This window comes from Hymenobacter miniatus (assembly GCF_016427455.1).
GTDB lineage: Bacteria > Bacteroidota > Bacteroidia > Cytophagales > Hymenobacteraceae > Hymenobacter > Hymenobacter armeniacus.
The window spans coordinates 340,934-394,951 of record NZ_JAELXR010000005.1 but is presented as its reverse complement, the minus strand read 5'-3'; the positions used below and the strand labels follow the sequence as shown (position 1 = coordinate 394,951).

The window sequence follows — 54,018 nt, the reverse complement described above, 5'->3', positions numbered from 1 at the left end:
CTTGCCCGCGTGGTGGGCTGAAGCACATCGTGTTTCTTCCACAGCCTGGCAAGCTATTCCCGAACGTTCGCCAGCTGAGGCTGAGGCACAAATAAATCTCCATGGCTCAACCCACGCCACCGATTACCGAAGCACAACCCAGCAGTTTTGCAGCGCTGCTGGGTATTGCCGGACTACAAATAGCGCCTGGCAGGCCCCATTAGAGGCCTCCGGGGCATAAACCATGTAAGTGAAGCACAAAATCTATTCCTCCCGCACAAACGTTCAGGCTGGAGCACAACCCCGCACAAGCGCGGCTCACACCCGGAAGCCGACGCGCTTGGGTTGCTGGTTCACGAACCACTGCACGGCCAGCCGGTAGCTTTCCAGCCCGAAGCCGCTGATGCTGCCGGCGCAATTTCGGCCCAGCAGGCTTTTTTGGCGGAAGTCTTCGCGGGCGTGCAGGTTGCTTAGGTGCACCTCCACCACGGGCGTGGCGATGGCGGCCACGGCATCGGCCAGGGCCACGCTGGTGTGGGTGTAGCCGCCGGCGTTGAGCACAATGCCGTGGTGCGAAAAGCCCACTTCGTGCAGCTTGTCAATGAGCGCGCCCTCGTGGTTGGACTGAAACTGCGTGAGCGCGTGCTCCGAAAAAGCCGCTTCCAGCTCCGGAAAAAAGTCTTCGAACGAGCGGGTGCCGTACACGCCGGGCTCGCGGCGGCCGAGCAGGTTGAGGTTGGGGCCGTTGATAATCAAAATGTGCATGGCAAGCCGCGCGGGGCGGAAAAAGGCGTTGTAAAAGCAAATACATCAGGGCTGCACCACCACGCGGCGCGTGAGCACGCCCGCCGCGGTGCGAGCCCGCACCAGGTACACGCCGGGCGCCACGGCACCCAGGTCGAGTGCGGCGCCGGCGGCCGCGGCAGTAGCCGAAACGGTGCCCGTCCACACGGTCTGGCCCAGCATCGACTGCACGGCCACGGCCACCGGCGCGGTGCCGGCGGCCGTGCCCTGGCTCAGGCGCAGGGTGAGCCGGCCGCGGGTGGGGTTGGGGTAAACATCGAGCGTGGCGCCTGCCAGCTGCGGGCCGGCGGTGGCCAGGCCCGTGGGCACCAAGAAGCCGGCCGTGTTGTCGAGCAGGTCGTCGCTGCTGCCCTGCACGGCGTTGGAGCCCATGCCGCGCCGGGCAAACACCTGCCAAATCAGCGCCTGGTTGGCCCCGCCAAACGTGGCGCGGTCGGCGGCCAAAATGGCGTCGCGGCCGTCCAGGAAGCCGGGGCTGCAGGGCTGCAGCTTCAGGGCGTCCATCACCAGCTGCAGGGTTTTGTTGTTGCCGCCGGTGCCGGTGCTCAGGTTGGCGTCGTAGCCGTAGCGCTGAATCATGGCCCAGTTCAGGTCCCACAGCACGGTGCACCACACCAGCCCGATGTTGTGCGAGTCGTAGGGGTAGCCAAACCCGTCGTCGCCATAATTCACGCCGTTCACCGTCTGGCCGATGAAGGCGTAGGTGGCATTGTTGGCGGCAAAATTGGTGCTGTAGGGCAGGGGCCGGATGCCGGGGCCCGAAGTGGACTGGCTCAGGACGTAGGTGCCGATGCCCCGGGGCGTGGCGCCCACATCGCCGGGCCGGGTGGTCATCCACAGCTCAAAAAAGTCGCTCCAGCCTTCGCCCATCTGTTCGGCGTTGTCGAGGCAGTTGGGCGCGCCGGCCGGGCCGCCCGTGAGGCGCGTGCTGATGCCGTGCGCGTACTCGTGCGCCACCACGCCGTTGTCGAAGCCGCCGTTGCGGTCGGGCGGCGCGGCGGCCCCCCGCAGCGAGGCCGTGAGGGGCCCGCCGGAAGCCATGGCCGCCTTCAGGCGCTGGCCGTCGGTGCGCGTCACCATCACCAGCGGTATGCGCAGGCCCACCGTGTCGGCCGGGTCCATTTCCAGATGCACCAGAAAATCCTGGCTGTGCACCAGCACCAGGGCCCGGGCGCCCGCCTGCTGGGCGGCGCGCAGCTTGTCGACGTAGGCGCAGTCATAGTCAAAATCGGCCACGGCGATGTTGCCGCGCACCTGGGCCGCATTGGTCCAAGTGGGGTTGCAGCCGCTGGAAGGAGTCGCGGAGCCGTCGTTGGCCAGCACCAGCGTGCCGCTCAGGGGCGCGCCCAGGGGCAGGGCCCGGCCCACGGGGGCCGGCATCGCGGCGTAGGTGCCGGCGGCCGAGCCGGAGCCGGCCACCGTGAGGGCGTTGGGCAATGGCGTCTGCCAAATGCCCAGCACAATCTCAGGGTAGGAGAAGGGCGTGATGACGCCGTCGGCGGTGGGGTTGAAATAGCCTTCGCTGTAATTCTCCCCAATCTGGGCCCGGATGTAGTCGCCGCCGCCGGCCACGCCGCTGTAGTTGGTGGCCTGGAAGTTGCCGCTGGCCTCGCTGAAGCCATAGCGCAAACTCAGGTCGTGCATCAGGTTGGTCCAGTAAAACAGGTTGGTGAGGGCGGCTGGCTGGTTGGCCTGGGCCGAAAGCGCCGGATTGTGGGCAAAGTCAAATTCCAGCCCCGTGCCGCCATCGGGCGAGAAGCCGGGCGTAACCACGTGGTTGCCCACCGGCGTGAAGGCATACGCGTTGTTGCCGCGGCTGATGGTGTATTCCGGGCCGGCCGCGCCGTTGGTGTCGTGCCAGCCGAAGGGCGAGGCCACCGCGTCGGCCGGGCTCACCGCCACCGTGGCGGCGCCGTGCAGGGGGCTTTCGAGCGGTGCGGCAAACACGCGGTAGCCATTGGCCACGGCGGGGCCCTGGGCCCGCTGCGGGCCGGCAGGCGCCGACGTCGGCAGGGCCGCGCCGGCTTTTCTCGTCTCGCGAATGATGCGGTTGCGAGCCTTGAGCACCCGGCCGGTGGCGGCGTCCACCAGCACGGTCCAGGCGTCGGGGCCGGTGGCGGGGCGCACCTGCACCTGCCACGCGGCCGCCAGTGCCCCGGTGGGCCGGCGCAGGTACACCAGCGTGGCGGGCTCCGGGGCGGCCGCTGCGGGCTGACGCAGGTGGGCCAAGGCCGTGGCGGTAGCAGCGCCGGGGGCCACGGCGGGCGCCGCCAGCCGGGCCACCGCGGCCCGCAGGCCGCCCACAAAGCTGCCGGTGCGGCTGAGCAGCTTGCCGGCCGCGTCGAAGTGCAGGCCGACTTCGGTGCCCAGCACCGCGGTGCCGTTGAGCTGCTGGCACAGAAAGGCGTGGCGCAGGCCGTTGTGCGCGTCGGCGTAGCTGCCCGTCACCACCACGTCGGGCAGGTCGGCATCGCTCAGGCCCAGGCTGGCGGCGTGGACCCGCACGTACTCCAGGGCTTGTGCTTGCACAGGAGAGGCAAGCGTGGCGGCTGGCGCCGTGGGCTGGGCCAGCACGGGCGTTGCGCCCAGCAGGACCGCGCAAAACAGAAGTCGACGGTGGGCGGCAGTGAGGAAAAGTGGCAGCATGCAGGAAAGGAAAAGGTGAGATGGATAAGCCGTGGATGCCGACCCCGGGCGAAAGGTTGGCTCAGCTGCCGGCAAAAATGCGCCAATTTTTGGCCCCGGCCCCGGCCGCTGCCCCGGCTGGCCTACTTTTGCCCCATGACCTGGCCCCAAGCCCTGAAACAATTCGACGGCTACCTGCGCCTCGAAAAGTCGCTCTCGCCCAACTCCGTGGAGGCCTACGTGCGCGACGCCACCAAGCTGCAGCAGTTTCTGGTGTTCCAGAAGCTGCACGTGGGCCCGCTGCAGGTGACCACCGAAATCCTGCGCGAGTTTCTCACCACCCTGCAGGGGCTGGGCCTGGGCGCCACCTCGCAGGCTCGCACGCTGTCGGGCCTCAAGGCCTTCTTCAACTTCCTCATCATGGAAGACCTGCTGAAGCTCGACCCCACCGACACCCTGGAAGCCCCCAAAACCGGCCGCCACCTCCCCGACACCCTCAGCTACCCCGAGATTGAGCAACTGCTGGCCGCCATCGACCTGAGCACCGACGACGGCCTGCGCGCCCGCGCCCTGCTCGAAGTGATGTACTCGTCGGGCCTGCGCGTGAGCGAGCTGTGCGACCTGCGCCTGAGCAACATGTACGCCGACCAGGGCTTCATCAAAGTGGTGGGCAAGGGCAACAAGGAACGCCTCGTGCCCATCGGCCGCGAAGCCCTCAAGCACCTCAACTTCTACCTCAGCGGCGTGCGCGGGCACCTGGACATCAAGCCCGGCGCCGAAGACTTCGTGTTTCTGAGCCAGCGCGGCCGGCCGCTTTCGCGCATCACCGTCTTCACCACCCTCAAGAAACTGGCCGAGCAGGCGGGCCTGCGCAAAACCATCAGCCCGCACACCTTGCGGCATTCCTTCGCCACCCACCTCATCGAGGGCGGGGCCGACTTGCGCGCCGTGCAGGAAATGCTGGGCCACGCCAGCATCACCACCACCGAGATTTACACCCACCTGGATAGGGATTACCTGCGGCAGGTCATCACCGAGTTTCACCCACGGAGCTAAGAAACAGGCGAAAGGGGAGGGGCCCGGCGTTGTACCGTCCATTTTCAAGGCCGCATTGTGTAAATTTGGCCTTTATGCTTCCGTCGAATGGCCGATAACCGATACAAGAACACTCCCGCCGGCCCGTCGGCTAACCGCCCGGCCGAGCCCCGGCCCACGCGGCGCAACGAGCCCCGCGCCAACGGCCCGGCGCCCGAGCCCGCCCCGGCCCGTGCCCCCGAGCCCCGGCCCGCCGCGGCCAACGTGCCCAAAGCTGCCCGCCCGGCGCCCGCGGCCAAGCCCGCCAAACCGCCCCGCGAGCCCCGGGGGCCCATGCCCGGCGTGGGCAAGCTGCTGGAAATCCTGCGCGACCGCCGCTTCCACCTCTTTGTGGGTTTTGGCCTGCTGCTGGCCAGCCTCTACCTCACCATCGCCTTCACTTCCTTCCTGTTCACGGGGCACGCCGACCAAAGCGTGGTGGCCTCGCTGAGCACCGTGCCGGTGAAAGAAGCCGGGCAGGAGTCCGGCAACTGGCTGGGGCTGTTGGGGGCGTGGGCGGCTCAGCTCTTCATTTACAAGCTGTTTGGGGTGGCGGCGTTTGCGCTGGTGCCCATCGTGTTTTTTCTGGGGGCTAAAATCGTCTTCCGCACCGCCAAGGTGTCGGTGAGCTACGTGCTGGCCCTGGGCCTGTTCACCATGGCCTGGCTGAGCGTGCTGCTCGGCTACGTGGTGGTCACGCTGGCCACGCCCGGCGCCGACCCCGTGCTGGCCCACCGCCTCGACTTCCTGTGCGGCGGCGTGGGCTTCGAGGCCGCGTCCTGGCTCGATAGCCTCATTGGGTGGGGCACGGTGCTGCTGCTGGCGTTTGCGCTCATCTCGTTTGTGGTGTTCTTCTTCAACGTCACCAGCCTCAACCTGGGCAACTTCCGCCGCTTGAGCACCGAAGACGACGCCGACGAAGACGCCGAGCTGGAAGCCGAAATTGCCGCCGAGCAGGCCGCGGCTGCCGCGCCGGCTCCCGTGGCGCCCGCCGCCCCGCAAATGACCCTGAAAACGCGCCCCGCCGAGCCCGCAGCAGCCGTTTCAACCGCCACTAACTCCGCCGCCGGCGCCCAGAACACCGATTTGGAACTGGACAGCCACGAGCCCGGCCCTGCTCCGGTAGAGTTCGAGCCCGCCCCGCGCATGGGCGCCGGCGTGGCCCTGAGCGTGGGCAGTGCGGCCCTGGCGCCGGCCGCGGCGCTGGCGTCTACGGCGGCTGGTGCTGCCACGGCTGCCGCCGCGGCCGTGCCGCTGGTGGCTTCCGGCCCGGCTTTTTCCATTGAGATGCCCACGGCGGAAGTGGTGGAAGTGGCGCCCAGCGCGCCCACGGCCACCATCCCCACACCGCTCTCGCTGGCCGACCTGGCCGATGGCGACATGCCTGCCGTGGCCCCGCTGGCGCCCGCTGCCCCGGCGGCCACGCGCCCGCTCGAAATCACGGTGCCCGGCCGCGACGACCTCGACCCCAACGCCGGCGCCGACATCGCCGCCGTAGCCGACGAAGACGAGGACGCCGACGCCATGCCCCCCGGCAACTACGACCCCACGCTGGAACTCTCGCGCTTTCAGTTCCCCACCCTGGAGCTGCTCAACGACTACGGCGTGGCCAAGGCTCAGGTAACCAAGGAAGAGTTGGAAGCCAACAAGGACCGCATCGTGGAGACGCTGGGCCACTACGGCATCGGCATCGCCAGCATCAAGGCCACCATCGGGCCCACCGTCACGCTCTATGAAATCGTGCCCGAAGTGGGCGTGCGCATCTCCAAAATCAAGAGCCTGGAAGACGACATTGCCCTGAGCCTGGCCGCGTTGGGCATCCGCATCATCGCGCCCATTCCGGGCAAGGGCACCATCGGCATTGAGGTGCCGAACACGAAGAAGGAGATGGTGAGCATCCGCTCGGTGCTGGGCTCGGAGAAGTTTGCCCGCTCGGAGATGGATTTGCCGGTGGCCTTTGGCCGCACCATCACCAACGAGGTGTTCGTGGCTGACCTGGCTAAAATGCCCCACTTGCTTATGGCCGGCGCCACGGGCCAGGGCAAGTCGGTGGGCCTGAACGTGATTCTGGCCTCGCTGCTCTACAAGCGCCACCCCGCCCAGCTCAAGTTTGTGCTCGTCGACCCCAAGAAGGTGGAATTGAGCATTTTCAACAAGATTGAGCGCCACTACCTGGCCAAGCTGCCCGACACCGACGAGGCCATCATCACCGACACCAAAAAGGTGGTGAACACGCTCAACTCGCTGTGCATGGAAATGGACCGGCGCTACGACCTGCTCAAGGAAGCCGGCTGCCGCAACCTGAAGGAGTACAACGCCAAGTTCATCGAGCGGCGCCTCAACCCGAAGAAAGGCCACCGCTTCCTGCCCTTTATTGTGCTGGTCATTGACGAGTTGGCCGACCTGATGATGACCGCCGGCAAGGAGGTCGAGACGCCCATTGCCCGCCTCGCGCAGCTGGCCCGCGCCATTGGCATTCACCTCATCGTGGCCACGCAGCGCCCGTCGGTGAACGTGATTACCGGCATCATCAAGGCCAACTTCCCCTGCCGCATCTCCTTCAAGGTGACGAGCAAAATCGACTCGCGCACCATCCTGGACACCGGCGGGGCCGACCAGCTCATCGGCCAGGGCGACATGCTCTTCTCGGCCGGCTCGGACCTGATTCGTGTGCAGTGCGCCTTCATCGACACGCCGGAGGTGGACCGCGTCTGCGACTTCATCGGCGAGCAGCAGGGCTACTCCGACGCCTACCTGCTGCCCGAAGTGGCCGGGGCCGACGGCGACGCCGGCAGCGGCAACGAGGAAATGGACCCTTCCGAGCGCGACACCATGTTTGAGGAAGCGGCGCGCTGCATTGTGCTGCACCAGCAGGGCAGCACCTCGCTGCTGCAGCGCAAGCTCAAGCTGGGCTACAACCGCGCCGGCCGCCTCATCGACCAGCTGCAGCACGCCGGCATCGTGGGCCCGTTTGAGGGCAGCAAGGCCCGCGACGTGCTCATCCCCGACGAGTACCAGCTGGAGCAGCTGCTCAACTCGATGAAGTAGGGTAGGCTTCCGCTTGGGCTACTTTTTTTGCCTCATCGCGGCATCATTGGCATTTTGGCCGGACGTTTGTTAAACGAAATCCGTATCAGGCCATCAGAGCGCATTCAACCCCGCTCACAGCTTTTTCCATCTAATGAAAAAATACCTCTCTTCTCTGCTGCTCGCGGCCACGCTGGCGCTGCCCGCCGCCGCCCAGCAGGACCCCAAGGCTGGCAAAATTCTTGACCAGATGAGCGCCAAATACCAGGCTCTGAAAGCTTTCCAGGCCACTTTTACCCAAACGCTGGAAAACCCCGGCGCGAAGGTGAAGCAGAACATCAACGGCGACATCGTGGTGAGCGGCCAGAAATTCCGCCTCAAAATCAGCGGCCAGGAAGTTATTAACAACGGCACCACCACCTGGACCTACCTGAAAAACGAAAACGAGGTCAACATCTCCGACTCGGACCCGGACTCGCAGGATATGTCGCCCTCGCAGATTTATACGATGTATAAAAAGGGCTACAAGTACACCTACGTGCAGCAAGTCACGGAAGGCGGCGAGCCCCTCGACGTGATTGAGCTGGCCCCGGAAAACCGCCAGAATGACGTGTTTAAGGTGCGCCTGAAAGTGCGCAAGAAGGATGCTTCGGTGAAAAGCTGGCAGATGTTCAAGAAGAACGGCAACCAGTACACCTTCCTCATCAAAAACTTCAAGCCCAACCCGCCCGTCGACGCCAACACCTTTGCCTTTGATAAGGCCAAGTACAAAGGCGTGAAAGTGGTGGATTTGCGGTAATTGCAAGTTGCCCTCCGAATTAGAAAACGGCCCGCTCCGAAAGAGGCGGGCCGTTTTACATTTGCTTCATGCGCGAAGATTTCTACCATTACGTCTGGCAGCACCAGTACTACGACAAGCTGGATTTGCGCACCACCGGCGGCGAGGAAATCCAGGTGCTGCGCCCCGGCCACCGCAACGCCGACGCCGGCCCCGATTTCCTGAATGCCCGCCTGCGCATCGGCGAGGTGGAGTGGAACGGCGCCGTCGAAATTCATCTGCGCGCCTCCGACTGGGCGCGTCATCAGCACCAAATCGACCCCAAATACGACCAGGTGATTTTGCACGTGGTGGCCAGCGCCGACGCCGAAGTGACCCGCACCAACGGCAGCGTTATTCCCGCGCTGGCCTTACAATCCCGTGTTGCGCCCGAGCTGCTGGCGCGCTACCACGCCTTGGTGGAAGCGCCCGCGGCCGCGCCGCTGCCGTGCGCACCGCTGCTGCAGCTGGTGCCCGAAATCACCAAAACCATGATGACCGAGCGCGCCCTCCTGGAGCGCGTGGAGCACAAGGCCGACATCGTTATGACCCTGCACGACAGCCTTGGGCAGGACTGGGAGGCCACCGCCTACCACGCGCTGATGGCGGCGTTTGGCTTTCAAAAAAACAGCGAGCCCCTGGCCCGGCTGGCCAAGGCCGTGCCGCTGCCCGTGCTGCGCCGCCATCGCCACGACCAACGCCAGCTCGAAGCGCTGCTGTTCGGGCAGGCCGGATTTCTCGTTGAGAATGAAGAGACGGCAGCCGATGACTACATCCGCGACTTGAGGCAGGAACACGACTTCCTGCGGCACAAATACAGCCTGGCCGAAACTGCCCTGCAGGCCCATGAGTGGAACTACCTGCGCCTGCGGCCGGCCAATTTCCCGCCGGTGCGCCTGGGCCAGCTGGCCGGCCTGCTGCACGCCCGCCCGGCCCTGTTCGACGCCCTGCTGACGGCGCGGAGCGTGGCGGCCCTCACCGAGTTTTTTCAGGCGCCGGCCCCGGAGTACTGGCGCCGCCATTTCCGGCCGGGCCGCCCGGGCAAAGTGCCGGCCCTGGGCAAAAGCAGCATCGACCTGCTCATCACCAACGTGGTGGTGCCCCTGCGCGTGGCCTACGCCCGGCACGTGGGCCAGCCGGCCGTGGTGGAAAGCAGCCTGGCCTTGCTTAGCCAGCTGCCGCCCGAGCACAACCAGTTCACCGACGTGTACGAGGCCCTGGGCTTCGCGCACCGCACGGCGGCCGAGTCGCAGGGGCTGCTGGCGTTGCACAAGCAGTATTGCGCGCCCCGTCGCTGCCTGCACTGCACCATTGGCAGCCGTTTGGTACAACAACCCCGCGTCGCGCGATGAAACTTGCTATTGCGTTGGTTCTGAATGCGGCGCTGCTGGCGGTGCTGCTGCCGTGGCTGCGCCGGCAGTGGGAGCGGGCGCCGGCCTGGGCGCGCGGGCTGCTGGCCTGGGGGCTGGCCGGGCGGCTGCTGGTGGGCGCCTGGCGGGGCTGGCACCTGGCCGACGACGCCCTGTTCATCAGCGAGCAGGCGGCCTCTGTGACGCGCCTGCTGCGGGCGGGGCAGGTGTGGCAAGCGCTGTTCACCGACGAGGTGGGCTGGCGCCAGCAGGTCATCACCTACTACGGCATGTCCAACACGCTGTTCATGGCCAAAATCCTGGGGTGGCTGAACCTGGCCTCGCTGGACAGCGGCTGGCTGAACGGCATTTACTTGAGCTTGTTCAGCTTCGTGGGCTGCTGGACGTTGGCCAGCACTTGCGGGCGGCTGTTTCCGCGCACGCCGCCAGCCGCTGCCGTGGTGGCATTTGTGGCGTGGCCCACGGTGGTCTTTTGGGCGGCTGGCGTGGCCAAGGAGCCGCTGCTGCTGGGCAGTGGGACCTGGCTGCTGGCCCTGTACCTGCAGTTGTTTTACGGGCCGGGCTCGGCGTCGGGCCGGGGGTGGGCTGCCACGGTGGCGGGCCTGCTGGTGTTGGCGTACGTGCATTTTTTCATGCGCTATTTTTTCGCGGCGCCCTTGCTGGGGGCGCTGGTGGGGCTGGCCGTGGTGCACCTGCTGCAGCGGCTGGGGGGCGCGCGCAGCCGGGTGGCGCAGGTGCTGGTGCTGGTGGCGGTGCTGGCCGGCGGCGCCTGGGCGGCCACCGAAGTGAGCGTGGCGTTCCGGCTCAATAAATTCACCAACCAAACCATGCGCATCTACGCGCACTCGCTGGAGATGTCGGCCGCCAAGGCCCACATCGAATACCCCGACCTGCGGCCCACGGCCGAAAGCTTTCTGCGCCACGCCCCGCAGGCGGCCCTCAATGCCTTCACCCGGCCGTGGGTGGGCGAGTCGTGGCAGCCGCTGTACGTGGCCGCTGCCCTCGAAAACCTGGCGCTGCTGGGGCTGTTTGCCACCGCGGCCTATGCCGCGTGGCGCAAGCGCTGGGGCCATTTGCCCTTCGGGCTCGTGGCGGCCCTTGCCATATTCTGCTTGGTGCTGGCCGTATTGCTCGGCCTGAGCACGCCCAACCTGGGCTCGCTGAACCGCTACCGCAGCGCGGTGCTGCCCTACCTGGTGTACCTGCTGCTGCAAAACGACGTGGCCGCTCTGGGCCTGCGCCGGTTGGGGCTGGGCAGCGGCCAGCATGCGCCCGGCGAAGAGCCGCCCGCTGCCCCGGTGCCCGGCAGCAATGCTCCTGCGACGGGCGCCGTACCTTTGTAGCTCTCCGCGACCCGGACGGCCCAGTTGCGGCGCCCGGTCCTCGCCCCAGCCCTCTGCAACCTTTTCTAATGGAAAACCCCGTTATTATTCTTGGCGCCCAAACCGTGGGCACCGCCGCCCTCGACGCTTTTCTTTCCAACGACGTGGTGGTGTACTGCCTGCTCGACGACGATAAAAAGCTGCAAGGCACCGAGCTGCTCGACGTGCCCGTGATGGGCAACACCGACGACGGCGAACTGCTGAAATTGCTGGGCAAAAAGTGCGAAGTCTTTGTGGCCACCGACGACACCGCCAGCCGCCGCAGCCTCACCGAGATGCTGCGCAACGAGTACGAAGCCGTGCCCGTGAACGCCATTCACGAGCGCGCCAGCGTGTCGAACCACGCCACGCTGGGCCACGGCAACTACGTGGGCCCCAACGCCGTGGTGGCGGCTACTGCCACGCTCGGCGACGGCTGCCTGGTGAACGGCAACGCCGTGGTGGAAGCCCGCGCCACCGTGGGCAACTTTGCCCAGCTGGGCAGCGGCGCCCTTATCGGGGCCGACGTTCAGGTGGGCGAGCAAGCTTTCGTGGGCGCCGGTGCCGTGGTGGTGGCCGGTGTTAAAATCGGCGACAAAGCCCGCGTAGGCGCCGGCTCGGTGGTGGTGGCCGACGTGCCCAACGGCCAGACCGTGTTCGGCAACCCGGCTGTGAAAGTGTAAATTATAGTTGTCAGTTGCCCGTTGTCAGCTGCTAGTCCCAGACTTCGCAGCTGACTACGCTAATAACTGACAACGAGCAACTGACCATTATGGACTACCAGGTTCTTCTGTATTACTGCTATACGCCGATTGAGAACCCCGAGCAATTTCGGGAAGAGCACCACCGCCTGTGCCTGGAGCTGGACTTGCGCGGCCGCATCATCGTGGCCGCCGAAGGGCTGAACGGCACCGTGTCGGGTACCCGCGAAAGCTGCGCCCTTTACATGGAAATCGTAAAGGCCGACCCGCGCTTTGCCGCGTTGGAGTTTAAGGTGGACGACGTGGCAGCCCACACCTTCCAGAAGCTGCACGTGCGCGTGAAGCCCGAGATTGTGCACAGCAGCCTGCGCCACGTGCGGCCCCACGAGAAAACCGGCCAGCACCTATCGCCCGAGGAGTTCAAGGCCCTGAAGGACCGCGACGACGTGGTGGTGGTCGACGTGCGCTCGGACTACGAGTACAACCTCGGCCGCTTCAAAAACGCGGTGACGCTGGACATCGAAAACTTCCGCGACTTCCCCGACCGCGTGGAGCGCCTCAAGGAATTCAAGGACAAGAAAATCCTGACCTACTGCACCGGCGGCGTGAAGTGCGAAAAAGCCAGCGCCTACCTGTTGGAGCAAGGCTTCGAAAACGTGTACCAACTGCACGGCGGCATCATCAAGTACGGCATCGAGGCCGGGGGCGAGGACTTCGACGGCCAATGCTACGTGTTCGACAACCGCGTGGCCGTGGACGTGAACCGCGTGAACCCCACCGTGATTTCGCGCTGCCAGCACTGCCAGCAGCCCAGCAACCGCCTCATCAACTGCGCCAACCCGCACTGCAACGCCCACCTGCCGCTGTGCGAAGCCTGCGGCGACCAGCTGCAAGGCGCCTGCTCCGAATCCTGCGCCGCCCACCCCGACAAGCGCGCCTACGACGGCACCGGTTCTTACCCCAAGCTGAGCAACCATTACAACCCTGCCCAAGGCCTAGCCTCGTACAAGGCCTGAAACGACTTCCCTCGCTCCGTTCTCACCCCGAACACCTTCTCACCATTCCCATGATTCCCTCTTCCGAGCTCATCCTGAACCCCGACGGCAGCATTTACCACCTCAACCTGCTGCCCGACCACATTTCCGACACCATCCTCACCGTGGGCGACCCCGGCCGGGTGGCCCAGGTGAGCCGGCATTTCGACTCGGTGGAGTTTGAAACCACGCACCGCGAGTTCGTGACCCACGTGGGCTACTACCGGGGCAAGCGCATCACGGTGCTGAGCACCGGCATGGGCACCGACAACATCGACATCGTGATGAACGAGCTCGACGCGCTGGTGAACATCGACTTTGTGTCGCGCACGGTGCGGCCCCAGGAGGAGCGCATGAGCCTGCGCATCGTCCGGCTGGGCACCAGCGGCAGCCTGCAAGCCGACGTGCCCCTGGGCTCGATGCTGGCCACCGAGCACGCCGTGGGCCTCGACAGCCTGGCCCAGTTCTACCCGCTGATGGAAACCGGCCTGGAAACCGAAGTAGCCACCGAACTGCAAAAGTCCCTCGGCTTGCCCTACGCGCCCTACGTGGTGCGGGGCTCCGACCTGCTGCGCGAGCAGCTGGGCGCTGGCATGGTGATGGGCAACACGCTCACCTGCCCCGGCTTCTACGGCCCCCAGGGCCGCAGCCTGCGCCTCGAGCTGCGCATTCCCAACTACATCGAGCGCCTGCAAAACTTCCGCCACCAGAGCGCCGAGGGCGAATTCCGCCTCACCAACTTCGAGATGGAAACGGCCGGCTACTACTCGCTGGGCCGCATGCTGGGCCACGAGGTGCTGTCGCTGAATGCCATCGTGGCCAACCGCGCCACCGGCGAATTTGCCGACAACGCCGGCGCCGTGGTCGATGCCATGATTGAGCAAACCCTGCAACGCCTCGTCTGAACCACGGATTCGGGCGGATTTTTCGGATTTCGCGGATTTTGTGGACGTCAACCCAAGCACAGCAACAGAGAAGGCCATCCCGACGGGATGGCCTTCTCTGTTTGTTTTTGAATTATAATCAGATGATTGCGCCGCCCACAAAATCCGCGAAATCCGAAAAATCCGCCCGAATCCGTGGTTCAGACGAGTTCGGCCAGGAATTTCATCGTGTCTACCCGGTCGGCGTACTCGTCGACGGGCGGCGACTGGGCCTGCCCAAACGGGTGGCTGCCCGCAAAGCGCGCCCCCGCCGAAACCACGCACTGCGTTTGAGCGGCGATGTCCGTCAGTTGGTCTACGAGGTCGATTTCGCTGGTGTACTCGGAATAGAAAACCATTGAAATGGGCGAAACCAGCCCCTGGCTGGGCCGGATGAGGAAGAAGCCGTTGTCAAAATGCGGCTCGTTGTTCACCAGCAGAATGCTCTTGTTGTAGTCGTAGTTGTTGTTGTACTTGTGGTGGTGCACCACCCCTTCGAAGGGCTGCAGGGCATCGAGCAGGGACACGAAGCTGTAGTCTTTGGGCACGAACAGCTTGCTCACGTTGCGGCAGCCCAGGCCGTAGTACTGGAAAATATCGGGGCCCAGCTTGGCCAGCTCCTCGTTGGTTTCCTGCCCCGTCAGCACGGCCACGCTGGTGCGGTTGCGACGGATGATGTGGGGCTTCTTGCCGAAATAATACTCGAAGTAGCGCGCCGTGTTATCGGAGCCGGTGGCGATGAAGGCATCGGCGGCATTGAGGCGCGGCAGTACCTGCATGAAGTCCGCAAAGCGCGGCTCAATGCGCGTCAGCTCTTCCATGAGCCAGAGCATGAGCACGGTGTCGTCGGCGCTGAGCTTGGCCAGCAGCACGTGGCCGCTGATGAGCACGCACAGCATATCGTGAAAGCCCACCATGGGGATGTTGCCGGCCATCACCACGCCGATTTTGTGCACGGTGGTGGGCTCGGGCGGGTAGCGGCCGGCCCAGCGGCGCAGCGGCGCCTCGGCCAGCAGGTGGGCCAGGCCGGCGAAGGCGGCCGTCACGTTCGGGGTGTCGAACCAGGCGTTTTGGTTGCGGGCGCGGGCGGCCAGGGCCGTAAGCTCGTCGGGGGAGAGGGAGGCCAGGCGCTGGCCCAGGGCCACAAAAGCGGCAAGTCGTTCGGATTGATTCATGCAAAAGGGAAGGCCCGGCGCGCCAGTGCGACGCGCGGGCAGAGGAATTGTCAGCAAAATTGGGCTAAACCATGCAAACCCGGTCGGTGTTGGCTAATTTTGTCCGGCCAATGACCGGCGCGCGCCCGCTTTTTTACGTAAAGCCTGCTCGAACTGCTTTGGTTTCTTCACAACTTTGACCCCCCGACGCCCCATGGCCATCATGATAACCGACGAGTGCATCAACTGCGGTGCCTGCGAGCCGGAATGCCCCAACAACGCCATTTACGAAGGCGGCGCCCAATGGCGCTGGGCCGATGGCACGACGCTGAAAGAAGTCACCGCCGCCGACGGCACCGTGGTAGCGGGCACGGCCCCGCAAACGCCCGTTTCGGACGAATACTACTACATCGTGTCGGATAAGTGCACCGAGTGCGTGGGCTTCCACGAAGAGCCCCAGTGCGCCGCCGTGTGCCCCGTGGACTGCTGCGTGGACGACCCCGACCTGCGCGAAACCCGCGAGCGCCTGCTCGAAAAGAAAGAATGGCTGCACATCGCCGCCTAATTTCTTATACCTGAAAAGGAAAAGGCCGCTTCCAAAGGAGCGGCCTTTTTGGTGGCAATTAATTCTGCAAATTGCTGCTTACTGTGCCGATTCAGCCGAAGCCGCCTGCGGCGTCAGCTTTACCCCCGTGAACAACTGGGGGTTGCTCACCGACGCAATGGGCTCGACGTTCAGGCGCTTGTCGAAGCGGCTCACGTTGGCCAGCTTGAGCAGGGTTTCGTAGTTGGCGGTGTGCCCGGCTTTGGTTTTGATAAAGAAGCTGTTGACCCGCAGCGTTTCGGGATTGTAGCTCACTTCCAGTGCCGTGGTGTCGCGCCAATAGGTGTAGAGGGCTTCGGTGGCGCCGGAGGGGCCCACGCGGGGCGTGCGGTCGTGGTCGGGCCGAATGCTTTGGCCGGTGAGGGGCTGGGCTATCTGGTCGGCGTTCATGCCCAGCAGGGCCGGCACGTCGAAGGCCCGGCTCACGGGCGGCACCGCGGTGGCGGTTGGCGCATCAGAAGCGGGCTGGTCGGTGGCCGCGCAGCCCAGCAGGAAACCCAGCGGCAGGAGGAAACGGTAGCGCATACTTTCGGAATTAAGTGAGGCAAACAGCGCGTCTTGTACGCAAAAGCTGGAGCGTGCGACCAACTTTTCCAACGGCCATTCGCACGGCATGAGCAGGGCCCGAGCGGTGCCCGTTACCTAAATTCGGCCGCCGGTGAACCGCAACGGCCGGCAAACCCCTTTTAAACTGCCGGCGTGCAGCGCGGACTCGCAGAGTCCGCGCTGCAATTCTAACCATCATTCCCACCCATCATGCCCCACACCCTCGAAAATTACACCCTCGGCCGCTGGACGCCCGGCGCCAGCGCGCCGCAAGAAATGCTCGACGCCAGCACCGGCGAAGTCATTGCCCTGGCCAACACCGAAGGCTTCGACTTTGCCTCCATTCTGGATTATGGCCGCCGCGTGGGCAACCCCCAGCTGCGCCGGATGACCTTCCACGAGCGGGGCCGCATGCTGAAGGCGCTGGCCTTCCACTTGCAGGAAAAAAAGGAGATTTTCTACGAGCTGAGCTACCGCTCCGGCGCCACCCGGGCCGATTCGTGGATTGACATCGAGGGCGGCATCGGCAACCTGTTTGCCAACGCCTCGCTGCGCCGCAAGTTTCCCGACAAGCCGTTTTACGTGGAGGGCGAGCCCGTGGGCCTGAGCAAGGGCGGCACGTTCATGGCCCAGCACCTGCTGGTGCCCCGCGAAGGCGTGGCCGTGCACATCAACGCCTACAACTTCCCCATCTGGGGCATGCTGGAGAAAATTGCGGTGAACCTGCTGGCCGGCATGCCCGCCGTGGTGAAGCCCGCCGTGCCCTCGGCCTACCTCACCGAAGCCGTGGTGCGCGAAATCATTGCCTCCGGCATCCTGCCCGAAGGCGCGTTGCAGCTCGTGGTGGGTTCGGGCCAGGGCATCTTGGACCACGTCACGTACCAGGATGTGGTGACCTTCACCGGCTCGGCCAGCACCGGGCGCAAGCTGCGTGCCCACCCGCGCATCATCGAGGAAGCCGTGCCGTTTACGATGGAAGCCGACTCGCTCAACGCCGCCGTACTGGGCCTGGATGCCCGGCCCGGCTCGCCGGAATTTGACTTGTTCATCAAGGAAATTCGCAAGGAGATGACGGCCAAGTGCGGGCAGAAATGCACCGCCATTCGCCGCGCCATCGTGCCCGAAGCCTACCTGGAAGACGTGCAGATTGCCTTGGGCAAGGCCCTGGCCCAAACCACCGTGGGCCACCCGCAGGCCGAGGGCGTGCGCATGGGCGCGCTGGCCGGCCGGGCGCAGGCCGATATTTTCCGCGAGCGGGTGCGCCACCTGGCTCAACACACGCCCATCGTGTACGGCAACCTGGAAGAAGTGGAGCTGCTGGGCAAAGAGCGCGGCGCCGACTACGCCAAGGGCGCCTTCACTTCGCCCATCGTGCTGCGCAACGACCAACCCTTCAAACACCTCGACAGCCACGAAATCGAAGCCTTCGGCCCGGTGGTGACGCTGATGCCCTACCGCGAAACCGAAGAGGCCGTGACGCTGGCCAACATGGGCAAGGGCTCGCTGGTGTGCTCCCTGGCCACCAACGACCCGCGCACGGCCCAGGACTTCGTGCTGGGCGCCGCCACGCACCACGGCCGCATCCTGGTGCTGAACGGCGAAATGGCCAAGGAAAGCACCGGGCACGGCTCGCCGCTGCCCCAACTCATCCACGGCGGCCCCGGCCGGGCCGGCGGCGGGCAGGAGATGGGCGGCATTCGCGGGGTGGAGCATTTCATGCAGCGCGTGGCCCTGCAAGGCTCGCCGAGCATGATTACGGCCATCACGGAGGTGTACCAGACCGGTGCCAAGCAAATCGAAAAAGATAAGCACCCCTTCCAGCACTACTTCGAGGAGCTGGAAATCGGCCAGACCTACACCACCCACCGCCACACCGTGACGGAGGCCGACATCAGCGCCTTCGCCCAGGTATCGGGCGATAATTTCTACGCCCACGTCGACGCTACCTCGCTAGAGGGCACGCTCTTCACCGGGCGCGTGGCCCACGGCTATTACATCCTGAGCAAGGCCGCCGGCATGTTTGTGGACCCGCGCAAAGGACCCGTGCTGCTCAACTACGGCCTCGACGAATGCCGCTTCACCAAGCCCGTGTACCCCGGCATGACCATCGGCGTGACGCTAACGGTGAAAGAGAAGGTAGGGCAGGAGAAGCGCGACGAAACCGACGTGGCCAAAGGCATCGTGCGCTGGCTAGTGACCGTGACCGACGAAACCGGCGAAACAGTGGCCGTGGCAACCATTCTGACCATGGTGAAGAAGCGGAATCAGGAGTAGAAAATCCAGTAGACTCAACTCTCAAAAACACAGAGTGCCAGCCGGTAGCGGCTGGCACTCTGTGTTTAGCAAGGCCCGATGGGATGGCTGAGGCCATTCGCGCGAGCCATCAGGGCCGGGTAGCCTGCGGCGAGGTCAAAAACCGTCACTAGGTTTGGGGCACCCCGCTCACCAATGGCTCGATGCTCGAAACGGTGGGCAGGAGGGACGGCCCGCTGGTGTTGAAAGTCATTGGCTAATCGTCGTATCCCGGCAAGCCGAGCAGTGCGACAGCGCGCTGGGCCACAGCTGTGACACTGGCAACATCCGGTCCGGTGATGGTCAGGTGGCCCATCTTGCGGCCGGCGCGGGCGTGCAGCTTGCCGTACAGGTGCAGGTGCGTGCCCGGCAGGCGCAGCACGGCTGCCCAGTCCGGCTCCCGTCGTTGGCCGCTGGCGTCGAGCCACACATCGCCCAGCAGGTTGAGCATGATGGCCGGCGAATGCTGGCGCGGTTGCGGCAGGGGCAGGCCGGCCATGGCATGCACCTGCAAGTCAAACTGCGAGACGTCGCAGGCGTCCAGGGTGTAGTGGCCGCTGTTGTGCGGGCGTGGGGCCATCTCGTTCACCACCAGGCTGCCGTGTTCGCTCCCGTCTTCCACCATAAAAAACTCGACGCACAGCACCCCAACGTAGCTGAGCTGCTGCGCGATGGCCACCGCCGCGTCGCGGGCCCGGGTTGCCAGGGCGGGCGGCATGTTGCCTTCGTAGGCGTGGGTCACGGCCAAAATACCGTCGACGTGCACATTGCGCTGCGGGGCGAAGCTGACCACTTGCCCATCCCAGCCGCGGGCCACCAGCACCGAACACTCGGCCGTGAGCGGCAGCATCTTTTCCAGCACGCACGCCACGCTGCCTAGCTCCGCCCAGGCGGCAGCCAACTCCGCGGCGTTCCGGACGCGGACCTGGCCCTTGCCGTCGTAGCCCAGGCGGGCGGTTTTGAGGATGCCGGGCAATAAGTCCGTCCGCTCATCTTGGGCGGCTTGCAACTCAACCGCCGTCTCAATCACCGCATAGGGCGCACAGGTCACCCCTGATAGGTCAGCACAGGCCACAAAGTGGGCTTTTTCCTCGATGCGGTTTTGGGCAATGCCCACCACGGCCGCGCCCGGCGCTACCGGCCGGGTTTGCGCCAGCGCATGCAGGGCCTGCGCGGGCACGTTTTCAAACTCGGTCGTGACGGCCTGGCATAAGTCAGCAAGCTGCGCCAGCCCGGCCGGGTCGCAGTAGTCGGTTTGGATGTGGTGGTGGCTCACCAATCCGGCGGGACTTTCGGTGTCGGGCTCCAGCACGGCGGTGAAGTAGCCCAGGCGTTGGGCAGCGTGCACAAACATGCGGCCCAACTGGCCGCCTCCCAACACTCCCAGAGTGGCCGGCCGGCCTGCGGCGTCAGCGCTGCCGGGGTAAATAGGCTTCATCGCGGCAATGTGCATGGCGTTGTTCATACCGGCAGCGTCATGGCGCGAGCGGCTTCGGTTTGGGCAACGCGAAACGCCTGCAGCTTGGTAGCCAGGCCCGGGTCGTGCAGGGCCAGCATGCTCACGGCGAACAGCGCCGCATTGGCCGCCCCGGCCGTGCCAATCGCAAACGTGGCCACGGGCACTCCTTTGGGCATTTGCACAATGCTGTGCAGCGAATCAACCCCCTGCAAATGGCGGCTGGCCACTGGCACCCCCAACACGGGCACCGTGGTTTTAGCAGCCAGCATGCCCGGCAAGTGGGCGGCCCCGCCCGCGCCGGCAATGATGGCCTGCAAGCCGCGCGGCCCGGCCTGCTCGGCGTAGGCAAACAAGTCGTCGGGCATGCGGTGGGCCGACACCACGCGCGCTTCGTGGGCCACGCCAAAGTCCGCGAGAATCTGCACGGCGTGCTGCATGGTGTCCCAGTCGCTGCTGGAGCCCATGACCACGCCGATGAGGGGGATGGACGAATCAGAGGTGGAGGTACTCATAAGGTTAGGTAATAGGTCGTCATGCTTCGGCGGCGCTCAGCATGACGGACGACTTTTTGTATAAACGCTAGCTATTAACGCTCCAGCAGGACTTCTGCACCCAAAATCACCATGTCCACGCTGCCTTTCAGGGTCTGGTTGATGAAGGGCGTGTTCTGGGATTTAGACTTCATGAATTCCTTCGTGAAGGTGGTTTCCGCCTGCGTATCGAACAAGAGGCAATCGGCGGGCTGGCCCACTTCGATGGCGGCCACCGGCAGGCCCATCAGGCGGCGCGGCTCTGCCGAATAGCGCTTCACCACCAGGTCCCAGCCAAACTTGCCGGGCTCGACAAAGTGGTGGTAGAGCGAGACCAGCGCCGTATCGAGGCCGGTAATACCGTTGGGCGCGCTGATGAAGTCCTGGGCTTTTTCGAACGGCGTGTGCGGCGCGTGGTCGGTGGCAATGAGGTCGAACACGCCTTCTTTGAGGCCTTCGAGCAGCGCATCACAATCGGTCTGCGTGCGCAGCGGCGGGTTCATCTTGTAGTTCGTGTCGTAGTCGCCGATGTGCTCGTCGGTGAACAGCAGGTGGTGCGGGGCCACCTCGGCCGTCACCTTCACATCGCCGCGCGATTTCCACCAGCGAATGGTTTCCATGCCGAGCTTGCTCGACACGTGCTGGATGTGCACGTGGGCGCCCGCCGCCCGGGCCAGGCGAATGTCGCGGTCGATGATGATTTCCTCCGCACAGGCCGGCGAGCCCTTGATGCCCAGCCGGTAGCTCATCACGCCTTCGTTGAGGGCGCGCGGCCCGGCCAGCTCCGGCACCTCGCAGTGGCTGGCAAAAAACATCCCGAACTCGGTGGCGTACTGCATGGCCCGCAGCAGCACCGCCGGGTCGGCCGTGGTGTCGCCGTCGTCGGTCAGCATTTTCACCCCGAGTTCGCGCATGCCTTCAATCTCGGCCAGTTCCTTGCCCTCGCGGTTTTTGGTAACGCAGCCGGAAGTGTACACCGGAATTCGGGCCCGGTCCCGGGCATTTTCCAGCACGGTGGCCACCGCGGTGGCCGAGTCGAGGGCCGGGCGGGTGTTGGGCATCATCACCACGCCGGTCACGCCGCCGTTGATGGCGGCTTCGCTGCCCGTGGTGATGGTTTCCTTGTTCTCGAAGCCGGGGGCGCGGAAATGCACGTGGGCATCAAACATGCCGGGCAGCAGCACGCGGCCCCGCGCGTCGACGACCCGGGCATCCGCGGGAATGGCCAGGCCTTGGCCGATATCCTGAATTTTCCCTTCGACAATTAGGACATCGCTTTCGAGCAGCACAGGAGAATTTTCGGAGGCGATGCGGGCGTTTTGAAGGAGAAGCATGAAGTATTAGTTGCTATAAACCACAAGGGGTAGTGGAGAGGAAAATGAAAAAACGAAGGCCGCGGACGCGTGCGGCGGTCAGGGCGTAATCGCCGTCGAGTTGGCGCGCGGCTGGGCTGCATACGCTTCCTGCTTCGGGAAGTCGCCGCCCGGCGTGAGCCAGTCGAGCACGGCCATGCGCACGGAGATGCCGTTTTCGACCTGGTTGGTAATCAGGCTGCGCTCGTAGTCCATCACGGCGTCGCACAGCTCCACGCCCCGGTTCACGGGGCCGGGGTGCATGATGTAAAGGCCCCGGTCGCTGATTTCGGCCAGCCGGGTGTTGGTGATGCCGTAGACGCGGTGGTACTCGCGCACGCTGGGGAAAAACTGCACGTCCTGGCGCTCCAGCTGCACGCGGAGCAAGTACACCACATCGGGGCCCCAGGCCATGGCCGCCTCGTAGTCGGTGAAGCGCGGGATGCTGGCCGGCACGTACTTGGGCACCAGCGAGCCCGGCCCCAGGTAAGCCACCTCCACTCCCAGCTTTTGCAGCAGCGTGCTGGTGGAGCGCGCCACGCGCGAGTGCAGAATGTCGCCGATGATGAGGACTTTCTTGCCCCTGGGGTCCGGGAATTTTTCCTTGATGGTGAAGGCGTCGAGCAGGGCCTGCGTGGGGTGCTCATGCGCCCCGTCGCCGGCGTTGATGACGGCCGCCGTGGTTTGCCGCGCAATCATGCCGGGCAGGCCGGAGTGGCTGTGGCGCACCACAATGTAGTCGGTGCGCATGGCCTGGAGCGTCTCGATGGTTTCGCGCACCGACTCGCCCTTGGTGATGGAGGAGTGGTCGACGTTGAAGTTCGTGACCTCCGCCGAGAGGCGCTTGGCCGCCACCTCAAACGACGAGTGCGTGCGGGTGCTGGCCTCGTAGAACAGCATGAGCACGGACTTGCCCTCGAGGGCCGGGATTTTCTTCACCGAGCGGGTGAACAGCTTTTTAAAGGACGTGGATTGGTCGAGCAGGAACTCGATTTCCTCGCGGTGAAGGGATGCGATGTCGAGCAGGTCTTTGCGTGCCATACCAAAGCGGGGGAAAATAAGTACGTGGTCAGAATGAGGAACGGGTAAGACGAGCGGTTTTCGATGCGCTTACGCCGCATTTGCGACATGATGTATGACTGTCTGAGGGGCAGCCAACGAACTCAGCGGGCATAAAAAAACCGTTTCGGAATCCGAAACGGTAACGGGGCAACGGGCAGAAAAACAACGGGAACAACAGCGTCAAAATCGGGAGAACCGATGGCGGCAAAGACCTTCCGGTCTTCCCGCGGTCCCCGGTCGAGCAGGGCTCCGCGCTTCATCAACAGGTGTTTGGGTTGAAGCATGACGCAAAACTACGGAATTGTTAAGCCAGGCAACTCATCGGTAATGTTAAGTTATTTTTTGCACCGCTTTTCTCACCTTTTGTTTCCGACCTAACGGTCTAAACCACGCTCTTTTCGTCATGCTTTTCGCCGCTAAAAAAAACATGGCCTGCGTAACCAATTGCTTTGCAAGCTCAATCCAGCTTAACTTTAGCTCTTTATTCCGGAGGCTCAGGGGGCAAGCCGCTGATTTCAGGTAGCAAGCAGCCCTTGAGGTGCTTCGCTTTTGACGGCGCCACCGGCGTCGAGTACGCTGCCATTTAAGTCGAGTACGCTGCCATTTAAATAGAAACACAGCTTGGGGTAGACGGAGAAATCAACCGGTTTCTAAAGCACGCTTCCGACCGGTGATTCGGAGAAAAAAAGCCTCTTATAAGAAGCAGATAAAACTGCAGAACAAAGCTGCCGGCGCGTGGCTGGGCCACTACACGAGCGCCCGGCCGCGCTAAAGCAGGCGGGGCGCTTCTGGAATTGCCCCGGACGCCACAGGCCCCATGTTAATTTACTCGAATTGATTGTTGACTGAGTGGCTGGCATCCACGAGTAGTGCGACCAGAAGAACGTGCGGCTGCAGGATTACTGAATGCAAAGGCTGTGTCTGTCGGGCCGAGTACTAAATACTCAAAGGGGGATGTAGCTGCGTAAAGACTGCCACCTTTTTTGCCACCTTTCTTGGTTTCGGCAATAAAAAAGGCCATTTCCGTGTAGGAGATGGCCTTTTCTTGCAAACTGGCGGTCTGGACGGGACTTTCCAGGGGATAGAATGGCGCAGTTGGGTAAAGGTTAATGTGCCCTTACGTGGCGTTAAGGCACTTTTGGCGCGTCAGGCCGCGTCAGCCTGCGCCGAGGCAGGTACCAATTTGCCACCCTTTTCTGCCACCTTTTCGACCCTATTTGGCTTTGCGCATCAGCACGAAGTGGCCCATGCTGGTGCCTCCGCTGGATGAATAGCCTGCCTCATTGGTGGCGTAGACTTCGTAGCCGCGGGCCTCGTATTCATTGATGACTTTGAAAAGGGGGCCCTGGTGCTGCCGGTCCTTGGCCTGGTCTTTCACTTTGCGCTCCTCGAATTTGTCGTACCCTTCCGAAATGGAGATGCTATATATGTCCTTTTCAATCATGACGTAATCGTACTGCTTGCCTTCGGTAGGGGATTTGGCGGCGATGATGCCGGCCGTGATGGCGAGGCCGAGCAGGGCGGTCAGGAGCTTGGGAAGGTGCTGTTTCATGGGGAGAGGAGGTTTAAGAGGCGAAAATAGCACTACGCGGCAGCTTTGCCGGACTGCTTACCGGCCACCTTTCTGGCCGTTTTGCGGTAATTCTCCACCAACTCATCCTCGTCGATGCCCACGTAGCGGTTGAAGCTGCGCTCGGTTTTGTGACCGGTGGCCTGCATCACCGTGGTGCGCGGCACGCCCTGGGCCAGCTTGAGGGTGGCAAAGGTCTTGCGGCCGACCTTGCTCGTGAGCGGGATGCGCGTGAGGCCCGCCAGTTCCGCGACGGTGGGCAGGTACTCGTCCAGGCCGGTGCCCACCGGCAAGCAGGTGGGCAGCTGCAGCGGCCGGTATTTCTCCACCAGCGCCACGGGCCGGAACACGTCGTCGTCGATGAAGGGAATCACGCAGGGCAACTGGGTCTTGCCGGCCTTGATTCTGACCACCTGCCGGGCGTAGTCGAGGTGGCGCGGGGCGAGTTTGTTGGCGTCGGAGATGCGCAGGGCGAAGTAGGCGCACTGCAGGAACTTGTCGCGGGCGCGCTCGAGGCTGCGCAGGCGCTCGAGGATGCGGTAGTCATCGACCTGGCTGCGGCGCTGGCCCCGGCGGCGCGGACCGTCGGGCGCGGCAGCGTCGAGGGCCTCGAAGTGGCCGCGCACCAGGGCACGGGCCCGCTCGGTGTAGAAGTCCAGGCCGGCGATGGCCAGCAGTTCGGGCTGGGTCAGCGCGTCGGTGCCGGTGCTCTCGTCCGGGGCTTGGAACCTGTGGAACTTGGGGCTCACCGGCAGGTCGTTGGTTTCGCACCAGCCTAGGAAGCTCTTTAGCGCCCGGATGTGCTTGCCGAAGGTGTTGAGGCCCTGACGGCGCTGCTGAAAGAAGTACTCCTGGAACTGCTGGTAGAAGGCTGGCGTCATGCCTTCCAGCGTGAGCGGGTGACCGGTGTGCGCGGCAAAGGCCTGCAGCACCCGCAGGGAGTTGGCCAGGCTGTCGAGGTAAACCTTGCTCAGGCGCTGGCCGGTGCGCAGGTTCACCGAGCGCGACTGCTCGCCGAGCCAGCGGTCGAAGTACTGCGCGAAGGTGGGCGGGGCCAGCGGTGGGGGCGGGGGCACGGCCGGCAGCCCGGCCGCCTCGGCCGCCAGCTCAGCGTAGCGCTGCTCGATGGCGGCTTTCATGGCGGCCTTGTGCAAGTGCCGGCCGGCCAGGGTGGCCTCGTGCTCGACGGCAGTGGCCGCGTCGGTGAAGCGGTCGAGGGCGTCGTTGAGGCCGTCGAGGTAGGTGCCGGGCTTGGCCTTGGCGCGCTCGCGCTTGGCATCCCAGTCCTTGGGGTCCACCCTCTGGCCGCTGCTCAGGCGCAGGCGCTGGCCCGCCCAGCAGAAGGTGAGCTGGATGCGGGCCAGGCCTTTTTTACTGGCCCGCTCGGTGAGGAGCTGGCGAGTTACCTCCATGGCATATTAATAGTTAGCTTAAAGTATAGGTAGTTAGCTTAAAGTATAGGGCGTAGCCTTTATTTATTGAATGATGAATCTATAGGTTGAGCGCCACGGTAAAGTAAGCTCCTCTCCTTTGTCGTTTTTGGCCGACGCTCGAATAACCATTTCTACTCTGTCTTTGCTCTCTAGTTGGCATTCTTTTAGGGAGGCCATCGTCACGTAGTAGCATTTTGCAAAACGAACACCTTCTAAAGTATGCGCTTTAGCCTTTTTGAGCCGAACCCGGCAGTCTTCAGGGGAATTTGCATAGCTTTTTCGACTTTCTCTAGCGCTTTTGCGTGGTGATTGCGCGAACTGAGTAACTTCAACATCTACGTCTGCATCGGCACCATCCATGCTTGTAGCAGAATGAACTGTGTAAGCACACTTTGTACACACTCTGTTAACTACAGCAAAAAAGACAGTATCTTTTAGTGATACCATTTGCACACTAGATACTAGTTTTCCTTTTAAATATGCATTAAGGACGATATCCTCCTTGGTACTCTTATTTGGGTGGGTAAGGCTCACTCCAAAAAAAACAACGGTCAAAAGCAGATAAGTCAAGGTGTTCATTGCTTTATGATTTTGGTTTCAAATTGCTCCGGGTCAAGCCCCCAGGTCTTTTGGAGAGATTTTGAGCAAACCTCTGATACTGATAAGCCAGCTAACTTAATGTCTGATAGTCTTATATCTGCGTCATTTGCTTCGTATCTCTCGAGTAAATCTCTAAATCGAATAACGGAGCGCTCAACTTCAGGTGATTCAATCAGATTGAGTTTGCCGTAATATAAAGTCATGAATTTATATCTTGATAATTTATATTCCTTTGAGTTAATAAGTTCTGCAAAGCTTTCAGGTCCATCCAATCGAACGATGATATCTGCCACAGCTTCAGACATGGCTTCGTAATAACTAGCTTGCTTTTCGTAAACACTCTTCCTAAAGTCGCGCTCGTTCTGATCAACATATTGATACAGCGCAAAACAGAAGGCAATTGTAGGAAGTAGGGTGCTGAGCAGTTTTAAAATTGCTTCTCCATACTGAACCGTTTTTTTTCCGGAGTCAGGATCCTTTTCTGTTGGGGGGGAATATTCGGCGCGATAACCGCCGAATTTTGTTCTGCTCCTCACCCGTTCAGCAGTTGAAGACCTCGCTTTATGACTGCCAACCATTTGATATGCAATAATATTAGAATAAAGGAGCTACTTTGACAAAGGCCCTTTCGAACAATTTTTATTGCCTTAAATATATGGTATTATACTTGTTCGTAGCCTATTTCCTCTTAATTGCTTGTGTTATATAAGAAACGGGGGTTCAACTGAAGGCAACGAAATCAGGTTACTTATGTGGCCCTAGATAGCTGTCTCCGTTGAAATGAATCATGTGGGTCGGAACATCTGCTACCCATACCTCTGTTTCCCATGAAATTTCGACTAGGTACTCAGCCCATTACCCCCCGCCCTGCAGAATCCGAATCGTCTCATCCTTCGCCGCCACCAATTCCTGGCACAGGGCCAGTTCCCGCTTGAGCGACTCGCAGTTGGCCTGGCAGAGGCGCAGCTGCTGCACCAGCTTCAGGTTTACGGTTTGATTGTTGCCCTGGCCGGTCTGGTTCACGAGGCCGACTTGCCGGGAAAAGGTGATGGGAGTCGGCTTCTGCCGGCGCGATGTGCGCTTCATAGGGTAGGGTAGCGAGAGAAGCGAAAGGGGCCGGAAAGCGGGAAAGGGAGCGCCGGTGACGGCCTGTGGGCTAGGTGAGCAAAAGTGAAGGAAATGTTGTGAGCTACACTGCGTAGAAATACCCGTTTTGGGGTCTCCGTATTTCTACGGGGGCGGGTGAGCAGACTGGCTAGTGGGTGAAGGTGTAGCTCACGTCGACCCGCCCGTACTTGGAAGTATCGCCTTCCACCTCCAGCGTGAGCGTGTCGGCCGTGAGCAGGCGGACGCGCGTTTTGTGGGGGTTGCCGGGAATGACCAGCATCGAGTCCTGGAGGGTGTACTGGCTGCGAAATGGACGGGTGGCGGTCTTCGTATCGAGGTAAATGATGGAATCGGGGGTGATTTCCATGCGGATTCTACCGACGATGGGGATGGGTTTTAACTCCGAGTCAACGGAGGCTCCCGTGGGCCAGTGATATTGGTCGTTTGTGCTCTGTGACACCCATTTCCCCTCCAGGGTAGGTTCGGTGGTACACGAAGCCAATAGGCCAACAAGAACGAAGAATGGGGGATAGCGCATGGGTAATATGAGCTTCAACCCGGCCGGTTGAACGGGCTGCGCAGCAGCAAAAGCAACTGGAAATACAGCAGACATCCCCCAGCACCGGAGGCTATGCGTAGCTGGAAATGGCGCTACCGGCAGTTTTCCAGCAATTGGTCGCCTAAATCGATGGGGATGCAGTCGCAGTTTTTTTGCTGGCGCACGATGCAGAGGTTGCCGGTGATGGTGTTGTCGTCAAGTTGCAACTCGTAGCGGTAGGAGCCCTCGGAAAGGTCGGCACCGCTATCGTCGCGGCCACCAAACCGGTTTTGCGGGCTGGTACTGATAAAGACGGGCGAGCCGCCGCTCAGCCTGAATACTTTCAGGCTCTGGCTGGCAAAGGTTACCAGCGGTTTGGGGATGGCCGTGCTGTTCTTGTCTACCGCAAAGGGGAAAAACAAGTCGTTGCGGTTGTCGCCATTGGGGGTGATGACGTTGGGAACCGTGAATTGCAGGTTGGGGTGCGGGCTGACGATTTGCGGGCCCGGGCCGGTGCAGCACGTACTTTTGGCATCGTCTTTTTTGCTGCACCCGACAAGGCAAAGCAGGAGGGAGGCAAAGTACAGGTGTTTCATGGGTAGAATCAGGTAATTGGGGCGGTTGAACTGGCTGCGCAGCAACTACAGGGTCTGGAGATACCTATGACTGCTCAGCGTCTGGTGTAATGCGTTTCGTAGTCAGTATGGCCTTTTTGAAAGCTGCCAGGCACTACCTGAAAAAGCGTGAGTTCCGTGGCAGTGAGTTGCCTGATGGTGTAAGGCGGAAGCGGGTTTGAGGGCTCAAAAGTGAGCGTATTGCCCGAACGCGTATAAGGTTGTGGCCCAGTTACACCAACCCCACCGCTCGTAAATAGCTGCATGGTCGTGCTGGTAAAGGTGGTATAGTTGGTGTTCCCTGGTGGGTTATTGTAGGTCTGCTGGTCTATTTGCACGCCAGCATTGTTGTAAGTGGTCGCTACGGATTGAGTGGGATTCCAACTTCCTTCCAGCGCAGCCATCGCAGGGGGCGGTGAGTCAGCCTTTTTAGAGCAGCCTAGGGTGCTGAGCAGCAGCACGGCGGCTAAGCATGTGGCGGGGAGTCGATGTGGAAACATGGGTAGTTGGTTAGGTTGGGCGGTTGAACTGGCTGCCCAGCAGCGACAGCATCCTGAGTTACATGAGGCATACCCTCAAGCTGGGACTGCCGATTGCTTTCTATTCCCCTCCAGCAGCAGCGGTTACTTCAGCACGATTTGCAACGGAGGGGCGAAGCGTACAAGCCAATGCCAGCTTATTTTCCAACCTCTTCCGCATCATTTGCCTTTTGCGTGTAAATGGCATTGGAAAAGATGATTGCCTCCGCCGTCGATTTTGTAGAATGTGAATTGAACGCTATCGTTGCGGGGTTGCTGTACCAGTAAAACCAAGGGAGCTGCTTATGGCTAAAACTTGCATTGCCATACTCCAGAACAAATGACATCAACAAATCCTCGCTGTCTTCTTTTTCAGCCATCTGAATTTTCACATGGTAGAGCTTGCCTTTGTAAAAGCAGTACGTGATGTACTTGGCTTGTTTTTTTACAATCTGTCTGTTCTCGTTGGGATTTCGGTAGTACTTCAACTCGCCGACTTCTGCTCGTTTGACGAGTAAAGGGTATTTAGAAATATCATCGCCGAGTCGAAATGTGCGAAACCCGTTCTTTGCTTCGAGTTTAGCGTTGCCGCCAGCATCGGGTGTCTTGGCGTACTTCGTGCGCAGGAGCATACTCTCTCGTATTCTCTCCGATTCCCATCTGATTTCAGCGCTCAATGAGTCAGCCTTGGCTTTGCCTGTCAGGGACTTCTCCTGTTGCGCATGGGCCAGTGGGGCAGCCCCAAACAGGGCAAATAGAAGCAGGCAATTTTTCATGGGTGCGCAAAAAGGATGGTGGATTAATTCGGTCGGTTAAACTGGCTGCCCAGCAGCGAAAGCAGCTGGTGATGCATTAGACACGCCCCCGCGCCGGAGGCTACGGTTTCTAAGTGGCGGCTTAGAAATCGCTCGGGTTTTTGCCGTTGACCAGCATAGCTTGGTTGAGGCTGGCAATCCTGGCTTTTACCTCTTCGTCTGCTTTCGTCAGGGCCGCGGCCCACGACTTCTTGGTAAAGCCTAGAGGCACTTTGCTGGCATCGAGCGGGTAGCGGGTGAGGTCTCTCGAGTTAGCGGATTTGAGAGCCAAGTCCGTCAGCACGTACTTGTAGCGACCGTCCTTCAGGTACAAGGTATGGGTCTGCTCAAGGAAGAGGGCGGGGGTGGGCATGACGCCGAACATGGCCATGCCGACGCTGCCGGACGCTTGGGTCAGGGTGGTGTAGCCTTTGGCGACGAGCTTGCCTTGCTGCTTGTCCTTGATTTGCACCACGTCGTTGTCCGACTGATAGGTCTTGGTCATCCACTCCAGGGCTCGCTCGTAGAGCTGGTCCTTGGTGGTGCTGGGCGCTTCGACTACGGCGCTGTAGCTCACTTGCTTGGTGTCGGGGTCCACCGGCAGCGTCGCGGCAGCTTCCGTTGCTTTCGGCTTTTGGGCGTAGAGCTCGGGAACCGCGGCCAAGAGGGCAATTAGGAGTAAGAGGTGCTTCATGAAATTAGGTCGGTGAGGTTAGTTCGGTCGATTGTACTGGCTGCGCAGCAGGCTGAGCGTTTCTTCCTTGGCCTCCAGCAGGGCCTGGGCCATCGTGAGCTGCTGGCGCAGGGACTCTATTTCCTTGGTGGCCGCGGCAAGGTCGCGCTGGCAGTTCTCCAAGGCCACGTTGGTGCCGTCGCTGCCAGCTTGGATTTTCCCTTTGCTGCCCTTTATCGACTGCTTGTTGCCCGAGCCAGCTTGGTTAAAATATCCGGTCTGCGTGGTGCCGGTTTGTGGGTAAGAAAGGAAAGGTTCACCTTCACCAGTCAGCAGCCAGTGGGCATTTACAGTTCTAAAATGATTAACCACTTTAGATAAATATTCTGGCTTTGGCTCTGTTTGCCTTGAGCCTATGTAGTTGTTGGTGTTGCTTGAGCTGTCACCAATAGCCTCACTAAAAGCCCTCACGCTAGTGGATAGGCTCTCGACTAGAAATTTTAGTCTCTGATTAATAGCTCCTTTGCTCACTTTGGGTTAATCTTTTCTGATTTTATCAAAAGAGATTAATCTCTTTTGAATAAACGCCCGTATGTTTGTGGTGTGTACAGTACTGAGCGAGCGCAAGTAAGCGCATGCCGGATGAATTGTGCCAAACACAAATCATGACTGAGCGTCAGAAATACCTGCGGCTGCTGTCCATCGTCATCGAGGAATTGCCCAGCAGCGCCGTCGATACCGCCGTGCGCGACGGCTACGAGGCCAAAACCTCCATGCTCAACAACGTGCGTATCGGCCGGGTGATGAACCTGGAGCACCTGGTGGCGCTAGTGGGCTACGGCCTGCCCAAGTACCAGATTCCGGCCGAGCTGCTGCCGGCCCCCGCCGCCGTTCCGCTGGGCCTGTAATGGAAGCGCCGGCCCTCTACGCCACGGCCCCCAGTGGCCCGCGCGACCTCTCCGTGCCACTGGCCGCGTGGCTGCGCGCCCAGGGCTTCACGGCCGCCGAGCAGGCGCGCCCCGCCACCGCCACCGTGGCCGCCCACTGGCTGGGCCCCCAGGGCGAGCGGTTCCAGCTCGACTACGCCTGGGTGGCCGGCCCGGTGCCGAGCGCCACCTGCTGGCTCACGGTGCGCTACCCCGGCCAGCTCCAGCCCGAAACCCTCTTCACGGCCCAGCACGTGCGCCGCCTCCAAGAGGCGCGCCAGCTGCTGCTCGGCAACGTGCGCTACGCCAACGCCCGCACCCTGGCCAAGCTGGTGCCAGCTCCCACCGACTACTAAAATCTATCCTTTCACCAACCCTTCAATCTCAGTTTTATGCACCTCAACACCGACCCGCCGGCCCCGCTGGCCGCCCCCGCCAAACTGCCCTGCATGCGCGACATGCACGAGCTGGTGACCACGCACCTGCCCGAGCCGCTGGTCAAGCTCGTGCCGCTCGACGAGCTGGAGCGCCGGGGCACCGAGCTCGTGAACGAGCACCCGCGCTTTGCCGAAGAAGTGCCGCTGGTGCTGGCCGGCGAGGCCCGCCGCCGCGCCCGCCACCGGGGCCTGGTGGGCAGCCGCACCCCGGCGCCGTTGCTCACCAGCCAGGCTTACTCCCGTGCCTAAGGTCTCGCTCACCGACGCGCGCACCGGCAAGCGCCTGCGCCTCGACGCGCTGCCCGAGGGCGCGGCCCTGGTCGAACCCATCCTGGGCTACTGCTACCAGGCCGGCCACTTCACGGTGTACGTCAACGGCTCGATGCCGCTGGCCCTGCGCTCGGCCCAGGAAGAAAACCGCACGGCCGGGGAGGTGTGGCTCGTCAAGCCCCTGCCCGCCGGCATCCGCGAAATCGACTGGACCGACTGCCGCCGCGACTACCAGCTCCTGTTGCCGGAAGAATCCCAAGCTGCCTAATCCCCCTCTGCCATGACTGCCGCCGATTTGCTGACCGTGGGCTTGTTCGACCAGTGGGCCCGCGCCCTGCTCTCCCGCGTGGAGGCCCTGCCCGGCGCCGCCGCGCCGGCCGATAGGGGCGAGGTAGTGCTCTACAGCATCGCCAAGCTCGCCGCCGTCTGCGACGTGGACGTGGCCACCGTGCGCCGCTGGCTCAAAACCGGCAAGCGCGGCCGCGCGGGCCAGCCCATCAAGCTCCAGGCCTACTACTTCACCTCCGAGGCCCGCATTCCCTGGCCCGCACTGCTGGCCTACGAGCGCGGCGAGGCCTTCGACTTGGCCTCGCTGCCGGCACCGGTGCTGGCTGCCCCCGAGGCCGTGCGCCCGGCCGCTCCGCCGCGCCCCGGGCCCGACGACGACCCCACGGCCCTGCGCCTGGCTTCCTGACGCCACTTTTTCCCCTTTCTCCGCATGTTCATCAACGTCTACACTTCGAACCCCGCCGACCAAGGGCTGGCGGGCTTCGCCCTGGCCCTGGGCCAGAACCTGCAGCGCCCGGTGCGCCTGCTGCCGCTCTCGCGGCTGCCCGCCCCGGACCCGCTGCGCCGGCAGGCCCTGCGCGTCGAGCGCGCGGAGCTGCTCGACTCCATCGCCCGGGCCGAGCACGAGCTGGGCTGCTTCCTCAGCGGGCACTTCGCCCCCGACGCCGGCCGCGAGAACGGCCTCAAGGCCGACGTGGATGCGCTGCACGCGCGTCTGCGGGCGGTGAACGCCACGCTGGGGCTGGGGAAAGGAGGGGAGGACAATGGCTGAGCCGCTGCCGCCCGCGGACCGGCCGGGCTGGCCGGGCATGTTCACCCCGCCGGCCGAGCTGCTGCAGTGGCTCAACCGGCAGCGCCCGGCGGACAAGGCCGGCCAGAAGGCCGTGCTCACCATCCGCTGGCTCATCAGCGCCGAGCTCGACCGCGCGGCGCCCGACCCGCCCCCGCGGGCCATCACCCACTTCACCCCGGACGACGGCCCCGGGGCGCAGTAAGTATTTTCCCCGAGCCCACCGAAGGGCACCTGCGTGGAGCAGGCCCCCGGCGTCGGAGCCGGTCGGGGAGCACTGGGCTAGCCGAAACGCTACCCGGCGGCCGCTTGGGGGGCAGGGATGACAGCCCCTGGCCCCCGGCGCCGCCACCCGTTTGCCATTTCCCCCTTCCTCACCCCCGCACGTTCCCGAGAATGTTGCCACCCCCGTATTGCCCCTCCAAAGCCCGCGTGGCCCTGTCCGAGTACATCGAGCAGCGCGGCGCCCAGCTGCCCAAAACCTGGCGCACCCGCACGCTCAAGGCCCGCACCCTCGCCGACGGCACCGTGGTGCCGGCGCGCGTCGAGCACTACGCCGTGCGCGGCAGCATCCTCTCCGACGGGGCCGAAAAGACGGCCTGGGCCCTGATTCGCCTCGCCCTGAAAGCGGTGGGGGAGGTGCGCCAGGTGCCGCTGCTTCGCCTCGAGGCCGACGCCGAGGCCGACCCCACCCCGCCGCCGGTGGCCACCAACAGCGAGGCCCTGTGCCGCACGAGCGTGCGCGGCAAGCGCGTGGCCGGGCGCACGGTGCGCAACCACCTGGCCGAGATGCAGCGCGCCGGCATCGTGACCCGGGTGCAGTTCCGCGGCCGCCAGCGCGACTACCACGTGTGGATAAGCCCGCAATTCCTGTGGGAAGCCGGTGCAAAACCGGCCCAGCCGGCCGAAAAAGCGCCTTTTCAATGCGCCGGAAAATTGGCGCTTCAGCCGCCAACCGGCACAAACTTTCCGCCTAAAGGAGTTCATGAACCCATTCAAGCTACTGAAATAGAAACCGGCCAGGTGGATAAATGCGCTGCGCAACGGGGCCAGACGCCGCCGGTAAGCACTCAGGCTACACCGTCAGGCTACACGGGGCAGCCGGCCCGCCCGGTGGAGGCCGCGCAAGCGACGAAACAGGGCACTGGGCGCGCGAATAACAACGTCGGGCCTTCCGAGCCCAAAAAGGCGCCTGCGGCCCCGGACGGGCCCAAAACGGTGGTCGCCAAACGCCAGCGGGACATGGTATTAGAATTCTGGTGGGCCGCCCAACGCGAATTATATGCCCCGATAAACCAAACGTTTACCGAGGAGCAGGGGCGCCTGGCCTGCAACGCCATCTACTTCGGGGTGTACGGCGGCTTCCCGACCGACTGGCCCCTGCACCAGCAGGAACGCTACCACGAGCAGGCCCTTGAGCGCCTGGGCCTAGCCGCCGGCTACTTCGCCCGCAACCCCCACAAGTACCCGCCCCTGCCCTACGCCGAGCACGTGGCCGGCAAGGGCTACTTCGACGCCGCCAACCAGAAGGGCTTTGCCGGTACCATGGCCTGGTACGCCACCCACCTGGCCCACCGCGGCCAGCGCGCCCTGGCCGACGCGCTGCGCCGGGCCCGCCGCGAGCTGCGCCAGCACGCGCTGGGCACGGCCCCCAAGCGGGCCCAGGCCAAAACCACCCTCGAGCTCTACCGCTACCACGAAGAGAAGCTGCGCCGGCTGGGCCTGCCGGCCCTCGAGCGCTTCTACCAGCACTTTGCCCGGCCCGCCACGGCCTAACCATTCCCGCCTGCCCCACACTCATTTCCTTTTCCCATGTCTACGCCGCTTACCGCCAGCTGGCAGCGCCAGCAACCCCACACCAAAGCCCTGGTGTACTTCATCTCCGGCCCGGGCCAGGCCGGGCGCACCTTCTTCGCCCGCGAGCTCTACTTCAACCGCCCCGTGGCCAACCCCCGCCAGTACGGCATCGAAGGCCTCAAGCGCATGATTGACAAGTGGGGGCCGCAGCTCGTGGCCAGCGCCGTCATCATCGACCTGGAGCGCGACGAGGAGATTCACAAGTTTCTCTCGCAGAAGGGGTGGGTGGCGTGAGGCTGCCCCACCTCGACCAGGTCGTGGAGCTGCACCGCGGGGAAGCGCGGGCGCTGGCCGCCGCCGTGCTCGAAGCCGGGCAGCGCCACGCCGCGCCGCCCCCGGCCGCGCTGGTGCTGGCCTGGGCGCCGCTCGAGCGCCTGCGCCGGCGCCTGTGCCGGGTGGCCCTCGCCGAGGAAACCCACGTGGGCCTGCCCCCGCGCCGGCCGCGCCGGTTTCGCTTGCCGCACGATGAACTGATTGCCCTGATGCTGTACGTGGTGCCCGTGGCCACCACGGCCCGGGTGCCGCTGGGCAAGGTGCAGCAAAAGTCCCTCAACCTGGCGCACCTGATGCGCTTCACCTGAGCGCCCTGGTTCCACGCCCTTGCCGCCTGCCGCCCGCTGCTGCCCCGTACTTTGAACCGGGTCACCAGCATTCTAAGTTTGAGACGATTCCATTTCTATCCGCGCCTCCTTGGACCACATCGACATTCCCGTTCGGCCCCACCTCGTTAAGTTTCTGCAGTATCACTTGGGAGAGCGCTACTTCTTGTCGGTCAGCGACCCCTACGGCATCCTGCTGTTCCAGCTGCTGCGCCGGCCGGTGCACGATGCCCGGCGCGACGACGTGCTCGAGGAGTACAAGGGCGTGTTCACCCTGCACCTGGGCGCGTACGCCGGCAAGCACGGGCTCAAGGAGCTGACCGGCAAAACGGTGTACGAGTTCAACAACTTCGCCCACGAGATGATGCGCGCCGATTTGCACAGCTTCGTCGACCTGGCCACCGACCACGGCCAGATTGAAAAGTATGCCGTGGAGCAGTTCATGGCTAAGTACGACTTTGAGGAGCAGGACATCAAGTACGACACGCTGCTCAAGTCCTGGCGGCGCTTCGCGGCCGACCGCAAAGCCAAAAAGAAGCGGGCCCCGCACCTGACGCCCACCCGCCAGCTGAAGGACCTGAAAAAAGCGCTGTTGGCCACGCCGCCCCCGATTCCGGTGACCGCCCGGCCCGCCGCCTGAGGCCCCAATCGTTTGTCCATTTTCGCCTAGCGTTTGTCCAGAATTTTTTACCGTTTGTCCATTGGCCCAAACCACCCCACTTTCGACCGGCGCCAGCACTGCCCAGGTGCTCGACCTGCACCAGGCGCCCCTCACCCAGGTGGTGGGCTACACCCAGGTGTACTACCACTGGGCTGATGGGCTGCGGCCCTTCGCCGTGGCCGGCGGCCGCGTGGTGGGCAACCTGGAGTCGCGGCCCGGCTTCGCCTGGCAGCTGCTGCCGCTCACGGCCCACACCATCAAGTTCACGGAGTCGCCCAAGGAGTCGCGCCACGGCAGCCTCTACCAGGCCAAGCTCCAGGCCGAGCGGCCGCAGCCCGCGCCCAACGTGCTCGACGGCGTGGCCGCGCTGGAGCGTCGGCCGGTGGTGCTGCTCGTGCGCCAGGCCGACGGCCAGCTGCGCGTGGTGGGCAGTCCCGAGGAGCCGTTGCGCCTGCTCACCGGCAGCCAGGGCCAGCACCCGGGCACCCGGGCCGGGCTCGACGTGACGCTGAGCGGGCTCACCACCGGCCTGGCGCCGTTCTACGCGGGGGCGCTGCCGGTGGACGGCCAGGACGCCGGCGCCGTGGTGCCGACCGGCAACATCCGCGTGCTGGATGGCCAGGGCCGGCTGCTGCAGGTGGTGCCGCTGGGGTACGACCTGATTATCGAAGGGCCGTTCCGGACGGACGTGCGGCTGCAGCGGGCCTGATGGTTGCCCACTGGCGTCCTTTTGAAGGGTTGGGGGGCCGTTCACCTTTGCGGCCATGGCAGCTTCTAATACCCCGGTTCCCACGCAAGCCGCGCTCATCCCCACCGTCGAGACCTGGCTGGCGGACGTCAACCAGCGCTTTGCCGACAACAAGTTTGGCCAGACCACGGAGCTGGATTTTCGGGAGGTGTTCGCCGGCGCCGCCCAGGTGTTTGCCAACTGGCCCCACCTGAGCGTGAAGCGGGTGAAGGGGGCGACCTACCCGGTGCCCTACACCGACAACCTGGGCCTGGTGCCCGAGAACTACCGCATCCTGGGCATGCAGGCCGTGGCCGTGAACGGCGTGGACTCGGCCACGGGCCAGGCCGGCGTGACGGCGCCGCCGGTGTACTTCACGCTGCTCAAGAACGGCCAGGGCCCAGTGGCGGCGCTCGTCGACACCGAGCCCACCACCACGACCACCGTGAAAGCGGCCTGGGTGCAAACCAGCGGCACCGACGACGAAAAGACCCTGAGCTACCCGGTGCTGCCCTTGGAGGATGCGGCCCTCGATGCCGGCGACGTGTACCAGTACACGTTCGTGGACCTGGTGCCGCCGGTTACGCGCCTGGTGGAGGTGCGCAATGACCTCAACCAGTTTCAGAACCCGCTGCCCACCGGGCTGGACTCGGACCCCTACTACAAACCGTTTGCGCCGCTCACCGCCTCCACGGGCTACGACGACACGCAGTTGCGGCAGTTGATTGGGCAGCAGCAGCCGCGCGTGCTCAGCGTCGCCGAAGCGCGGGCGCTGGACCCCAACGACGTGCAGCCGATTCGCTACCGCATCCTGCGGGGCGTGCTGGGCGACGTGGAAACCTACGGCCTGCCCACCGACCAGGCCACCAACCTCCCCGGCGCATTCGCGCGGGAGGTGCAGTGGCAGGACCCCGCCGACGGCCTCTGGACGCGCAAAAACTACAGCCTGGACACCAACACGATAAGCGACTCGGACATCGAAGCGGTGCAGGCGGGACTCACCAGCGCCTCGGATGCCGTGAATATGTTGTTCACCGGCAAGGTGGAGGTGTGGAAGGCCGGCCCGGTCTACGCCAACCGGGTGTACCTGCTCATCGGCGGCATCGGCACCGGCCTCTACCAGCCCAAGAACGACATCGGCAGCAGCAGCAGCGTGAGCCTGACGTTTTACAACCGGCTGGCTGATTTCCGCTACTTGCCCGGGCAGGACGTGCTGTTGGCCGCTGCGCTGAAGGCCAACAACCTGAGCGACCTGCCCAGCCCCGCCGCGGCCATTGCCAACCTGGGCCTGCCCGCGTGGCTCAACACCCAACTGAACGCGTTCGGCGTGGTGTCGCTGGTGAACGAAACCCTGCTGCCGGCCAGCAGCGGCAGCAACCCGAACCTGCGCGGCGTGGCGCTCGCGCTGAACACGGCCTACTTCGTGACCGCCGCCGCCGCCGCCGCGGAAAGCAACGTGCTGCGCCTGCTGCCGCCCAGCGACAGCAGTTTCTTCGTGGGCCAGCCCATCCGCCTGCGCCTGGCCAGCAACGCCGCCCCCACCACGCTCTACCTGGGCCCGGGCACTTCCCGCCCGCTCGACTGGCAGCCGGGCGAGTCGGTGGTGCTCTCGTGGACCTACCCCGACACCTACACGCTGGATTCTGCCGGTTCGGGCATTTCCTGGCGCCTGGTAACCCGCAGCGCCGGCGGCGGGGGAACCACCACCGCCCCGGCCAGCACCACCTACCTCGTGCTGGAAAGCGCGGACCCCGCCCGCGTGGGCAAAGTGCCGGTGGTAGCCAGCTTCCAAATCACGGCCGAAATCCTCGACGCCAACGTGAGCGGCCTGACGTACCAGCTCGACACCAACACCCGCACCAGCCGCGTGTACGGCGCGCCGGACCAGACGCGGGCCCAAATCAACGCCCAACTGGCCGCCCTGACGCCGACCCAGATAAGCGAAGGCACCAACCTCTACTGGAAGCACCTGCCCACCATCGCGGCCAACCCCTCCACCGCCATCATCGCCCTTACCTAGATGAACATTCAGTTTCCCCCCATGGCCAGCCGCACGGCCTTCCCCTCCGCCGCCGTGAGCCTGCCGCCCACCGTGGTGCTCACCGAGCAGGACCCGGCCATCCGCTACGGCGGCCCGGGCACCTGGAACTCGGAGTTCTTCAGCGCCTACTACGATGGTCAGGGCAAGTACAACCAGACGCAAGGCGCCTGGTACGAAATCACCGTGCCCGCCGGCTACACCCGCGTGGTGTTTGCCGGCATCGACATCACGTCGGGCGCCACCTACGCCGTGACGCTCAACGGCAACCCCTTCACCACCGGCGTGCAGTACAGCGCGGGCAGCGGGCAGATGGTGTACGCCGAACTCCCCGGGCTGACCGGCGGCGACGTCGTGCGCCTGACCAGCACCGACGCCAACCCCTCCCACGCCCTGTTCGCCGACCGCATCACCTTCACCACCACCTAAGCCGCCATGCTCACGCGTACCCCCCGCCAGTTCCTTTCCCTGCCCGTGGCCGACAAAGCCGGCACCAACGGGCTGATTAAACAAACCGCCGTCGTGCGCCGCATCGTGCTGGAATGGGACCCCGACACCGCCGAACTCTCAGTGGTGCAAACCAACCGCCTGCTGCTGCAAGCAAACGACAACGGCCAGCCCGGCGTGCACCTGGCCACCGTGCAAGTGCCCGACGTGCTGCTGCACGGCGACAACAACAGCGCCGTCGACCCCACGACGGGCGAAGTGTGGCTCAACCGCGACAACGTGGGCCTGCCCACCGAGGAGCCCCTGGCCGCGTGGCTGGCCCGCGTGGAGGCCGACCCGCGCCAGATGGAGCTGCAGGGCGACTGGCTGGAAAAGTTGCTGCATAAGCCCGGCACGAGCATCGCCGACATTTCGCTGGGCCAGCTGGCCGCCGCCAATCAACCGCCTTACAACAAGTTCAGCCAGTAGTGCGCAACACCTTCGCCACCTACCTGCGCGGGGCCGTGCTGCTGGCTTTGGCCGCGGCCTACGTGGTGGCCTGCCAGCCCTGGCCCTTGGCCTGAACACGAAGCCCCGCCCTCCCCGGCGGGGCTTTTTCGTGTCCTTTTTATGGGTTTCGCACACCGGCAGCTTTGTAGCCACTTCGATTGGCTGCTATGCGCGTGAACCCCATCCTTACTGCTATTCTACAAGGCCATTTCTTCATGGAAGAAACGGCAGCGCAGAACTATTTGCCCATGGTAGCCCAGCTGCTCACCGGGCAGTTCAAGGCCTCGGACTGGCAGGTGGAACTAGGAGTGGAGCCTACGGGCGCATTTTATGCCTATACCCCTCACGCCGCTGCACTTAGGGTGATGCCCTACGCCAATCTCAACGAGATTCCGGCCAACTCGGTGGCGGTGCACACGATTTCGGGCGTGATGATGGAAGAAGACTCGTGCTTCAGCCTTGGCACGCGCTCCATCGGCCGTGCCATCCAGCAGGCTGACGCCCACGAGAACATCGTGGCCCACGTGGGCCGCTTCAACACGCCGGGCGGCTCGACCAGTGGGCTGGAAAACTTCGCCGGCATCATCGCGGGCACCCAAAAGCCATTTGTCGGCTACGCCCAAATGGCCTGCTCGGCGGGCTACTGGAGCATCAGCGGCGCCGACCGCGTAGTGGCCAGCGGCCGAACGGCCATGATTGGCAGCATCGGCACGATGATTAGCCTGGCCGACTTCAGCGAGTACTACGCCAAGATGGGCATCAAAACCCATGACATCCGGGCCACGGCGTCCACCAACAAAAACGAGGCCTTCTACCAGGCCCAGCAGGGCAAGTACGACGCCATCCGCCAGCAGTTGCTCGACCCCCTTAATGAGGCCTTCATGAGTACCGTGCGGGCCAACCGCGAAGGCAAGCTCAACGCCAAGCAGGAAAAAGAAATCCTCAGCGGCCTGGTCTACATCGGCCAGGCCACCATCGACATGGGCCTGGCCGACGAGCTGGGCACCTTCGACGATGCCGTGCGCATCGCCCTGGAGTTGGCTGAAGAAGCCGACGACACCCCCATCGATTCACCATCAACTTCTAATACCATGTTCGGAAAGAACAAATTTTCGGCCGTCGCCGCTCTGGCCGGCCTACAGGGCACGGCCGTGACGGCTGCCTTGGTATCGGCCGCCAACGACGAATTGGAGGAAAAAGAAATCACCGGCGCGGCCCTCATTGCCAAGGCCGACTTCGATGCGCTGACGGCAAAGGCTGACCGGGTGGACGCCGCTGAGGCTGCTGCGAAGGGCTACACCGATGCCCTGGCCGCCGCCGGCGTCAAAGACATCGCCGAGCTGGTAGCCCAGCGCGATGAGGCGCGCGAGCAGGCCAAGGAGTTCGGCGAGCAGCCGGGCGAACTGCCCACTACGGCCAGCAAGGAAGGCTCCGACATCACCGACGAGGGCGGCGATGACAAGGGCTGGGAGGCCATCCACAACCGCATGCTGGGCGAAATCTAAACGCCCTATCCCTGAATTCAACCTGATTTTTTCATTTTAAGCCGACTTCGATGTCCTTACAAATTGCCGACGTAGTTACCCAGTTCGGGTCGTACTACATGAACAACGGCCAGAACCTGAGCCGTCTGTACAAGCTGCTGCGCGCGGCCACCAGCACCGAGGCGCTGTTCACGCCCATCAACACCGACGACACGCTCTGGCGCGCGGCCAAGACGCTCTTCAGCCGCGTGGTGCAGCCCTTCCAGAAGGCCTTCACCCCGCTGGCCAACGTGCAGTTCGTGCCCGTGGCCATCCAGCAGTTCAAGATGAAGGTGGACGCCCAGGAGTACCCCGACGAGCTCGAGGCCACGTGGGCCGGCTTCCTCGACGGCCCGGAAATTGACCGCAAGGCCTGGCCCTTTGTGCGCTGGTACTGCGAAGAATATCTCATCCCGCAAATCAAGCAGGACATCGAGATGAACGAGATTTTCCAGGGCGTGTTTGCGGCTCCGACCGCCGGCACTCCCGGCGCCGCCGGCACGTCGCTCAACGGCCTGAAAAAGACCATCAACGACCACATCACGGCCGGCCGCATCACGCCCATCACCACGGGCGCGTTCGATACGACCGCCCCGGACACGGTGGTGGAGCAGATGGAGGCCTTCGCCGACGGCATCCACAAGGACTACTGGAGCATCCCGATGATGCTCGGCTGCTCGGAGGGCATCGCCCGGGCCTTCCTCCGCGGCCAGGAGCGCAAGTACGGCAAGAACACCGGCGGCGGGGCCCTGGGCCTGACCATCAACAACACCAACATCACGCTGGCGCCGGCGCCCTCGCACCGCAACACGCAGAAGATTTGGTGCACGCCCAAGGGCAACGCCATCCAGCTGCGCAAGAAGATGGCCAACCAGACGGCCATCCAGGTGGAGAGCGTCGACCGCTTGCTGAAGTTCTTCACGGACTTCTGGATGGGCATCGGCTTCATCATCCCCGAAATCGTCTTCACCAACGACGTCGAGCTGTCTTAGTAGCCACTTCCATCGAATAGCCGGCCGGCTCCCCTGCAGGGAGCCGGCCACGTTTCGGATTTCCCACTTCGTAGTTAATTATTCCGCCCCATGGCACAAGAAAAAGAACTCACGCTCGAGCAGGCTCTGGCCCGCATCCAGGAGCAGGACCTCCACATCGAGCAGCTGGAGGCCGACGCGGCTGAGGCCACGCAGCTCATCAGCGAGCTCAACGAGCAGCTGGAAAACGCCAAAACCGGCCAGGAGCTGAGCGAGACCGTGGTGGTGAGCCACACGGCCGAGGACGGCAGCAAGGAGCAATACAAGGTGCTCAGCCCCAAGTTCCAGCACAAAGGCCAGGCCTATGAGGCCAAGGACCTGAAGACCAACGCCGACTTGGTGAAGGCCTTGGTGGATGGCAAGTCGGGCATCCTGCAGAAGCTGCAGAAGCCGGCCGCCAAAGCCAAGAAAGACGCGTCGAAGTAGCCCGCCGGCTGCTTCCGCAATGGTTTCACATTTTTAGAAGGAGAACAGCACCATGGCTGATTTGACTGACCTGCCGGGCCCTTCGGGCGCAGATAACCAGCCCGGCTTGAAAAGCACCATTTACCTCGCCCCCGAGGACTGGTTTGCCCAGATTAAGGGCGTGAAGGGCACCAACGCCGTGGGCGACTCGGTGACCGTCGACGGCTCGCACACCTTCAAACCCGGCAAGGGCTTCATCAAGGCCTACGGCACGCTCGACTCGGGCATGCTGAAGCTCGACCCGGTGGGCGAGCGCGACGGCCGCGGCAAGAAGGCCACGTTTGAGTTTTTCAACCCCGGCAACACCAAGGCCGCGGCCGAGTTCGACCGGACGGTGAAGAACCTGACGTGCATCGTGCTGCTGCAAACCGCCGACGGCGTGGTGCAGCAGGTGGGCACCGCCGGCCTGGGCTGCGAGGTGCTGGGCAGCTACGACTCGGGCAAGCTCTCGGGTGGCCGCCGCGGCTACACGTTCAAGGGCGAGAGCTACCAGAACGGCAACCTCTTCTACGAGGGCGACATCGTGCTCAAGGACGGCAGCTCGATTGCGGCGCTGACGGGTATCATCACGCCGGCCAATCCCTAAGCGATGCTGCGCCCGGAAGTAGCCGCCCTGTTTGCGCTCACGAGCCACGTCACCCAGCTGCACGTGCTGCGGCTGAACCGCGACGTGGACCTGACGCAAATCAGCGTGGCCGAGGCCGAGGAGCTGCTGGCGTTGCCCGGCGGCTTCGAGTGGCTGAAGCGCAAGGAAGTGCCCGCAAACGAGGCGGGGCCCGTGGCTGACACCACGGGCCCCGCGAGGGCAAAGAAAAAAACGAGAGCACGAGGAGGCGTGTGACGGGAAAGGGGACTCTCGGATTTTTCGCCGCCGGCCGCAAGGTCGGCGGTTTTTTTTGTCCTTTTCGGTAGTGAAGATACGCGCAAAGTTTGCAGCGTGAAGCAGATAGAGGAATGGTTGGAGAGCGAGCAGGACTATGCCGAGGGCGTGGCCCTCTACGACGTGCACGGCCGCAGCCGGGTGGTGCGGCAGCTGCTGGCCAGCGGTGAAACCGATTTCACCCGGGCACGCCTGGTGCGGGAACTGCAGGCCCTGGTGAGCACGGTCTTATGTGACGGTTATGTGATTTCCGTGCCCGAAAAGCCGGCGCAAATAGGCAAGAAGGCCGATTCCTTATGTGACGGTCATGTGATAACGGCGCCGGTGCCCGTCGACCCGCAGCGCCGCGACTGGTTTGCGGAGCGCAACCACCTGCACGCCCAGCTGGGCGTGGTGGCCACCGACGAGGAGCGGCGCGTGATGGCCCTGCGCATCCTGGCCCTGAGCGACCTCATCCAGCAGAGCTACGCCGCCGACAAGGCGGATAAGCCGGACGCCCAACCCGGCCACAAGTGGGCCACGCTCACCGACGTGGGCGAAATCCGTCGCTTGCTGGCCAACCTGCGGCCCCAACGCAGCAAACTGAAAAAACGGCCCGACCGGGCCGCTGACCTGGCCTCGATTGAGGCCGATATCCATGTACTAGAAACGAAGCTGAAGCCATGAGTGAAGTTGATTTGACGCCGTTGGAATGGCATAACGCGAAGCGCCAGGTGCGTGAGCTGGTGCCCTACGAATACAACCCCCGCATCCTCGAGGAGGCCGGCCGGGCCCGCCTGCTGGCCAGCATCCAGAAGTTCAACCTGGCCGAGGTGCCGGCCGTGAACCTCGACAACGTGGTGCTGGCCGGCCACCAGCGCCTGCGCATCCTGCTCGACCTGGGCCGCGGCGACGAGCTCATCGACGTGCGCATGCCCAACCGCCTGCTCACCGAGCTGGAGGTGAAGGAATACAACGTCACGTCGAACGTCGGCGCCGGCGTCTGGGACTACCAGAGCCTGCTCGACAACTTCGCCGACATCGACCTGGGCGCGCTTGGCGACGCCACGCTGCTCGGAGGCCTCGAAGCGCTGAAGCTCGACCTCCTGAACGCGCTGCCGGCCGAGGAGCCGGAAGTGGACCTCACGCCGCCGGTGGAACCCATCTCGGTGCTGGGCGACGTGTACGAGTTCGAGAGCGAAGGCCTGGCGCTGGTGCACCGCTTGGTGTGCGGCTCGTCGACCGAAGCCGACGTCGTCGAGCGCGCCCTGGGCCCGGGCGTGCTCATCGACCTGGTGAACACCGACCCGCCCTACAACGTGGCCTACGAGGGCAAAACCAAGGACGCGCTGCGCATCGAGAACGACAACATGGGCGCCGCGGACTTCCGGGCCTTCCTGTACGACTTCTACACCAACTGCTTCGCGTTCATGCGCCCGGGGGCGCCCATCTACGTGTTCCACGCCGACAGTGAGGGCGCCAACTTCCGCCTGGCCCTGCAGGAGGCGGGGCTGAAGCTGAGCCAGTGCCTCATCTGGGTGAAGCAGGCCTTTGTGATGGGCCGCCAGGACTTCCACTGGCAGCACGAGCCCATTTTGTATGGCTGGAAGGAGGGGGCGGCCCACACCTGGTGCTCCGACCGCAAGCAGACGACGGTGCTCAACTTCGACCGGCCCAGCCGCAACGCCGAGCACCCGACAATGAAGCCCACCGAGATACTGCAGTACCTCGTCGAGTGCTCCAGCAAGCCCGGGGCCATCGTGTTCGACGGCTTCAGCGGCTCGGGCTCGCTGCTGGTGACTTGTGAGATGACCGGGCGCCAGGCCCGGGTGGTGGAGCTCGACCCGCGCTACGTGGACGTGAACGTGCGCCGCTGGGTGAAGTTCATGCGCGAAAACGGCCGGCGCTTCACGGTGTCGAGAAACGGGGTAGAACTGAGCGATGGAGAACTTAGCGCCTACTAACCCGAACTACGCGCCCAGCACCGAAACGGCGCTGGACCGCATCAAGGCCTCCTACCTCAACGAAGGGGCCGAGGCCAAGCTCACGGCCGACGAAAAGCGGCGCAAAGAGGAGCTGGAGGGCGCCCATGGGCTGCTGGTGAACTACCACTCGCTGGAGCAGGCCGTGCCGCTGCTCATGGGCCGCTACAGCATCTCGAAGGCCACGGCTTACCGGCGGTGCACCGAGGCCATGCGCCTGTTTGGCGACGTGACGCGCTCCTACAAGGACGGCATCCGCCACATCCTCTACGAGTATGCCATGAAGGTCTTTCAGCTGGCTGCCGGGCGCAAAAACGAGTTCAAGCAGCCCGACCCCGACCTGAAGGCCATGAACGCGGCCATCAAGAACATGGCCATGCTCAAAGGCCTGGACAAGGAGGATTCGAGCGCGCTGACGCCCGAAGTGCTCGGCGACCGGCACTTCTACCTCACCATCCACATGGGGGGCACTGGAGAGACGAAAAACATTGATTTGGGCAATCTGAATAAGATAGAGCCCGAAACCTACGCCAAGGTGGTGGAGGCCGTGGAAGCCAGCGATTTGAGCCTGGAGGGGATGGAAAAGCTGCTCGGCGAGGCCCGGGAGCATGACGAGGAGGAAGAGGACCATGACGACCCCAGCACCTAGCGTCAAGCCGCTGAAGTTCAACCGGCCGCAGCTGCGGTTCATCATTTCGAAGCTGGCCAGCGCGGTGAGCCTCTGGAGCCGGGCCACCGGCAAGAGCACGCTCATCGCTTGGCTGATTCACCTCATCGTGACCAAAATGCCCCGCAGCTGCTGGGGCATCGTGGGCTCGACCTACGGCCAGATTCTGACCCGGACGCTGCCCTCGACGATTGACGCCCTGGAGCGGCTCGGCTACTTCAAGGACGTGCACTACTTCATCGGCCGCAAGCCACCGCCCTCCTGGCGGTGGCCCGAGCCGTTTCAGCGCCCGGTGAAGTACGACCACTTCATCATTTTCTACACCGGCGCCGGCTTTCACCTCATCAGCCAGGACGGCAACGGCAGTAGTTCGCGCGGCCTGAACCTGGACGGCTACATCGGCGACGAGGCCCTGCTGCTCGACCGCGAGAAGCTCGGCACCGACGTGATTGCCTCCAACCGGGGCAACAAGGACGTGTGGAAGGGCTGCGACCTGCACCACGGCAAGTTCCTCTTCTCGTCCATGCCCTGGGGCGACACGGGCAAGTGGCTGCTCGACGACTCGGCCTACTACGACCGCGACGGCAAGCCGTTTTCGGCCACCCGCGACGCGATGATTAAGCTGCAGCTGGAGTTCGTCGATTCGCGGTCGATGAAGACGCGCATGGCCCTCTACGAGGAGATTCTGGCGCTTTCGGCCCAACTTACCTTCTACGTCAACCCCAAAAAGCTCAAACACAACAATAAAGAAGTCCCTCGAGGGTTGCTCTACTCGGAGGCCAACATTTTCGACAACCTGGTCAACCTCGGCATCCCCTACCTGGAGGAGCAGCGCCGCGAGTTGTCGGACTTCGTGTTTTTGATTGAAATCCTCAACCAGCGACCCAAATCGGTGGAGGCGGGCTTCTACCCGCGCCTGGCGGCCCACCACGCCGAGGAGTGCCCCAACACGGCCTACATCGCCGGCCTGGACTTCAACCTGGGCAAGCTCAAGGCCAACGATTCGCGCATGGACGGCGACTGCCGCACCGAGCTACCCATTCGGGGCGCGGTCGACTGGGGCTCGAAAATCAGCACCTTGACCACGGCCCAAATCCACTCCGACGTGCGCCAGTACCGCTTCCTGAAGGGTAGCTACGTGAAACACCCGAAGCTGATTAACGACCTGGCCGACCTGTACTGCAAGTACTACGAGTACCACATCCGCAAGGAATTTCACTTCATTGAGGACACCGAATGGGGCAATGCCCGCAAGCCCGATGCCGACCTGACCTACAACCAGCAGTTCGCCGAGCGCCTGAAGAGCCACGGCTGGAAGGTGCGCCACTTCAATCAGGGGCGCGTGCCCAGCTACGCCCACCGCTACCACCTGGCTCACGAGCTGCTTGGGGAGGAGGATGAGCGCCAGCTGATGATTCGCTTCAACAAGGTCAACTGCAAGGACGTGCTCACGGCCATGAGCCTAGCGCCCATCAAGCAGGATAGTAGGGGCGAGATTGCCAAGGACAAGAGCAGCGAGAAGAAGGTCACGGTACCAGGTCAGGAGGCCACCCACTTCACCGATACGGTCGACCTGCACTTCCTGAGCATCGACAAGCACGTGGCCCGGGCCACGCCCCATGCAGCTGGGCTCATCATCGTCAGTGCGTAGGTCCACTGGCCGACATTGATGTCGGACACATGCTGCGATGGCAATTGCCACGCAACTACCACCTTTTATAAGTTAAAAGGCCGTTTCTAGCCCGGAAACGGCCTTTTTGTGTCATATATCCTATTTGTCGGCATCGGCAATTGCCAAAATCATAACAGTGCACGTCGGGGTGTTCTGTGACTAAATGAGACAAAACCGTTCCGAAAATCGCCAAAAACGGCCCGCGCGGTACCGCCAGGCGGTTTGGCTGTGAGAATGGCCATTTTCGGGTCAAGCACCGCCGGTTTGGCTGTCCTTTTTTCGGGCGCTGCAGGCGGGGAAGTTTGCCCTCGATGATAGCGAATAGTGTGCGGCTGACGGAGGTGCTCCGGCAGATGGAAGAGGGGAAGGAACGCTTCAGTATTCGGTTTGTGCGGGCTGACAAGAACCGCCAAACCGGAGGGCAAGTGGAGGTCTGGCACAATTGCCAGCTCTCGCGCCGGCGGCGCGACGTGGGCCAGCGGCCTGCGCCGGTGCCGCCGGGTGACTCCCCGAGCCGGCTGCCCAGCCACTACCAGAACGCCACGCGCAACATCGTGCAAGGCGCAAGTACCCAGGTGCGGAAAATCCACATCTGGCTCTTGCTGGAGTTCAACGGGCAGACAGTGGTGTTGGGATGAAAAAGAACCGAGTAGTAGTAAATACCGATGCGACGCTGGCGTACTCGGAAGGGAGTGGTACGGTCTTTCGGCTGAACATGAGCGCGGCTTCAGCGGCCGCGTTGCGCGGCTCGGGCAAGGGTGCCGCCGCGAAGGAGGAGGAGCCCACCAGCCCCTCGAAAAAGCCGGATTCGGGCGGTGAAGTCATTCCCTGGGGCGAGGACAACCTCTTTCCGCAGGCCGTTATCAAAGACATCGAGCGCAACACGGTGCTGCCGAGCGTGCTGGAGCGCAAAACCAGCATGATGTACGGCGGGGGCATCGTCTACGGCATCGTGACGGGCGTCAACAAGGACGGCTCCAAGATTTTCGAGGCCCAGCAAATCGACGAAATCGACGAGTTTCTGGAGGGCAGCAACGTGGCCCGCTACGCTTTCGAGGCGCTGCACGACGTGAACACGTTTTCCAACGCGTTTCCGGAACTGATTGTGTCGAAAAACCGGCAGAAGATTGTCGGCCTCTCGACCCAAGAGGCGCCCTGGACGCGCTACCTCAAGCCCAAAAAGGGCGGGCTGCCCACGCACGTGGTCATCAACGCCAACTGGGACAACGGCGGCACGGCCACCGACGAGTACGCGGTGCAGGTGCCCATCCTCGACCCCTACTATGATGCCGTGGGCGCGTTGAAAGCCCGCACCGATGGCTTCAAGTTCATTTACCCGTTGAGCATCCCCAGCCCCGACAAGGCGCTGTACCAGTTGGCCAGCTGGAACTCGGTGCGCCGCTCGGGCTGGCTGGAGGTGGCCGCTGCGATTCCGGAGTTCAAGAAGTCGCTGTTCAAGAACCAGTTGTCAGTAAAGTACCTGGTGTCGATTCACTCGGCCTACTGGGAGTGGAAGTACGGCGACTGGGAAGGCCTGGCGCAGGAGGAGAAAATCCAGCTCATCAACGACGAGCTCACGGCCTTCGACAACGTGATGAGCGGCACCAACGGCGCCGGCAAAACGGTGATGACCACCACCATCCTCGACAAGCGCACCAACACCGAGGTGGAGGCCTTCAAGATTACGGCCATCGACGACAAGCTCAAGGACGGCCTCTACATCGAGGACTCGGCCGAGGCCAGCTCGCACATCTACACGGCCGTGGGCGTGGCCCCGAGCCTGATGGGCGTGAGCCCGGGCAAGGGCATGGGCGACGGCGCCGGCGGCGGCTCCGAGCCGCGGGTGCTCTTCAACAACTTCGTGAGCACTGCCCAATTCCACCTGGATTTGGTACTGGAGCCCCTGAACCTGATAGCCCGCTACAACAACTGGACCGTGGGCGGCAAGCGCGTCCGGTTCCGCTTCCTCAACCCCTTCGTCATGCAGCCGGACGCCAAAAGCGCGCCCGGGGCCGACGCTCAGCAACAATCGAAATGAGCTTCATCCGCACCATCGAGCAATTCTGCGCGCACGTTCGGGTGAACGTGAGCGGCACCGATCTGGAGAACCTGGCGCCCGACCTGCGCCTGGTCGAAACCACGCACCTGCGCCCGCTGCTGGGCCCGGCCCTCTACAACGAGCTCCAGGCGCTGAGCGACGTCGTCGTCGAGCAGCTGCTCGACCCCGCCAGCACCGACGTGCGCGCCGAGCTGCTGCGCCTGGTGCAGGGCGCGGTGGCCAACTTGGGCATCGTCGAATACACGCCGCTGCTGCAGGTGCAAATCAGCGACAGCGGCATCCGCCTGGCGGTGGATAAAACCGCCTTTCAGTGGCAAATCAACGACCTGAAGGCCAGCTTCCGGCGCAAGGGCTTCAACGCCCTGGAGGAAGTGCTGGAGTATTTGGACAAGAACATCGACGAGCCGGCGCTGGCGGCCTGGGGAACGTCGGCGGCCGCGGTGGTCAGCCACCAGTACTTCCTGGCCACGGCCCGGCAGTTCTCGGAGCACTACGCCATCAAGGACTCGCGGCTCACTTACCTGGCCCTGCTGCCCACGCTCCGGAAGGTGGAGCGCTTCGAGCTGGCGCCGGTGCTGGGCCCGGCACTCTACGCTGAGCTCAAGGAGCAGCTGAAGGACCGCGACCTCACGGAGGATAACCGGGAATTGCTGGAGCAGTACCTGCGCCCGGCCCTGGCCCACCTGGTGGTGGCCAAAGCCCTGAACAGCGACCTCGGCCTGGCTTTCAACGGCGACGCGGTAGAGCTCAACATGTACCGCCCCGACGATGCCAACGGCAAAGAGGCCGACGCCAGCTTCGCCCAGCTGCTCACGATGAAGGCCCAGGGCGCGCTCGCCGACGGCCACGTGTACCTCACGCAGCTGCGCCACTTCCTCAACACCACGGCCTCGCCCACGCGCTTCATTTCCTACTACAACTCGGCCGCCTACACCGCGCCCACCGCGGCCCGGCCGAAGGTGGAAAACTCGGTGGAGAAGCCCTCTTTCCGCTTTTTCTAAATGGATTGGGACCTGACTTTACGCATTCTGCTGGCGCTGTTTGGCGCGGCCAGCTGCGCTGCGGCCTGGTACAACATCTGGACCGCCAAGGGCAATCAGAAGCAGGCCAGCGAATCCAGAAAGCTAGAGGAGGCCCACGCCATGGGCGTGGCCAACAAGCAGAGCATTGAGAACCTGGAGTCGCGCATGGATGGGCACGAAGCCCGCACCGAAAAACGCCTCGACCAAATCGGCTCCGACGTGGCGGCCGTGAAAAACCTCTTCACCGATTTTCTCATCGAAAACCTGCGCACGCTCACCCGGACGCGCACCTAAGCCTATGCCAATTCCCAATTACCTCCGTCGGGCCGCTTCCGGGCTGCTCTTCGCCGGCGCCATCTTCCTGGGCCTGCCTTACCTCATCCGCCTCTACGACCCCACGGCCGGCAGCTTCGGCGCCGACCTGCTCAACACGCTGGGCCTGGCCGCGCTGCTCTTCAGTGGCGTGCTGCACATGGGCCTGTTTGCCTACGAGAAGTTTCTGCCCCGTTTCCGCCAATACCAGGCCGAGAGCCTGGAAGGGGAGGGCAAGCTCTTCGACAACCTCACTGACGAGCTGGTGAAGCCCCTTTACGCCGAAGCCAACATTTACCCCCACCGGCTGGCCCAGCTCACCGAGCGGCGCAAAGTCAATCAATTCATTTTCCTCATCCGATGCGTGCGATTATCCTTCTGCTTGCTCTCGCTGGCCTATTTGCTGCACCTGGCCGCGCAGCTGCTGGTAGCGGCCCTGACGGCCGTGCCGGGCTCCGCGCCCGCGTTGTAGCCGAGGCCCGCAAGCTGGTCGGCATCCGGGAGCACGGCCGCAACCGCGGCCCGGAAGTCGACGCCCTCATCAAAGAAGCCGGCGGCCAGCCCGGCCAGGCGTGGTGCTCGTGGACGGTGGTGGTCATCATGCGCCGCGCCGGCATCCCGGTGCCGCGCTTTGGGAAGGCGCTGGCCTGGTTCGACGCCGCCCACGTCGTGTGGCGCAACGGGGCCGCCGTGCTCGGCCGCGCTCTGCCCCAACCCGGCGACCTGCTCAGCTTCAGCTGGGGCTCCCACGTCGAAACGCAGGTGGGCCCCTGGGGCACCGGCCCGAGCGTGCGGGCCGTGGGCGGCAACACCGGCGGGGGCGGCGCCCTGAAGCGCGAAGGGGAGGGCGTGTACGAAAACTGGCGCCTGAAGCGAATGATACCGGCCGTGGCCAACGTCGTCGACAACCCCAAATACTAATGGCTAACTGGATAGAATATGCGCAAACTCTTCGCTCTCGCCTGCGGGCTGCTGGCCAGCCTGGCGGCGCCGCTGAGCAGCTGCACCACGGCCCGGACCAAGCCGGCCTACTACTTCAAACCCGGCCCGGCCTACCAGCCCGGGCCCAAGCAGTACCCGCACCCGCGGTACCCCACGCACCCGTGAAGGCGCTGCTAGTTGCTGGTTGCTGGTTGGTAGTTGCCGGCTGCAGCCGCGAGGCCTGGCGCGTCCCCATGGTGCTGCCGCCGGACTCGAGCGCGCTGCAGCTGCCGGTACCGACCGGCGGCAAGTGGAAATTCACGGGGCCGGTGAACGTGACCGTGCAGCAGGGCACCGGCAACGTGGCCACGCCCACGGCCACGGGCAAAGTGAAGGCCGACGCGGCCGCCACCGCCCCCGGGGCCGCGGCCGCCAGCACCAAGCCGGCCGGGCTGCCGTGGTGGGTATTCGGCCTGGTGGCCACCGCCGGCGCCGCCCTGGTGGTGTGGCTGCAGCATCAATTCACTTTTTTCTCCTTCCTGAAGCGCTGAGCCGCTATCTTCGTCCCGCTAGTTACCAGTTGAACCAAAATACCGAGCACCTCGGCCGTCAGAAAACGGTCGGGGAGTAGAGCGGGAGCGTGACCCGTGTACAAGGTGTCTCGGAAGGGACTTCTGGTAACTAGCAGCGATTTCCCCGACTTGCTCCGACCATGGCCGACGCTGAAAATTCCGAAGAACAAGCTCCCAACCTGCCGCTGGTCGCGGTGCGCGGCGTCGTCGACAGCGACGTGTGGCGGTGCTTTGAGCGCTACAACATTCCGTTCAACCCGCCCACCGACACCGAGCGCAAACTCACCGAAGTCATCCTCGCGCTGGAGGACTTGGTGACCGACCAGGAAACCACCATCACCCGGCTTCGAAACCGGCCCTCGGCGTAGAAAATAAAAAGGCCCCTGCTTGCGCGGGGGCCTTTTACATTCACCAACGGGCCATTCTCAGGTAGCACGTCGATGCGGCAAAGATAGGGAAGAATTGCACGGTGCCAGTCGACGATTCCACCCTGCGTGGAATCTGCGCTAAAGCACTCAAAAACAAGTTTTTTGACTTGACTTAGGGGGCAGAAGGATGCGTTGTTTGTCATACTAAACGACAGCAAAACAACGCCTTACGCCATGACCGCCGCCCAAATCCTCGCCACCGCCGGAGCTACCAAAACCTGGAAGATGCAGCAGCTCTTCCAACTCGGCCACACCCGCAGCCAAGTGGCCAGCATGGTGGGCGTCGGCTACGGCTTCGCCCAGAACGTCTACGCCGCCTGGATTGCTGCCGGCGCCCAGCGCGCCCTGGTAACGCCCACCCGCCGCGCCACCGCCCAGGCCCTGGCACCCTACACGCCCGGCGCTTTCACCCGCA

64 protein-coding genes and 1 pseudogene (1 of these 65 running past the window's edge) are annotated in these 54,018 nt (G+C 63.5%); 44 read left to right on the top strand and 21 right to left on the bottom strand.

What is annotated here, in order from left to right; all coding sequences use genetic code 11:
* Window positions 1-297: 297 nt before the first annotated feature.
* Window positions 298-744, bottom strand: coding sequence for a type II 3-dehydroquinate dehydratase (gene aroQ / locus JAO73_RS10760; protein WP_198977047.1), 447 nt, complete (start codon window positions 742-744; stop codon window positions 298-300).
* 45 nt (window positions 745-789) lie between these two features.
* Window positions 790-3,429, bottom strand: coding sequence for a M36 family metallopeptidase (locus JAO73_RS10755; protein WP_198977046.1), 2,640 nt, complete (start codon window positions 3,427-3,429; stop codon window positions 790-792).
* Between the two features lie 135 nt (window positions 3,430-3,564).
* Here JAO73_RS10755 and xerD point away from each other — a divergent pair, with 135 nt between their 5' ends.
* The 8 genes from xerD to JAO73_RS10715 all read left to right on the top strand — a co-directional run bounded on the left by xerD (window position 3,565) and on the right by JAO73_RS10715 (window position 13,697).
* Entirely contained in the window at window positions 3,565-4,464 is a 900-nt protein-coding gene (xerD, locus tag JAO73_RS10750) for a site-specific tyrosine recombinase XerD (protein WP_198977045.1), read from the top strand.
* A gap of 87 nt (window positions 4,465-4,551) precedes the next feature.
* Window positions 4,552-7,530 (top strand): FtsK/SpoIIIE family DNA translocase, encoded by a 2,979-nt coding sequence (locus tag JAO73_RS10745; protein ID WP_198977044.1) that lies wholly within the window; start codon window positions 4,552-4,554, stop codon window positions 7,528-7,530.
* A gap of 133 nt (window positions 7,531-7,663) precedes the next feature.
* On the top strand, window positions 7,664-8,308 hold the full coding sequence (gene lolA1, locus JAO73_RS10740; RefSeq protein WP_190922175.1) for an outer membrane lipoprotein periplasmic chaperone LolA1: 645 nt from the start codon (window positions 7,664-7,666) through the stop codon (window positions 8,306-8,308).
* A gap of 68 nt (window positions 8,309-8,376) precedes the next feature.
* On the top strand, window positions 8,377-9,678 hold the full coding sequence (locus JAO73_RS10735) for a DUF2851 family protein (RefSeq protein WP_198977043.1): 1,302 nt from the start codon (window positions 8,377-8,379) through the stop codon (window positions 9,676-9,678).
* On the top strand, window positions 9,675-11,039 hold the full coding sequence (locus tag JAO73_RS10730; RefSeq protein ID WP_198977042.1) for a hypothetical protein: 1,365 nt from the start codon (window positions 9,675-9,677) through the stop codon (window positions 11,037-11,039). The genes JAO73_RS10735 and JAO73_RS10730 overlap by 4 nt, the downstream gene beginning before the upstream one ends.
* 68 nt (window positions 11,040-11,107) lie before the next feature.
* The gene (locus JAO73_RS10725; RefSeq protein WP_190922178.1) at window positions 11,108-11,740 is read left to right on the top strand and encodes a NeuD/PglB/VioB family sugar acetyltransferase; all 633 of its coding nucleotides are present in this window, start codon (window positions 11,108-11,110) and stop codon (window positions 11,738-11,740) included.
* Between the two features lie 89 nt (window positions 11,741-11,829).
* On the top strand, window positions 11,830-12,774 hold the full coding sequence (gene trhO / locus JAO73_RS10720) for an oxygen-dependent tRNA uridine(34) hydroxylase TrhO (protein WP_198977041.1): 945 nt from the start codon (window positions 11,830-11,832) through the stop codon (window positions 12,772-12,774).
* Between the two features lie 50 nt (window positions 12,775-12,824).
* A complete protein-coding gene (locus tag JAO73_RS10715; protein WP_198977040.1) occupies window positions 12,825-13,697 on the top strand; it encodes a nucleoside phosphorylase in 873 nt (290 codons plus the stop codon).
* 179 nt (window positions 13,698-13,876) lie between these two features.
* On the opposite strand, the gene JAO73_RS10710 is transcribed toward JAO73_RS10715, so the two are convergent.
* Window positions 13,877-14,890, bottom strand: a complete 1,014-nt coding sequence (locus JAO73_RS10710; protein ID WP_198977039.1) for an acyl-CoA reductase — start codon at window positions 14,888-14,890, stop codon at window positions 13,877-13,879.
* Between the two features lie 193 nt (window positions 14,891-15,083).
* Here JAO73_RS10710 and JAO73_RS10705 point away from each other — a divergent pair, with 193 nt between their 5' ends.
* Window positions 15,084-15,434, top strand: a complete 351-nt coding sequence (locus tag JAO73_RS10705; RefSeq protein ID WP_190922634.1) for a 4Fe-4S dicluster domain-containing protein — start codon at window positions 15,084-15,086, stop codon at window positions 15,432-15,434.
* 78 nt (window positions 15,435-15,512) lie between these two features.
* Here JAO73_RS10705 and JAO73_RS10700 read toward each other — a convergent pair whose 3' ends face one another.
* Window positions 15,513-15,998, bottom strand: a complete 486-nt coding sequence (locus JAO73_RS10700) for a hypothetical protein (protein WP_198977038.1) — start codon at window positions 15,996-15,998, stop codon at window positions 15,513-15,515.
* Window positions 15,999-16,229: 231 nt separating this feature from the next.
* Between JAO73_RS10700 and paaZ the strand changes: the two genes are divergently transcribed.
* The gene (gene paaZ / locus JAO73_RS10695) at window positions 16,230-18,293 is read left to right on the top strand and encodes a phenylacetic acid degradation bifunctional protein PaaZ (protein WP_198977037.1); all 2,064 of its coding nucleotides are present in this window, start codon (window positions 16,230-16,232) and stop codon (window positions 18,291-18,293) included.
* A 235-nt stretch (window positions 18,294-18,528) separates the two neighbouring features.
* Here paaZ and JAO73_RS10690 read toward each other — a convergent pair whose 3' ends face one another.
* From JAO73_RS10690 to JAO73_RS10610, 17 genes and pseudogenes are all read right to left on the bottom strand, one after another.
* The gene (locus JAO73_RS10690) at window positions 18,529-19,749 is read right to left on the bottom strand and encodes a 5-(carboxyamino)imidazole ribonucleotide synthase (protein ID WP_198977036.1); all 1,221 of its coding nucleotides are present in this window, start codon (window positions 19,747-19,749) and stop codon (window positions 18,529-18,531) included.
* Between the two features lie 23 nt (window positions 19,750-19,772).
* Complete coding sequence (gene purE / locus JAO73_RS10685) at window positions 19,773-20,282, bottom strand: 5-(carboxyamino)imidazole ribonucleotide mutase (protein ID WP_198977035.1); 510 nt, start codon at window positions 20,280-20,282, stop codon at window positions 19,773-19,775.
* A 74-nt stretch (window positions 20,283-20,356) separates the two neighbouring features.
* Entirely contained in the window at window positions 20,357-21,634 is a 1,278-nt protein-coding gene (locus tag JAO73_RS10680) for a dihydroorotase (RefSeq protein ID WP_198977034.1), read from the bottom strand.
* 78 nt (window positions 21,635-21,712) lie between these two features.
* Window positions 21,713-22,693 (bottom strand): aspartate carbamoyltransferase catalytic subunit, encoded by a 981-nt coding sequence (locus JAO73_RS10675; RefSeq protein ID WP_198977033.1) that lies wholly within the window; start codon window positions 22,691-22,693, stop codon window positions 21,713-21,715.
* A gap of 122 nt (window positions 22,694-22,815) precedes the next feature.
* Window positions 22,816-22,998 carry a hypothetical protein gene (locus JAO73_RS10670; protein WP_198977032.1) on the bottom strand — a complete coding sequence of 61 codons (183 nt, stop codon included), beginning with the start codon at window positions 22,996-22,998 and terminating at the stop codon, window positions 22,816-22,818.
* Window positions 22,999-23,927: 929 nt separating this feature from the next.
* Complete coding sequence (locus JAO73_RS10665) at window positions 23,928-24,266, bottom strand: hypothetical protein (protein ID WP_198977031.1); 339 nt, start codon at window positions 24,264-24,266, stop codon at window positions 23,928-23,930.
* Window positions 24,267-24,298: 32 nt separating this feature from the next.
* Window positions 24,299-25,696, bottom strand: coding sequence for a phage integrase SAM-like domain-containing protein (locus JAO73_RS10660; protein ID WP_198977030.1), 1,398 nt, complete (start codon window positions 25,694-25,696; stop codon window positions 24,299-24,301).
* A gap of 63 nt (window positions 25,697-25,759) precedes the next feature.
* Window positions 25,760-26,296, bottom strand: coding sequence for a hypothetical protein (locus JAO73_RS10655; RefSeq protein WP_198977029.1), 537 nt, complete (start codon window positions 26,294-26,296; stop codon window positions 25,760-25,762).
* Window positions 26,293-26,895, bottom strand: a complete 603-nt coding sequence (locus JAO73_RS10650; protein ID WP_198977028.1) for a hypothetical protein — start codon at window positions 26,893-26,895, stop codon at window positions 26,293-26,295. The genes JAO73_RS10655 and JAO73_RS10650 overlap by 4 nt, the downstream gene beginning before the upstream one ends.
* A gap of 166 nt (window positions 26,896-27,061) precedes the next feature.
* A pseudogene (locus tag JAO73_RS23490) lies at window positions 27,062-27,154 on the bottom strand (BsuBI/PstI family type II restriction endonuclease); the annotation flags it as partial.
* An 18-nt stretch (window positions 27,155-27,172) separates the two neighbouring features.
* The gene (locus tag JAO73_RS10640) at window positions 27,173-27,403 is read right to left on the bottom strand and encodes a hypothetical protein (protein ID WP_198977027.1); all 231 of its coding nucleotides are present in this window, start codon (window positions 27,401-27,403) and stop codon (window positions 27,173-27,175) included.
* Between the two features lie 169 nt (window positions 27,404-27,572).
* Window positions 27,573-27,791, bottom strand: a complete 219-nt coding sequence (locus tag JAO73_RS10635; RefSeq protein WP_198977026.1) for a hypothetical protein — start codon at window positions 27,789-27,791, stop codon at window positions 27,573-27,575.
* A gap of 284 nt (window positions 27,792-28,075) precedes the next feature.
* Window positions 28,076-28,558 carry a T9SS type B sorting domain-containing protein gene (locus tag JAO73_RS10630; RefSeq protein ID WP_198977025.1) on the bottom strand — a complete coding sequence of 161 codons (483 nt, stop codon included), beginning with the start codon at window positions 28,556-28,558 and terminating at the stop codon, window positions 28,076-28,078.
* Between the two features lie 74 nt (window positions 28,559-28,632).
* Window positions 28,633-29,037, bottom strand: coding sequence for a hypothetical protein (locus JAO73_RS10625; RefSeq protein ID WP_198977024.1), 405 nt, complete (start codon window positions 29,035-29,037; stop codon window positions 28,633-28,635).
* Window positions 29,038-29,252: 215 nt separating this feature from the next.
* Window positions 29,253-29,870 (bottom strand): hypothetical protein, encoded by a 618-nt coding sequence (locus JAO73_RS10620; RefSeq protein WP_198977023.1) that lies wholly within the window; start codon window positions 29,868-29,870, stop codon window positions 29,253-29,255.
* Window positions 29,871-29,991: 121 nt separating this feature from the next.
* Complete coding sequence (locus JAO73_RS10615; protein WP_198977022.1) at window positions 29,992-30,582, bottom strand: DUF4468 domain-containing protein; 591 nt, start codon at window positions 30,580-30,582, stop codon at window positions 29,992-29,994.
* 18 nt (window positions 30,583-30,600) lie between these two features.
* Window positions 30,601-31,032 (bottom strand): hypothetical protein, encoded by a 432-nt coding sequence (locus JAO73_RS10610; RefSeq protein ID WP_198977021.1) that lies wholly within the window; start codon window positions 31,030-31,032, stop codon window positions 30,601-30,603.
* Window positions 31,033-31,226: 194 nt separating this feature from the next.
* Here JAO73_RS10610 and JAO73_RS10605 point away from each other — a divergent pair, with 194 nt between their 5' ends.
* The 34 genes from JAO73_RS10605 to JAO73_RS10440 all read left to right on the top strand — a co-directional run.
* On the top strand, window positions 31,227-31,469 hold the full coding sequence (locus JAO73_RS10605; RefSeq protein ID WP_198977020.1) for a hypothetical protein: 243 nt from the start codon (window positions 31,227-31,229) through the stop codon (window positions 31,467-31,469).
* Window positions 31,469-31,843, top strand: coding sequence for a hypothetical protein (locus JAO73_RS10600; RefSeq protein WP_198977019.1), 375 nt, complete (start codon window positions 31,469-31,471; stop codon window positions 31,841-31,843). The genes JAO73_RS10605 and JAO73_RS10600 overlap by 1 nt, the downstream gene beginning before the upstream one ends.
* A 36-nt stretch (window positions 31,844-31,879) precedes the next feature.
* Window positions 31,880-32,173 carry a hypothetical protein gene (locus JAO73_RS10595; protein ID WP_198977018.1) on the top strand — a complete coding sequence of 98 codons (294 nt, stop codon included), beginning with the start codon at window positions 31,880-31,882 and terminating at the stop codon, window positions 32,171-32,173.
* Window positions 32,166-32,462, top strand: coding sequence for a hypothetical protein (locus tag JAO73_RS10590; RefSeq protein ID WP_198977017.1), 297 nt, complete (start codon window positions 32,166-32,168; stop codon window positions 32,460-32,462). The genes JAO73_RS10595 and JAO73_RS10590 overlap by 8 nt, the downstream gene beginning before the upstream one ends.
* 12 nt (window positions 32,463-32,474) lie before the next feature.
* Entirely contained in the window at window positions 32,475-32,888 is a 414-nt protein-coding gene (locus tag JAO73_RS10585; RefSeq protein ID WP_198977016.1) for a hypothetical protein, read from the top strand.
* A gap of 24 nt (window positions 32,889-32,912) precedes the next feature.
* A complete protein-coding gene (locus JAO73_RS10580) occupies window positions 32,913-33,254 on the top strand; it encodes a hypothetical protein (protein ID WP_198977015.1) in 342 nt (113 codons plus the stop codon).
* A gap of 37 nt (window positions 33,255-33,291) precedes the next feature.
* A complete protein-coding gene (locus tag JAO73_RS10575) occupies window positions 33,292-33,477 on the top strand; it encodes a hypothetical protein (RefSeq protein ID WP_198977014.1) in 186 nt (61 codons plus the stop codon).
* Window positions 33,478-33,668: 191 nt separating this feature from the next.
* Window positions 33,669-35,048, top strand: coding sequence for a hypothetical protein (locus JAO73_RS10570; RefSeq protein WP_198977013.1), 1,380 nt, complete (start codon window positions 33,669-33,671; stop codon window positions 35,046-35,048).
* A 36-nt stretch (window positions 35,049-35,084) separates the two neighbouring features.
* A complete protein-coding gene (locus JAO73_RS10565; protein ID WP_198977012.1) occupies window positions 35,085-35,363 on the top strand; it encodes a hypothetical protein in 279 nt (92 codons plus the stop codon).
* Complete coding sequence (locus tag JAO73_RS10560; protein WP_198977011.1) at window positions 35,360-35,710, top strand: hypothetical protein; 351 nt, start codon at window positions 35,360-35,362, stop codon at window positions 35,708-35,710. Before JAO73_RS10565 ends, JAO73_RS10560 begins: the two co-directional genes overlap by 4 nt.
* Window positions 35,711-35,819: 109 nt before the next feature.
* Window positions 35,820-36,368 (top strand): hypothetical protein, encoded by a 549-nt coding sequence (locus JAO73_RS10555; RefSeq protein WP_198977010.1) that lies wholly within the window; start codon window positions 35,820-35,822, stop codon window positions 36,366-36,368.
* Between the two features lie 61 nt (window positions 36,369-36,429).
* On the top strand, window positions 36,430-37,098 hold the full coding sequence (locus JAO73_RS10550) for a hypothetical protein (protein WP_198977009.1): 669 nt from the start codon (window positions 36,430-36,432) through the stop codon (window positions 37,096-37,098).
* A 55-nt stretch (window positions 37,099-37,153) separates the two neighbouring features.
* On the top strand, window positions 37,154-39,136 hold the full coding sequence (locus JAO73_RS10545; protein WP_198977008.1) for a hypothetical protein: 1,983 nt from the start codon (window positions 37,154-37,156) through the stop codon (window positions 39,134-39,136).
* Window positions 39,137-39,583, top strand: coding sequence for a hypothetical protein (locus JAO73_RS10540; RefSeq protein ID WP_198977007.1), 447 nt, complete (start codon window positions 39,137-39,139; stop codon window positions 39,581-39,583).
* A 6-nt stretch (window positions 39,584-39,589) separates the two neighbouring features.
* Entirely contained in the window at window positions 39,590-40,069 is a 480-nt protein-coding gene (locus JAO73_RS10535; RefSeq protein ID WP_198977006.1) for a hypothetical protein, read from the top strand.
* Between the two features lie 236 nt (window positions 40,070-40,305).
* A complete protein-coding gene (locus tag JAO73_RS10530) occupies window positions 40,306-41,595 on the top strand; it encodes a S49 family peptidase (protein WP_198977005.1) in 1,290 nt (429 codons plus the stop codon).
* A gap of 50 nt (window positions 41,596-41,645) precedes the next feature.
* Window positions 41,646-42,605 carry a hypothetical protein gene (locus JAO73_RS10525; RefSeq protein ID WP_198977004.1) on the top strand — a complete coding sequence of 320 codons (960 nt, stop codon included), beginning with the start codon at window positions 41,646-41,648 and terminating at the stop codon, window positions 42,603-42,605.
* Window positions 42,606-42,695: 90 nt separating this feature from the next.
* On the top strand, window positions 42,696-43,070 hold the full coding sequence (locus JAO73_RS10520; RefSeq protein WP_198977003.1) for a hypothetical protein: 375 nt from the start codon (window positions 42,696-42,698) through the stop codon (window positions 43,068-43,070).
* A 52-nt stretch (window positions 43,071-43,122) separates the two neighbouring features.
* Window positions 43,123-43,695 (top strand): hypothetical protein, encoded by a 573-nt coding sequence (locus JAO73_RS10515; protein ID WP_198977002.1) that lies wholly within the window; start codon window positions 43,123-43,125, stop codon window positions 43,693-43,695.
* Between the two features lie 3 nt (window positions 43,696-43,698).
* On the top strand, window positions 43,699-43,950 hold the full coding sequence (locus JAO73_RS10510) for a hypothetical protein (RefSeq protein ID WP_198977001.1): 252 nt from the start codon (window positions 43,699-43,701) through the stop codon (window positions 43,948-43,950).
* Window positions 43,951-44,046: 96 nt separating this feature from the next.
* Window positions 44,047-44,655, top strand: coding sequence for a hypothetical protein (locus tag JAO73_RS10505; RefSeq protein ID WP_198977000.1), 609 nt, complete (start codon window positions 44,047-44,049; stop codon window positions 44,653-44,655).
* Window positions 44,652-45,932 (top strand): DNA modification methylase, encoded by a 1,281-nt coding sequence (locus JAO73_RS10500; RefSeq protein ID WP_198976999.1) that lies wholly within the window; start codon window positions 44,652-44,654, stop codon window positions 45,930-45,932. The genes JAO73_RS10505 and JAO73_RS10500 overlap by 4 nt, the downstream gene beginning before the upstream one ends.
* Complete coding sequence (locus JAO73_RS10495; protein ID WP_198976998.1) at window positions 45,910-46,599, top strand: hypothetical protein; 690 nt, start codon at window positions 45,910-45,912, stop codon at window positions 46,597-46,599. The genes JAO73_RS10500 and JAO73_RS10495 overlap by 23 nt, the downstream gene beginning before the upstream one ends.
* A complete protein-coding gene (locus JAO73_RS10490) occupies window positions 46,580-48,268 on the top strand; it encodes a hypothetical protein (protein ID WP_198976997.1) in 1,689 nt (562 codons plus the stop codon). Before JAO73_RS10495 ends, JAO73_RS10490 begins: the two co-directional genes overlap by 20 nt.
* A gap of 332 nt (window positions 48,269-48,600) precedes the next feature.
* Window positions 48,601-48,927 (top strand): hypothetical protein, encoded by a 327-nt coding sequence (locus JAO73_RS10485; protein WP_198976996.1) that lies wholly within the window; start codon window positions 48,601-48,603, stop codon window positions 48,925-48,927.
* A gap of 77 nt (window positions 48,928-49,004) precedes the next feature.
* Window positions 49,005-50,327 carry a hypothetical protein gene (locus tag JAO73_RS10480; protein WP_198976995.1) on the top strand — a complete coding sequence of 441 codons (1,323 nt, stop codon included), beginning with the start codon at window positions 49,005-49,007 and terminating at the stop codon, window positions 50,325-50,327.
* The gene (locus tag JAO73_RS10475) at window positions 50,324-51,349 is read left to right on the top strand and encodes a DUF6712 family protein (protein ID WP_198976994.1); all 1,026 of its coding nucleotides are present in this window, start codon (window positions 50,324-50,326) and stop codon (window positions 51,347-51,349) included. The genes JAO73_RS10480 and JAO73_RS10475 overlap by 4 nt, the downstream gene beginning before the upstream one ends.
* Complete coding sequence (locus JAO73_RS10470) at window positions 51,350-51,664, top strand: hypothetical protein (RefSeq protein WP_198976993.1); 315 nt, start codon at window positions 51,350-51,352, stop codon at window positions 51,662-51,664. It abuts the gene before it with no gap.
* Window positions 51,665-51,668: 4 nt separating this feature from the next.
* Window positions 51,669-52,154: a hypothetical protein gene (locus JAO73_RS10465; RefSeq protein WP_198976992.1), complete on the top strand. Its 486-nt coding sequence runs from the start codon at window positions 51,669-51,671 to the stop codon at window positions 52,152-52,154.
* Window positions 52,043-52,603 carry a CHAP domain-containing protein gene (locus tag JAO73_RS10460; protein ID WP_198976991.1) on the top strand — a complete coding sequence of 187 codons (561 nt, stop codon included), beginning with the start codon at window positions 52,043-52,045 and terminating at the stop codon, window positions 52,601-52,603. Before JAO73_RS10465 ends, JAO73_RS10460 begins: the two co-directional genes overlap by 112 nt.
* Before the next feature lie 18 nt (window positions 52,604-52,621).
* Window positions 52,622-52,789, top strand: a complete 168-nt coding sequence (locus tag JAO73_RS10455) for a hypothetical protein (protein WP_198976990.1) — start codon at window positions 52,622-52,624, stop codon at window positions 52,787-52,789.
* 68 nt (window positions 52,790-52,857) lie between these two features.
* Entirely contained in the window at window positions 52,858-53,154 is a 297-nt protein-coding gene (locus JAO73_RS10450; protein WP_198976989.1) for a hypothetical protein, read from the top strand.
* A 161-nt stretch (window positions 53,155-53,315) separates the two neighbouring features.
* Window positions 53,316-53,543 carry a hypothetical protein gene (locus JAO73_RS10445; protein WP_198976988.1) on the top strand — a complete coding sequence of 76 codons (228 nt, stop codon included), beginning with the start codon at window positions 53,316-53,318 and terminating at the stop codon, window positions 53,541-53,543.
* Window positions 53,544-53,777: 234 nt separating this feature from the next.
* Window positions 53,778-54,018: the 5' end (the start) of an amidoligase family protein gene (locus JAO73_RS10440; protein WP_198976987.1), read on the top strand. 743 nt of this gene lie beyond the right edge of the window; 241 of the gene's 984 nt are visible here — the first part of the coding sequence; it begins with the start codon at window positions 53,778-53,780; the stop codon falls past the right edge of the window.

What these genes read in the sequence shown, in the direction of transcription:
- JAO73_RS10490 (WP_198976997.1), top strand. Translation starts at nt 46,580, where the DNA reads ATGACGACCCCAGCACCTAGCGTCAAGCCGCTGAAGTTCAACCGGCCG.
- lolA1 (WP_190922175.1), top strand. Translation starts at nt 7,664, where the DNA reads ATGAAAAAATACCTCTCTTCTCTGCTGCTCGCGGCCACGCTGGCGCTG.
- JAO73_RS10575 (WP_198977014.1), top strand. Translation starts at nt 33,292, where the DNA reads ATGTTCACCCCGCCGGCCGAGCTGCTGCAGTGGCTCAACCGGCAGCGC.
- JAO73_RS10665 (WP_198977031.1), bottom strand. Translation starts at nt 24,266, where the DNA reads ATGAAACAGCACCTTCCCAAGCTCCTGACCGCCCTGCTCGGCCTCGCC.
- JAO73_RS10660 (WP_198977030.1), bottom strand. Translation starts at nt 25,696, where the DNA reads ATGGAGGTAACTCGCCAGCTCCTCACCGAGCGGGCCAGTAAAAAAGGC.
- JAO73_RS10520 (WP_198977003.1), top strand. Translation starts at nt 42,696, where the DNA reads ATGGCACAAGAAAAAGAACTCACGCTCGAGCAGGCTCTGGCCCGCATC.
- JAO73_RS10455 (WP_198976990.1), top strand. Translation starts at nt 52,622, where the DNA reads ATGCGCAAACTCTTCGCTCTCGCCTGCGGGCTGCTGGCCAGCCTGGCG.
- JAO73_RS10585 (WP_198977016.1), top strand. Translation starts at nt 32,475, where the DNA reads ATGACTGCCGCCGATTTGCTGACCGTGGGCTTGTTCGACCAGTGGGCC.
- JAO73_RS10705 (WP_190922634.1), top strand. Translation starts at nt 15,084, where the DNA reads ATGGCCATCATGATAACCGACGAGTGCATCAACTGCGGTGCCTGCGAG.
- JAO73_RS10680 (WP_198977034.1), bottom strand. Translation starts at nt 21,634, where the DNA reads ATGCTTCTCCTTCAAAACGCCCGCATCGCCTCCGAAAATTCTCCTGTG.
- JAO73_RS10605 (WP_198977020.1), top strand. Translation starts at nt 31,227, where the DNA reads ATGACTGAGCGTCAGAAATACCTGCGGCTGCTGTCCATCGTCATCGAG.
- JAO73_RS10640 (WP_198977027.1), bottom strand. Translation starts at nt 27,403, where the DNA reads ATGAAGCGCACATCGCGCCGGCAGAAGCCGACTCCCATCACCTTTTCC.
- JAO73_RS10635 (WP_198977026.1), bottom strand. Translation starts at nt 27,791, where the DNA reads ATGGAAATCACCCCCGATTCCATCATTTACCTCGATACGAAGACCGCC.
- JAO73_RS10535 (WP_198977006.1), top strand. Translation starts at nt 39,590, where the DNA reads ATGCTCACGCGTACCCCCCGCCAGTTCCTTTCCCTGCCCGTGGCCGAC.
- JAO73_RS10485 (WP_198976996.1), top strand. Translation starts at nt 48,601, where the DNA reads ATGATAGCGAATAGTGTGCGGCTGACGGAGGTGCTCCGGCAGATGGAA.
- JAO73_RS10675 (WP_198977033.1), bottom strand. Translation starts at nt 22,693, where the DNA reads ATGGCACGCAAAGACCTGCTCGACATCGCATCCCTTCACCGCGAGGAA.
- JAO73_RS10620 (WP_198977023.1), bottom strand. Translation starts at nt 29,870, where the DNA reads ATGAAAAATTGCCTGCTTCTATTTGCCCTGTTTGGGGCTGCCCCACTG.
- JAO73_RS10745 (WP_198977044.1), top strand. Translation starts at nt 4,552, where the DNA reads ATGGCCGATAACCGATACAAGAACACTCCCGCCGGCCCGTCGGCTAAC.
- JAO73_RS10580 (WP_198977015.1), top strand. Translation starts at nt 32,913, where the DNA reads ATGTTCATCAACGTCTACACTTCGAACCCCGCCGACCAAGGGCTGGCG.
- JAO73_RS10655 (WP_198977029.1), bottom strand. Translation starts at nt 26,296, where the DNA reads ATGAACACCTTGACTTATCTGCTTTTGACCGTTGTTTTTTTTGGAGTG.
- JAO73_RS10475 (WP_198976994.1), top strand. Translation starts at nt 50,324, where the DNA reads ATGAGCTTCATCCGCACCATCGAGCAATTCTGCGCGCACGTTCGGGTG.
- xerD (WP_198977045.1), top strand. Translation starts at nt 3,565, where the DNA reads ATGACCTGGCCCCAAGCCCTGAAACAATTCGACGGCTACCTGCGCCTC.
- JAO73_RS10670 (WP_198977032.1), bottom strand. Translation starts at nt 22,998, where the DNA reads ATGCTTCAACCCAAACACCTGTTGATGAAGCGCGGAGCCCTGCTCGAC.
- JAO73_RS10465 (WP_198976992.1), top strand. Translation starts at nt 51,669, where the DNA reads ATGCCAATTCCCAATTACCTCCGTCGGGCCGCTTCCGGGCTGCTCTTC.
- JAO73_RS10565 (WP_198977012.1), top strand. Translation starts at nt 35,085, where the DNA reads ATGTCTACGCCGCTTACCGCCAGCTGGCAGCGCCAGCAACCCCACACC.
- JAO73_RS10630 (WP_198977025.1), bottom strand. Translation starts at nt 28,558, where the DNA reads ATGAAACACCTGTACTTTGCCTCCCTCCTGCTTTGCCTTGTCGGGTGC.
- purE (WP_198977035.1), bottom strand. Translation starts at nt 20,282, where the DNA reads ATGAGTACCTCCACCTCTGATTCGTCCATCCCCCTCATCGGCGTGGTC.
- JAO73_RS10510 (WP_198977001.1), top strand. Translation starts at nt 43,699, where the DNA reads ATGCTGCGCCCGGAAGTAGCCGCCCTGTTTGCGCTCACGAGCCACGTC.
- JAO73_RS10700 (WP_198977038.1), bottom strand. Translation starts at nt 15,998, where the DNA reads ATGCGCTACCGTTTCCTCCTGCCGCTGGGTTTCCTGCTGGGCTGCGCG.
- JAO73_RS10515 (WP_198977002.1), top strand. Translation starts at nt 43,123, where the DNA reads ATGGCTGATTTGACTGACCTGCCGGGCCCTTCGGGCGCAGATAACCAG.
- paaZ (WP_198977037.1), top strand. Translation starts at nt 16,230, where the DNA reads ATGCCCCACACCCTCGAAAATTACACCCTCGGCCGCTGGACGCCCGGC.
- JAO73_RS10595 (WP_198977018.1), top strand. Translation starts at nt 31,880, where the DNA reads ATGCACCTCAACACCGACCCGCCGGCCCCGCTGGCCGCCCCCGCCAAA.
- JAO73_RS10470 (WP_198976993.1), top strand. Translation starts at nt 51,350, where the DNA reads ATGGATTGGGACCTGACTTTACGCATTCTGCTGGCGCTGTTTGGCGCG.
- JAO73_RS10725 (WP_190922178.1), top strand. Translation starts at nt 11,108, where the DNA reads ATGGAAAACCCCGTTATTATTCTTGGCGCCCAAACCGTGGGCACCGCC.
- JAO73_RS10460 (WP_198976991.1), top strand. Translation starts at nt 52,043, where the DNA reads ATGCGTGCGATTATCCTTCTGCTTGCTCTCGCTGGCCTATTTGCTGCA.
- JAO73_RS10445 (WP_198976988.1), top strand. Translation starts at nt 53,316, where the DNA reads ATGGCCGACGCTGAAAATTCCGAAGAACAAGCTCCCAACCTGCCGCTG.
- aroQ (WP_198977047.1), bottom strand. Translation starts at nt 744, where the DNA reads ATGCACATTTTGATTATCAACGGCCCCAACCTCAACCTGCTCGGCCGC.
- JAO73_RS10495 (WP_198976998.1), top strand. Translation starts at nt 45,910, where the DNA reads ATGGAGAACTTAGCGCCTACTAACCCGAACTACGCGCCCAGCACCGAA.
- JAO73_RS10480 (WP_198976995.1), top strand. Translation starts at nt 49,005, where the DNA reads ATGAGCGCGGCTTCAGCGGCCGCGTTGCGCGGCTCGGGCAAGGGTGCC.
- JAO73_RS10530 (WP_198977005.1), top strand. Translation starts at nt 40,306, where the DNA reads ATGGAAGAAACGGCAGCGCAGAACTATTTGCCCATGGTAGCCCAGCTG.
- JAO73_RS10650 (WP_198977028.1), bottom strand. Translation starts at nt 26,895, where the DNA reads ATGGTTGGCAGTCATAAAGCGAGGTCTTCAACTGCTGAACGGGTGAGG.
- JAO73_RS10690 (WP_198977036.1), bottom strand. Translation starts at nt 19,749, where the DNA reads ATGAAGCCTATTTACCCCGGCAGCGCTGACGCCGCAGGCCGGCCGGCC.
- JAO73_RS10545 (WP_198977008.1), top strand. Translation starts at nt 37,154, where the DNA reads ATGGCAGCTTCTAATACCCCGGTTCCCACGCAAGCCGCGCTCATCCCC.
- JAO73_RS10615 (WP_198977022.1), bottom strand. Translation starts at nt 30,582, where the DNA reads ATGAAGCACCTCTTACTCCTAATTGCCCTCTTGGCCGCGGTTCCCGAG.
- JAO73_RS10755 (WP_198977046.1), bottom strand. Translation starts at nt 3,429, where the DNA reads ATGCTGCCACTTTTCCTCACTGCCGCCCACCGTCGACTTCTGTTTTGC.
- JAO73_RS10500 (WP_198976999.1), top strand. Translation starts at nt 44,652, where the DNA reads ATGAGTGAAGTTGATTTGACGCCGTTGGAATGGCATAACGCGAAGCGC.
- JAO73_RS10525 (WP_198977004.1), top strand. Translation starts at nt 41,646, where the DNA reads ATGTCCTTACAAATTGCCGACGTAGTTACCCAGTTCGGGTCGTACTAC.
- JAO73_RS10450 (WP_198976989.1), top strand. Translation starts at nt 52,858, where the DNA reads ATGGTGCTGCCGCCGGACTCGAGCGCGCTGCAGCTGCCGGTACCGACC.
- JAO73_RS10540 (WP_198977007.1), top strand. Translation starts at nt 39,137, where the DNA reads ATGAACATTCAGTTTCCCCCCATGGCCAGCCGCACGGCCTTCCCCTCC.
- JAO73_RS10735 (WP_198977043.1), top strand. Translation starts at nt 8,377, where the DNA reads ATGCGCGAAGATTTCTACCATTACGTCTGGCAGCACCAGTACTACGAC.
- JAO73_RS10570 (WP_198977013.1), top strand. Translation starts at nt 33,669, where the DNA reads ATGTTGCCACCCCCGTATTGCCCCTCCAAAGCCCGCGTGGCCCTGTCC.
- JAO73_RS10710 (WP_198977039.1), bottom strand. Translation starts at nt 14,890, where the DNA reads ATGAATCAATCCGAACGACTTGCCGCTTTTGTGGCCCTGGGCCAGCGC.
- JAO73_RS10600 (WP_198977019.1), top strand. Translation starts at nt 31,469, where the DNA reads ATGGAAGCGCCGGCCCTCTACGCCACGGCCCCCAGTGGCCCGCGCGAC.
- trhO (WP_198977041.1), top strand. Translation starts at nt 11,830, where the DNA reads ATGGACTACCAGGTTCTTCTGTATTACTGCTATACGCCGATTGAGAAC.
- JAO73_RS10730 (WP_198977042.1), top strand. Translation starts at nt 9,675, where the DNA reads ATGAAACTTGCTATTGCGTTGGTTCTGAATGCGGCGCTGCTGGCGGTG.
- JAO73_RS10715 (WP_198977040.1), top strand. Translation starts at nt 12,825, where the DNA reads ATGATTCCCTCTTCCGAGCTCATCCTGAACCCCGACGGCAGCATTTAC.